The 57,671-nt window shown below is 40.6% G+C and carries 50 protein-coding genes and 2 pseudogenes (2 of these 52 running past the window's edge); 7 read left to right on the forward strand and 45 right to left on the reverse strand.

The window, feature by feature from the left end:
• Nucleotides 1-1,233, reverse strand: the 5' portion of a protein-coding gene (locus EL076_RS08140; protein WP_126429980.1) for a 2-hydroxycarboxylate transporter family protein. 42 nt of this gene lie to the left of the window's left edge; only the first 1,233 of its 1,275 coding nucleotides appear in the window; its start codon is at nucleotides 1,231-1,233; the stop codon falls past the left edge of the window.
• A 21-nt stretch (nucleotides 1,234-1,254) separates the two neighbouring features.
• Nucleotides 1,255-2,877 carry a malolactic enzyme gene (locus tag EL076_RS08145; protein WP_003096209.1) on the reverse strand — a complete coding sequence of 541 codons (1,623 nt, stop codon included), beginning with the start codon at nucleotides 2,875-2,877 and terminating at the stop codon, nucleotides 1,255-1,257.
• 145 nt (nucleotides 2,878-3,022) lie between these two features.
• Here EL076_RS08145 and EL076_RS08150 point away from each other — a divergent pair, with 145 nt between their 5' ends.
• Entirely contained in the window at nucleotides 3,023-3,904 is an 882-nt protein-coding gene (locus EL076_RS08150; protein ID WP_064519774.1) for a LysR family transcriptional regulator, read from the forward strand.
• 29 nt (nucleotides 3,905-3,933) lie between these two features.
• On the opposite strand, the gene trxB is transcribed toward EL076_RS08150, so the two are convergent.
• The 8 genes from trxB to dinB all read right to left on the reverse strand — a co-directional run bounded on the left by trxB (nucleotide 3,934) and on the right by dinB (nucleotide 10,532).
• Nucleotides 3,934-4,857 (reverse strand): thioredoxin-disulfide reductase, encoded by a 924-nt coding sequence (gene trxB, locus EL076_RS08155; protein ID WP_269148173.1) that lies wholly within the window; start codon nucleotides 4,855-4,857, stop codon nucleotides 3,934-3,936.
• Nucleotides 4,858-4,919: 62 nt separating this feature from the next.
• Nucleotides 4,920-5,144 carry a DUF4059 family protein gene (locus EL076_RS08160; RefSeq protein WP_003093939.1) on the reverse strand — a complete coding sequence of 75 codons (225 nt, stop codon included), beginning with the start codon at nucleotides 5,142-5,144 and terminating at the stop codon, nucleotides 4,920-4,922.
• Nucleotides 5,145-5,358: 214 nt separating this feature from the next.
• The gene (locus tag EL076_RS08165; protein ID WP_048788176.1) at nucleotides 5,359-6,102 is read right to left on the reverse strand and encodes an amino acid ABC transporter ATP-binding protein; all 744 of its coding nucleotides are present in this window, start codon (nucleotides 6,100-6,102) and stop codon (nucleotides 5,359-5,361) included.
• Nucleotides 6,102-6,848 carry an amino acid ABC transporter permease gene (locus EL076_RS08170; protein ID WP_172798560.1) on the reverse strand — a complete coding sequence of 249 codons (747 nt, stop codon included), beginning with the start codon at nucleotides 6,846-6,848 and terminating at the stop codon, nucleotides 6,102-6,104. Before EL076_RS08170 ends, EL076_RS08165 begins: the two co-directional genes overlap by 1 nt.
• 611 nt (nucleotides 6,849-7,459) lie before the next feature.
• The gene (locus EL076_RS08175; RefSeq protein ID WP_003094100.1) at nucleotides 7,460-8,290 is read right to left on the reverse strand and encodes a transporter substrate-binding domain-containing protein; all 831 of its coding nucleotides are present in this window, start codon (nucleotides 8,288-8,290) and stop codon (nucleotides 7,460-7,462) included.
• Nucleotides 8,291-8,574: 284 nt separating this feature from the next.
• Entirely contained in the window at nucleotides 8,575-8,769 is a 195-nt protein-coding gene (locus EL076_RS08180; RefSeq protein WP_126429984.1) for a hypothetical protein, read from the reverse strand.
• Nucleotides 8,770-8,782: 13 nt separating this feature from the next.
• The gene (locus EL076_RS08185) at nucleotides 8,783-9,181 is read right to left on the reverse strand and encodes a hypothetical protein (RefSeq protein ID WP_126429986.1); all 399 of its coding nucleotides are present in this window, start codon (nucleotides 9,179-9,181) and stop codon (nucleotides 8,783-8,785) included.
• Nucleotides 9,182-9,428: 247 nt separating this feature from the next.
• Nucleotides 9,429-10,532: a DNA polymerase IV gene (dinB, locus tag EL076_RS08190; protein ID WP_126429987.1), complete on the reverse strand. Its 1,104-nt coding sequence runs from the start codon at nucleotides 10,530-10,532 to the stop codon at nucleotides 9,429-9,431.
• A gap of 267 nt (nucleotides 10,533-10,799) precedes the next feature.
• Between dinB and pflB the strand changes: the two genes are divergently transcribed.
• From pflB to EL076_RS08205, 3 genes are all read left to right on the forward strand, one after another.
• Nucleotides 10,800-13,112, forward strand: a complete 2,313-nt coding sequence (gene pflB, locus EL076_RS08195) for a formate C-acetyltransferase (RefSeq protein WP_003093192.1) — start codon at nucleotides 10,800-10,802, stop codon at nucleotides 13,110-13,112.
• A gap of 254 nt (nucleotides 13,113-13,366) precedes the next feature.
• Nucleotides 13,367-14,041 (forward strand): carbonic anhydrase family protein, encoded by a 675-nt coding sequence (locus EL076_RS08200; RefSeq protein WP_126429989.1) that lies wholly within the window; start codon nucleotides 13,367-13,369, stop codon nucleotides 14,039-14,041.
• An 84-nt stretch (nucleotides 14,042-14,125) separates the two neighbouring features.
• Nucleotides 14,126-14,578: a GNAT family N-acetyltransferase gene (locus tag EL076_RS08205; protein WP_048788183.1), complete on the forward strand. Its 453-nt coding sequence runs from the start codon at nucleotides 14,126-14,128 to the stop codon at nucleotides 14,576-14,578.
• A gap of 16 nt (nucleotides 14,579-14,594) precedes the next feature.
• On the opposite strand, the gene EL076_RS08210 is transcribed toward EL076_RS08205, so the two are convergent.
• From EL076_RS08210 to EL076_RS08220, 3 genes are read right to left on the reverse strand one after another with little or no spacing between them, the layout of a single operon-like run.
• Entirely contained in the window at nucleotides 14,595-14,732 is a 138-nt protein-coding gene (locus EL076_RS08210; RefSeq protein ID WP_172798571.1) for a hypothetical protein, read from the reverse strand.
• Between the two features lie 44 nt (nucleotides 14,733-14,776).
• On the reverse strand, nucleotides 14,777-15,724 hold the full coding sequence (locus tag EL076_RS08215) for a serine hydrolase domain-containing protein (RefSeq protein ID WP_048788184.1): 948 nt from the start codon (nucleotides 15,722-15,724) through the stop codon (nucleotides 14,777-14,779).
• A complete protein-coding gene (locus EL076_RS08220; protein WP_003094434.1) occupies nucleotides 15,724-16,479 on the reverse strand; it encodes a CppA family protein in 756 nt (251 codons plus the stop codon). Before EL076_RS08220 ends, EL076_RS08215 begins: the two co-directional genes overlap by 1 nt.
• A 269-nt stretch (nucleotides 16,480-16,748) precedes the next feature.
• Between EL076_RS08220 and EL076_RS08225 the strand changes: the two genes are divergently transcribed.
• Entirely contained in the window at nucleotides 16,749-17,123 is a 375-nt protein-coding gene (locus EL076_RS08225) for a CPBP family intramembrane glutamic endopeptidase (protein ID WP_232009637.1), read from the forward strand.
• An 88-nt stretch (nucleotides 17,124-17,211) separates the two neighbouring features.
• Here the strand turns inward: EL076_RS08225 and gla are convergent, their stop codons facing one another.
• Nucleotides 17,212-18,078, reverse strand: a complete 867-nt coding sequence (gene gla, locus EL076_RS08230; protein WP_003096177.1) for an aquaglyceroporin Gla — start codon at nucleotides 18,076-18,078, stop codon at nucleotides 17,212-17,214.
• A 120-nt stretch (nucleotides 18,079-18,198) separates the two neighbouring features.
• Here gla and EL076_RS08235 point away from each other — a divergent pair, with 120 nt between their 5' ends.
• Complete coding sequence (locus EL076_RS08235; protein WP_064519415.1) at nucleotides 18,199-20,466, forward strand: Xaa-Pro dipeptidyl-peptidase; 2,268 nt, start codon at nucleotides 18,199-18,201, stop codon at nucleotides 20,464-20,466.
• Nucleotides 20,467-20,545: 79 nt separating this feature from the next.
• Here EL076_RS08235 and EL076_RS08240 read toward each other — a convergent pair whose 3' ends face one another.
• The 21 genes from EL076_RS08240 to EL076_RS08350 form a co-directional block, all read right to left on the reverse strand.
• Entirely contained in the window at nucleotides 20,546-20,926 is a 381-nt protein-coding gene (locus EL076_RS08240) for a hypothetical protein (RefSeq protein ID WP_064519413.1), read from the reverse strand.
• Between the two features lie 540 nt (nucleotides 20,927-21,466).
• Nucleotides 21,467-21,868 (reverse strand): hypothetical protein, encoded by a 402-nt coding sequence (locus EL076_RS10505; RefSeq protein WP_126429991.1) that lies wholly within the window; start codon nucleotides 21,866-21,868, stop codon nucleotides 21,467-21,469.
• Between the two features lie 1,203 nt (nucleotides 21,869-23,071).
• A complete protein-coding gene (locus tag EL076_RS08255; RefSeq protein WP_126429993.1) occupies nucleotides 23,072-24,817 on the reverse strand; it encodes an ABC transporter ATP-binding protein in 1,746 nt (581 codons plus the stop codon).
• Nucleotides 24,810-26,567: an ABC transporter ATP-binding protein gene (locus EL076_RS08260; RefSeq protein ID WP_126429995.1), complete on the reverse strand. Its 1,758-nt coding sequence runs from the start codon at nucleotides 26,565-26,567 to the stop codon at nucleotides 24,810-24,812. The genes EL076_RS08255 and EL076_RS08260 overlap by 8 nt, the downstream gene beginning before the upstream one ends.
• A gap of 99 nt (nucleotides 26,568-26,666) precedes the next feature.
• On the reverse strand, nucleotides 26,667-26,969 hold the full coding sequence (locus tag EL076_RS08265; protein WP_126429997.1) for a hypothetical protein: 303 nt from the start codon (nucleotides 26,967-26,969) through the stop codon (nucleotides 26,667-26,669).
• 76 nt (nucleotides 26,970-27,045) lie between these two features.
• A complete protein-coding gene (locus EL076_RS08270; protein ID WP_126429999.1) occupies nucleotides 27,046-27,573 on the reverse strand; it encodes a VanZ family protein in 528 nt (175 codons plus the stop codon).
• Between the two features lies 1 nt (nucleotide 27,574).
• The gene (gene rlmN, locus EL076_RS08275) at nucleotides 27,575-28,684 is read right to left on the reverse strand and encodes a 23S rRNA (adenine(2503)-C(2))-methyltransferase RlmN (RefSeq protein WP_126430157.1); all 1,110 of its coding nucleotides are present in this window, start codon (nucleotides 28,682-28,684) and stop codon (nucleotides 27,575-27,577) included.
• Nucleotides 28,685-28,747: 63 nt separating this feature from the next.
• A complete protein-coding gene (locus EL076_RS08280) occupies nucleotides 28,748-29,470 on the reverse strand; it encodes a YutD family protein (RefSeq protein ID WP_126430001.1) in 723 nt (240 codons plus the stop codon).
• 54 nt (nucleotides 29,471-29,524) lie between these two features.
• A complete protein-coding gene (locus EL076_RS08285; protein WP_126430003.1) occupies nucleotides 29,525-30,880 on the reverse strand; it encodes a bifunctional metallophosphatase/5'-nucleotidase in 1,356 nt (451 codons plus the stop codon).
• A 95-nt stretch (nucleotides 30,881-30,975) separates the two neighbouring features.
• On the reverse strand, nucleotides 30,976-32,319 hold the full coding sequence (locus tag EL076_RS08290) for a DEAD/DEAH box helicase (RefSeq protein WP_045772449.1): 1,344 nt from the start codon (nucleotides 32,317-32,319) through the stop codon (nucleotides 30,976-30,978).
• 73 nt (nucleotides 32,320-32,392) lie between these two features.
• Complete coding sequence (gene mraY, locus EL076_RS08295) at nucleotides 32,393-33,415, reverse strand: phospho-N-acetylmuramoyl-pentapeptide-transferase (RefSeq protein ID WP_126430005.1); 1,023 nt, start codon at nucleotides 33,413-33,415, stop codon at nucleotides 32,393-32,395.
• A gap of 1 nt (nucleotide 33,416) precedes the next feature.
• Nucleotides 33,417-35,684, reverse strand: coding sequence for a penicillin-binding protein PBP2X (gene pbp2x, locus EL076_RS08300; RefSeq protein ID WP_126430007.1), 2,268 nt, complete (start codon nucleotides 35,682-35,684; stop codon nucleotides 33,417-33,419).
• Nucleotides 35,685-35,687: 3 nt separating this feature from the next.
• Complete coding sequence (gene ftsL / locus EL076_RS08305; RefSeq protein ID WP_003093404.1) at nucleotides 35,688-36,008, reverse strand: cell division protein FtsL; 321 nt, start codon at nucleotides 36,006-36,008, stop codon at nucleotides 35,688-35,690.
• 2 nt (nucleotides 36,009-36,010) lie between these two features.
• Entirely contained in the window at nucleotides 36,011-36,961 is a 951-nt protein-coding gene (gene rsmH, locus EL076_RS08310) for a 16S rRNA (cytosine(1402)-N(4))-methyltransferase RsmH (protein WP_126430009.1), read from the reverse strand.
• A gap of 114 nt (nucleotides 36,962-37,075) precedes the next feature.
• Nucleotides 37,076-38,101 carry a hypothetical protein gene (locus EL076_RS10110; RefSeq protein ID WP_232009638.1) on the reverse strand — a complete coding sequence of 342 codons (1,026 nt, stop codon included), beginning with the start codon at nucleotides 38,099-38,101 and terminating at the stop codon, nucleotides 37,076-37,078.
• Nucleotides 38,102-38,134: 33 nt separating this feature from the next.
• Nucleotides 38,135-38,566, reverse strand: a complete 432-nt coding sequence (locus tag EL076_RS08325; protein WP_003093925.1) for a hypothetical protein — start codon at nucleotides 38,564-38,566, stop codon at nucleotides 38,135-38,137.
• A gap of 137 nt (nucleotides 38,567-38,703) precedes the next feature.
• On the reverse strand, nucleotides 38,704-39,081 hold the full coding sequence (locus tag EL076_RS08330; RefSeq protein WP_126430011.1) for a DUF805 domain-containing protein: 378 nt from the start codon (nucleotides 39,079-39,081) through the stop codon (nucleotides 38,704-38,706).
• 29 nt (nucleotides 39,082-39,110) lie between these two features.
• Entirely contained in the window at nucleotides 39,111-40,361 is a 1,251-nt protein-coding gene (locus EL076_RS08335; RefSeq protein WP_003094634.1) for a glutamate-5-semialdehyde dehydrogenase, read from the reverse strand.
• Nucleotide 40,362: 1 nt separating this feature from the next.
• Nucleotides 40,363-41,166: a glutamate 5-kinase gene (proB, locus tag EL076_RS08340; RefSeq protein WP_003093253.1), complete on the reverse strand. Its 804-nt coding sequence runs from the start codon at nucleotides 41,164-41,166 to the stop codon at nucleotides 40,363-40,365.
• A gap of 120 nt (nucleotides 41,167-41,286) precedes the next feature.
• A complete protein-coding gene (locus EL076_RS08345) occupies nucleotides 41,287-42,876 on the reverse strand; it encodes an ABC transporter permease (RefSeq protein ID WP_126430013.1) in 1,590 nt (529 codons plus the stop codon).
• Nucleotides 42,877-42,878: 2 nt separating this feature from the next.
• Nucleotides 42,879-43,610 carry an ABC transporter ATP-binding protein gene (locus EL076_RS08350; RefSeq protein WP_126430014.1) on the reverse strand — a complete coding sequence of 244 codons (732 nt, stop codon included), beginning with the start codon at nucleotides 43,608-43,610 and terminating at the stop codon, nucleotides 42,879-42,881.
• A 267-nt stretch (nucleotides 43,611-43,877) separates the two neighbouring features.
• Here EL076_RS08350 and EL076_RS08355 point away from each other — a divergent pair, with 267 nt between their 5' ends.
• Nucleotides 43,878-44,609 carry a DUF554 domain-containing protein gene (locus EL076_RS08355; protein WP_126430016.1) on the forward strand — a complete coding sequence of 244 codons (732 nt, stop codon included), beginning with the start codon at nucleotides 43,878-43,880 and terminating at the stop codon, nucleotides 44,607-44,609.
• A gap of 233 nt (nucleotides 44,610-44,842) precedes the next feature.
• Here EL076_RS08355 and EL076_RS08360 read toward each other — a convergent pair whose 3' ends face one another.
• From EL076_RS08360 to EL076_RS08405, 10 genes and pseudogenes are all read right to left on the reverse strand, one after another.
• A complete protein-coding gene (locus EL076_RS08360) occupies nucleotides 44,843-45,457 on the reverse strand; it encodes a GyrI-like domain-containing protein (protein WP_003093796.1) in 615 nt (204 codons plus the stop codon).
• 63 nt (nucleotides 45,458-45,520) lie between these two features.
• A pseudogene (locus tag EL076_RS08365) lies at nucleotides 45,521-46,419 on the reverse strand (helix-turn-helix transcriptional regulator).
• Between the two features lie 86 nt (nucleotides 46,420-46,505).
• Nucleotides 46,506-46,950: pseudogene (locus tag EL076_RS08370) on the reverse strand (helix-turn-helix domain-containing protein); the annotation flags it as partial.
• Nucleotides 46,951-47,049: 99 nt separating this feature from the next.
• Nucleotides 47,050-50,703, reverse strand: coding sequence for a helicase-exonuclease AddAB subunit AddA (gene addA / locus EL076_RS08375; RefSeq protein WP_126430018.1), 3,654 nt, complete (start codon nucleotides 50,701-50,703; stop codon nucleotides 47,050-47,052).
• Nucleotides 50,693-54,013, reverse strand: a complete 3,321-nt coding sequence (gene rexB, locus EL076_RS08380; protein WP_126430020.1) for an ATP-dependent nuclease subunit B — start codon at nucleotides 54,011-54,013, stop codon at nucleotides 50,693-50,695. The genes addA and rexB overlap by 11 nt, the downstream gene beginning before the upstream one ends.
• 249 nt (nucleotides 54,014-54,262) lie before the next feature.
• A complete protein-coding gene (locus tag EL076_RS08385) occupies nucleotides 54,263-54,580 on the reverse strand; it encodes a GHKL domain-containing protein (RefSeq protein WP_232009640.1) in 318 nt (105 codons plus the stop codon).
• Nucleotides 54,581-55,004: 424 nt separating this feature from the next.
• Nucleotides 55,005-56,036, reverse strand: coding sequence for a S66 family peptidase (locus tag EL076_RS08390; protein WP_126430022.1), 1,032 nt, complete (start codon nucleotides 56,034-56,036; stop codon nucleotides 55,005-55,007).
• Nucleotides 56,037-56,147: 111 nt separating this feature from the next.
• Complete coding sequence (locus tag EL076_RS08395) at nucleotides 56,148-56,828, reverse strand: hypothetical protein (protein ID WP_126430024.1); 681 nt, start codon at nucleotides 56,826-56,828, stop codon at nucleotides 56,148-56,150.
• A 4-nt stretch (nucleotides 56,829-56,832) separates the two neighbouring features.
• Entirely contained in the window at nucleotides 56,833-57,279 is a 447-nt protein-coding gene (locus EL076_RS08400) for a LytTR family DNA-binding domain-containing protein (protein ID WP_003094625.1), read from the reverse strand.
• 212 nt (nucleotides 57,280-57,491) lie between these two features.
• Nucleotides 57,492-57,671, reverse strand: partial view of a TcaA 3rd/4th domain-containing protein gene (locus EL076_RS08405; RefSeq protein WP_126430026.1) — the 3' end only. The gene runs 807 nt beyond the window's last position; only the last 180 of its 987 coding nucleotides appear in the window; the start codon falls outside the window, past its right edge; the stop codon is at nucleotides 57,492-57,494.

Below are 57,671 nucleotides of genomic sequence, written 5' to 3' on the forward strand. Positions count from 1 at the left end.
AATAGCTCCACTTAAACGATTTGCCATTTGAGCAAAAGCAATCATTTCCATACGATCTGATGCAGAAAGTACAGCAATATTACCCGTACCACCCATAGAGTTATTAATCATACCGGCACCAATTGCCGTTTCAACTGGGAATAAACCTACAAACTCACCAATAATAGCAGCAGCAAGTCCCATTGCAACAACTGATGTCAAACTTAGAATAATAAATTGAACATTCATCGCTTTTGCTAATGTTGCCAAATCAATCAAAGAAAGGCCAATACCTGCAAGTACTGCATGGGTCAGATTTGACATGATGACTTGGTTAAACATTACAACACAATTTTCCAAAGTTTTTGGTACCACATCCAAGGCTTTCAAGATAAACACAATGATAATCATGAAGGCATAGCTGTGAATTTTTGGAACAAAGGCATTGCAAATCACACCAAGCAAAAAGATTGTAAAAGCAAACATCATTCCAACCCCAATATCAGTCGGATTCAAATTTAGTTTTTCCTTTTTCAACTCATCCTTATTAACAGGAATCAAGACACCATGTCCATTTGACTTACTATTAACAAAAACTTTTGAAATAAGAACAGCACCGATAATAGCCAGAATATTTCCTAAAGTAGTCGCAGGTGCTAATTGAGAGAAGATAGTCGCTTGATCACCATGTAAGTTAGAGGCATAAATTTTAGAAAGTGGCAAAATACCCGCTCCCATTCCTCCAACCATTTGAGGGAAGGAAACATAAAGGATAGAGTGCCCGAACCCTTGACCAAGAAGCATCCCCACAAGACCAACGCTAAAGGCACCAATAACCATGGTAACAAGAGACACGGGGATAAAGCGTGCAGAGGCTTTCACCAAAATCTTACGATTCATACCAAGGATAGCACCACAAATCAAGGCTGCAATATAAAAATCAAGAAAGCCAAAGGAATCTCCCAAAAATCCTTTTGTTGCTACAATAATATCTTTTGGAATGATATGAAATGTAGCAAGAAGAGTTGCACCAAGCAGAGTAAATACTGAACCACCACCTAGGTAAGAGTTCATAATTGGCAGTTTCTCACCAATAAAGTAGAGAACATGCCCCATGACGACCAAAAGGAGGGTCAGTCCAAGCATATTGAGTGGGAGTTTCCCCATAGCAATCGTCACCGCGAGAACGAAGACGATGAATGCATATAGAGGAAGACTGACACCGGAAATTTTGATTTCATTCAATTTTTTCATGGTTGTTCAGTCAGCTCCTTATTAGTATTTAGGATACCATTTAAGGTCACGTACAGCTTTGGCCATATCTGTTTCTTCAGCTTGAGCAAGCCCTTGTTCTTGAGCTTTCTTGGCAACAGCTTCTGCTACCTTGATAGACACGTCAGCTACATATTGGAATGGTGGGAGGACTGGCGCACCTGGTTGACCTGGATTGACGATACCTGACAATGAGTGAGCTGCTGCCCCAATCATTTCATCTGTCAACAATTTAGCTTCAGATGCCAACATACCGAGACCAAGACCTGGGTAGATCAAAGCGTTATTGGCTTGACCGATTTCGTAGTCCACACCTTTATAGCTAATGGTTCCTGAAGGTACACCGGTAGCTACAAAGGCTTTCCCGTCTGACCATTCAATGACTTGTTGGGCTGTTGCTTCCAATTTCTTGGTTGGGTTAGAAATTGGGAAGATAACAGGGCGTTCAGTGTTTTCACACATTGCTTCAACCACTTCTTTAGTGAAGGCACCTGGGTTTGTAGAAGTTCCGACCAAGATGGTTGGTTTTACTGTTTTGATCACTTCAAGAAGACTGGTCATATCGCCTTTGCCTTCGAAGTCAGAACGTTTTTTAGCAAATGGTTTTTGAGCTGGTGTCAAATCTTCCATATCATCAAACAAAAGACCTTGTTTATCGATCATGAAGAAACGTTTGTAGGCTTCTTCTGGAGAAAGGCCTTCCGCAACCATTTCAGCGTGAACACGATCTGCGATACCAGCACCAGCAGAACCACCACCATAGCAAAGGTAAACTTGGTCTGTCAATTTTTCACCAGTGATATCCATAGCTCCAAAGATACCACCCAAGACAACGATACCAGTACCTTGAATATCATCGTTGAAAGTTGGAATCTCTTTCTTGTAACGGTTCAAGATATCAGCTGCATTTGAACGACCGAAGTCTTCCCAGTGAAGGTACAATTTAGGGAAAAGTTTTCCAGCTGTTTGAACAAATTGATCGATAAAAGCATCGTATTTTTCACCACGAACACGTTCATGACGGTTTCCAAGATACATTGGATTGTTCAACAATTCTTCACGGTTGGTACCAGCATCGATGACAAGAGGCATAACGCAAGCTGGATCAATTCCGGCTGCAGCAGTGTAGACCATGAGTTTTCCGACAGAAATGTCAACACCTTGGACACCCCAGTCACCAATACCGAGAATTCCTTCTGCGTCAGTTGCAACGATCAAGCGGATATCGCGATCGCCAGCCGCATTTTTCAAGGTTTCTTCGATATTTTCTGGGTGGTTAATATCAAGGTAAGCCGCATATTGTGGATCTACAAAGAGTTCAGAATATTGTTCAATGGTGTCCGCGATCACTGGATCATAGACGATTGGGTTGAACTCAACGATGTGTTGGTTAAAGAGGTAGTAGAAAAGAGTACGGTTTGTATTGAAAATCTCCATCAAGAAAAGACGCTTTTCAAGGTCAGATGGTTTGCGCAAGAAATGTTGGTAAGCTTGTTCAGCCTGTTCTTCGATAGTTTGAACATATGGAGGAAGAAGACCAATTAGGCCAAGTTCTTTACGTTCTTCCATTGTGAAAGCAGTTCCTTTATTAAGGAATGGATTGTTTAAAATTTCATGTGATTTCATTGCGAAATACCCCTCATAAATAATTTAGTGACTAATCTATTCAACTGTCGCTAGACATTATATTCCTCAAAAAATCTTATAGTCAACAAGCTCTGTTATCATAAAAATTATTTATAACAAATAGGGTTTATGATAAAATAAAAAAATGAATATCCGAGATTTAGAATATTTTTATCATCTTTACAGACTCCATTCCTTCACCGCAGTCTCTAAACATTGTCGGGTCAGCCAACCTACTGTTAGCTACGCCATCAAGCGTTTAGAAGATCATTTTGCTTGTCACCTTTTTGTTAAGGACCCATCTCATCGCAATGTTGCCTTTACACACCAAGGCGATATTGTAGCTAAACATGCTGAAGCCATCCTAACTGAGCTATCCGTACTCTCCAAAGAAATCCATCGCTCTATTCATGCAAAAGCAAAAATTGGGTTTCCTCCAATTATCAGAGCCAGAGTTCTTGCGCAACTGCTCGAAAAAAATCAAGATTTATCAATCTTATCCGAAATGGAATTTAGTACAGAAGGTTCTTTAGAATTGCTACAGCAATTAATCTCTGGAGACTTAGATTTCAGTTTAGTAGCTAGCCTTCATCCCCTAGAGCATCCTAAATTAACAACTCACGAACTCTATAAATCACCGTTTTATATTCTAGTCTCTGAAAGTCATAAATTTGCGGATAAAGAAGTCATCTGTTTCAAGGATGTTCTTGAAGAACGCTTTATTCTACTCAACGAGGGACATGTGCATATGGAAGCCTTCAATATACTGAATGAAGGTTATCAAAATCAGGCCGTTTCCTTCTTAGAATTAAGTGATCTGCCTACAATCGGTCAGTTAGTTGAAAAAAATCTCGGCATCAGTCTCATCACTGATGTCACACAATTTGAATCCATGGATAAATTGGTTAAAATTCCTTTAGAGGACGACGAGCAACTCGATTTTCATGTAAGCTACGCCTACCTAAAAGGAACACCCCTATCAAATGAAGTTGAAACGTTCAAAACTCTCCTAGACAAAATAACATAAAAAAGCCACCCCTTAGGGTGGTTTTTTTGTTATTTATCTTCTAAAGCAGTCACGTAGTTGTAAGCTTCGATGCCAGCTGTGGCACCATCCCCTACGGCTGTTGTAATCTGGCGAAGGTCTTTCTGACGGACATCTCCAATGGCAAAGATACCTGGAATACGTGTCGCCATCTTATCATCTGTAATTACCCAACCGTCCCGGTCAGTGATGTCGAGACCAGTCAAGTAATCTGAAACAGGATCAAGTCCCACATAAACGAAGACACCGCCAAATTCGTGGTTAGTCACCTCACCAGTTTTGACATTCTTGATATCAACACTGCGAACCTTGATGTCATCACCCTTGATTTCTTCAACGACTGAATCCCAGATAAACTTGACCTTTTCATTGGCGAAGGCACGGTCTTGAAGGACCTTTTGGGCACGCAATTCGTCACGACGGTGAACAATGGTCACGCTGTTGGCAAACCGTGTCAAATAAATTCCTTCTTCAACAGCAGAGTCTCCACCACCAACAACCAAGAGGTCTTGATTACGGAAGAATGCACCATCACATACCGCACAGTAAGATACCCCACGGCTGTTGTACTCTTCTTCACCAGAAACGCCAATGTGACGGTGTTTGGCACCCGTCGCAAGGATAACTGTCTTTGTTTGGTACTCCTCGTCACCAGTTTTAACAACTTTATAATTACCCTTATCTTCGATACCAGACACGATACCATAAAGATTTTCAACGCCCAATTTTTCCAAGGGTTCAAACATCTTCATGGACAATTCTGGACCAGAAATACTTTCAAAACCAGGATAATTCTCAATATCAGATGTGTTATTCATCTGTCCACCAGGAGCACCTTGCTCCAAAGTTGCCACTTTAAGGTTGGCACGGGCTGCATAAAGTGCTGCAGTCATCCCCGCAGGACCAGCTCCAATAACAATTGTATCGTACATGATTAACTCCTTATATGATTTTCTTGTAGAGATATCTTACACCTAATGTGCCAACAAAGCTAGAATTATGCATTCAGTACGATAAGAATCGCCATAAAAGCAAATGCCAGTACTGGAATCGAAACCATCGACATCATAATAGCATCATAGAGGGCACCTTGACGCTCCTTAACGGTTTTGTCTGCACGACGTAGGGCACGCCATCCAAGCCAAAGGGCGCCAAGCACCAAGCAAACAAAGAAAGCAATCACAAGGCCTAAGAGATAAAATTTAAAAATATTTAATAACATAAATCATCCTAAAGTAAAAAATAGAAAAGGCTGAGACAATATTCTCCAACCTCTGAATCCGAATAGTAATAACTGTGCGGTGTAGTATCTGATTGGACTCCTTAGTCGCCTTTGAAGTACTCAAAAGTTCCTAATCATCCTTGTGGGACTCTGACTATAAACTAGAAATGTAGTCCTATCCCATCACCTTTTCTATTGTAACAAAAATCCCATCTTAAAGGTATTGTTTTGAATAAGAAGCGAAAAATTCTTTTGTTCGCTCTTCTTTTGGATGATTAAAGATTTCATCGGGTGTTCCTTGTTCAAGGATATGACCTTTTTCAAGGAAAAGCACCTTATCAGCCACTTGATAAACAAAGTTCATGTCGTGACTGACCAAAATCATGGTTTGACCTGACTTAGCCGCATCAGCGATTGATTTTTCAACCTCACCAACCAACTCAGGGTCAAGAGCAGATGTTGGTTCGTCAAGCAAGAGCACATCAGGCTTCATGGCAAGGGCACGGGCCAAGGCCACACGTTGCTTTTGACCACCTGACAAGTGACGTGGGTAGTGATTTTCTCGATTAGAAAGTCCAACCTTAGCGAGTTCTTCTTTCGCAATCTTAGTAGCTTCTTCGTCAGAAAGTTTCTTAACAATCTTAAGACCTTCCTTAACATTATCCAAGGCTGTACGACGTTCAAAGAGGTTAAACTGTTGGAATACCATGGCCAACTTACGACGAAGGGTAAGGATTTGCTCTTTGGTAATTGTTTCGAAATCCACCTTAAAATCATCAATGATAATTGTACCAGAATCAGGTTGTTCCAAATAGTTTAAGCTACGAAGGATTGTTGACTTCCCTGCACCAGAGGCACCAACCAGAGCGACAACTTCACCTTTTTCAATGTCAATATCAATGCCATCGAGAACCTTTTGTCCTGAAAATTCCTTGGTCAAATTTTTGATACTAATCATTAGCGGTCACCTCCAATGCCAGAAATGTCAGTTGCTTCAGGAACCTTAATAGCCATATGATTTTCAACTGAACGACCAATGTTTTCAATCAAGATTGAGATTACCCAGTATACAAGAGCTACTGAGATATAACGTTCAAAGTAACGATAGTCAGCACCACCTAGGATCTGAGCCTGTGCATACATTTCGACGATACCAGCACTGAAGGCAAGTGATGTTCCCTTAGTCAAACCAATCAAACTGTTAATTAAACTTGGTGTCGCAATAACAGCCGCATTTGGAATAATGACACGACGGTAAACCTGTGCTGATGTCATCCCAAGAGAACGGGCAGCTTCGATTTCCCCAGCATCAACAGCCTGAATTGCCGCACGAATAGTTTCACTCATGTATGCCGCTTCGTTAAAGGCAAAGGCTGTAATAGCGAAGATAGCTGGTGGAATCTCATTAATATTCCAATCTAATCCGAATTCGCCATTCAAGTAACGAAGGAAGAGTGGGATACCATAGTAGGTTAACATGAGTTGGACAAGAATTGGTGTCCCACGCAAGAAACTCACAAAAACAGCTTGGATCGGATAAAGGATACGTACTCGATTGATCTTAACAACCGCAAAAACAAGGGCTAAAATCAAACCTAAGAAAGCACCTGCAATGGTCAAACCCAATGTTAAAGGTAAGTGTTCTACAATCTTAGGAACCGCATCAAAGACAGCCTTCCATGAGAAGAGCTTACCAGCTGGCATCCAAGATGAAATCCATTTGAAGACAATTGTAACCAATTGCAAAATATAGCTCCAAAGAATCTCCACTAACCATGATACGGGAATAGCCAAAGCAACAACCACTGCCAAACCAATTAAACCAATGATAACTTGGAGATACCAAGGTGACCGATTAAATGCTTCGATACTCTTTTTCACAATGTTGCCCTTTCTTTCTAAAAAAGTCGGTTAGCCTAGTGCTAACCGTCTTAATATCTTATCATAAATTTTATAATATTCATTTTAGCACGACTCGGAAAGTCTGTGAAATAGTCTTTTCTTATCATAGTGATAAGAAAATCATATCACTGATAACACTATCTTGTTGAGGTTTAAACAGATTTTTGAGAATTTCTCTAAACGAATCCTTATTTTAGGAACAAAGTGAGAATAAACCAAGGCTTTCCGCCGTGAGAAAAACACCTGACACTTTAACGTTTCAGGTGTTCGGAAGGTTTAAGTCCTTAGGCTTAAAACTTAGTCATGGAACTTCGAAGAAGGTCACTGACGTCCGTTGTTACCTAAGGAAATCCTCAAAAGAAAACTTTGTTTTCGATCTAAAGCTGAGACAGCAGTCTCACCTTTTAACCATCTTATTTCAAATCACTGACGTAATCGCCACCAAAGTATTCCTTACTGAGTTTGGCAAGGGTTCCATCCTTCTTGAGCTCTTTGATACGCTTATTGACAAAAGTCTTGAGTTCCTTACCTTGCTTATCATTTGAGAAAAGAAGATATTCAAGGCCATCAGTCTTCATACCGATATCGTCTTTAATCTTGTTTACAGCCAACTTATAGCCTTGATCTTTAACAATGTACTCAGACGAAATGGCATCATAAAGGATAAAATCAATTTTTCCTTCTTGAATGTGTTGAACACGCGTTGAAAGACCAGTTGAGCTAGAAGCGTAGTTGATTGTAATTGGTGTCTTGTCCGCATTGGCGTGGTTCCAATTTTCAAGCAACTGAGCGTAGTTAGAGCCAGGAAGCACCTCTGTCGTCTTACCAGACAAATCGTCTAGGCTAGTATACTTGGTACCCTCAACACTGGTGATTGCATAGTTAGAACGTGAAATCGGATCTGAAAAACTATATTTCTGTGCACGCTCTTCATTGTAGTTGAAATCATTAGCTGCAATCTGATAACGTCCAGAATCCACCCCTGTCAAGATGGAATCAAAAGGCGTCGTCACAAACTTGACCTCATACTTGTCCGAATCCTTGAAAACAGCCTTTACCAAATCAATATCATACCCCTTGAAGTCGTCACCTTTTTTGAAAGTGAAAGGCGCCGTATCAGAGTCTGTCGCAACAGTAATCGTCTGCTTTTCACCAGATACCTTACTGTCACTTTTGTTTCCACAAGCTGCCAAAGTCAAAACCGACAAGCCAAGAATCCCTATGCCTGCAAGCCATTTTTTCATATCTATAATCCTCGATACCTTCATTAATAGTTAGTGATAACAGTTTACCATCTTCATCCAAACTCGTCTAATAATAAAAACCTAAGAGGTGATAGATAAAGGTTATAGGGATAATGCTAGAAATAGCAAGATAGAAAAGAGCTGCCACATCAGTGACAACTCTTTTCATCTTTAACATATTACATTAAATATTGATTGTCTAGTATTCATGTGAAATACTATCAACCTATCACTCCTATATAATCCTAAGAGGGAAAACAACTAAAAATAATCTATTATCCACACTACTTGTCCTTACCTGATAACTTATTACTTGAGTCGCTACTATCTTCAGGTTGATAGTCTGACAAATTATCATGGATACGTTCGGCGTAAACGGCTTTACTTCCTGATTCATCATGGCCAACCAGATCCTCGACAAGTTCTTTATAATCTAAGGAACTTCGTTGTGAGATCTTTATCCTTACCCTTTTCATCATTACTCTTATCAGATTAGTTCCAGTGCTTCAACTTGTCAATATTAATACCATAGAGACTCATGAGGAGAGAACGAACAGCAGCTTCAGCTCCATGGACACTAACAGAGCGTGAAGTAAAAGTCACTGTTGCTTCATTTTCCTTGACTTTAACATCCTTCAGTTTATAGTCCTGAATCTTGCCAATCATATTACGGCGTACCCTGAGAAACTTTGAAAACACTTGAGTTGGTGCCTTAGCATCATAGCCTTCGATGTACTTATAGGTGTAATTTTCTTCAGGCGTGAATCCCTTCTCTTCAATAGTATCTGCAACCTGTTTTTTAAAGACATTCGTTTCGGTCCATGTTTCGTAATTTGTTCTGTATAGTTTTGAAAAACCGTTACTTGATTTTCCAAGCATGATATCAATCAAAATCGTCGCATCCGCCTTGACACGTTATGTCGAAGTTGATTCGTTTTTTCTTTTTAGCTGGCTTATTTGAAGCACAGACTACAAGAACCAAGAAGGTTGTTAAAGTCAAGCACAGGTAAGTAAAAACTTTTTCATTACTTTTATTACCTCATTTCTATTACTTACTAATTAAGATAGCATAGGTCTGATGATGCTTTAAGGTCAACTGGCAACGTAACAAGTCAAAACTCTACTATATATAATATAATCACGCCAAATCGTCTAAGTTTAACTGTCTACCTTCTTGCTCTTCCAAACCTGTCAGCGTAACACCCAACAGTCGGACACCACTACTATTTTCGTCTAGCTGATCAAAAATGCTATGGGCAATCCTTTCGATGGTGTCAAAGTCCTGGGTCGATTTGTCCAAGGTCATACGTTTGGTTAGGGTTGAAAAGTCCGAATAACGAACCTTGATAACAATGATACGACCGACTTTTTTATTTTTCTGGGCACTTTCCGCTACCCGTCTAGCATTCTTAGTCAACTCAGCCTTGATGTCGTCTTCATTATACAGGAGCTTACCATAGGTTCGCTCACTTCCGATAGATTTACGGACACGGTTAGGCTTCACTGGGCTATTGGAAATGCCTCTAGCCTTTCGAAAGAGATCGAAACCAAAACGGCCAAAGCGGTCTATTAAGGTTATCTCAGGAATTTTCAAAAGATCGGCACCGATGTATATATCCATGTCATGAAGACGCTCAACTGACTTTTTACCAACACCATGAAACTTTTCAATAGGTAGCTTTTCCAAAAATTCCTGAGCCTCCTCTGGAAGTACCACCGTCAAACCAGCAGGCTTTTGAAAATCAGAGGCTAGTTTGGCAATAAATTTATTATAGGAAACGCCTGCTGAACAAGTCAGGTGAAGCTCCTGCCAAATATCATACTGGATAAGCTTAGCTACCTTAACCGCCGATTTGATACCAAGCTTATTTATCGTCACATCAAGATAAGCTTCATCGATAGACATAGGTTCAACCAAGTCGGTATAACGTTTAAAAATCTCACGAATTTGCATCCCCACCTCTCGGTAATGGCTATAATTTCCTGAGATAAAGACAGCATTAGGACAACGTTCATAGGCTTCCTTAGAAGACATGGCTGAATGGACACCATATTTTCTAGCCTCGTAATTACAAGTAGACACCACACCACGGCCTCCTGTTTTTCTGGGATCATGACCGATAATAACAGGTTTGTCTTTAAGACTAGGATCATCTCTCATCTCGACCTGAGCAAAAAAGGCGTCCATGTCAATATGGATGATTTTCCGACTGGTATCATTAATTAGAGGGAACTCTAGCATGGCTTCTTGCCTCCTTTCTCAGATTCGTTTCATTATAAAGATCTTTACAGAAAACTTTGGGCCTACAAAGCACTCTCCCCCCTATAATACCAAAATCTATCAAAAAACAGAAATTTATACTACAGATTTTCAGTTTTATAAACTGTATTATAAAAGAATGTCTCTAAAATCACAGTTTTAAAGTTGTGTAAGCGGTTACTGTATGATAAAATACTTTTAGAGAATGTAACAGATTATTTGTTACTAGAATTATAGGAGATCCAAACTATGGCAACGGTTAAAACTAACACAGATGTTTTTGAAAAAGCGTGGGAAGGCTTTAAAGGAACTGATTGGAAAGAAAAAGCAAGTGTATCTCGCTTTGTACAAGCAAACTATACACCATATGATGGTGATGAAAGCTTCCTTGCAGGACCAACTGAACGCTCACTTAAAATCAAAAAAATTGTAGACGAAACTAAAGCTGGCTACGAAGCTGCTGGACGCTTCCCAATGGATACTCGTCCAACTTCAATCGCTGACATTGACGCAGGATACATTTCAAAAGAAGATGAACTTATCTATGGTATCCAAAATGATGAGCTCTTCAAATTGAACTTCATGCCTAAAGGTGGTATTCGTATGGCGGAAACTGCCTTGAAAGAACACGGTTATGAACCAGACCCAGCTGTACACGAAATTTTCACAAAATACGTGACTACAGTTAACGATGGTATCTTCCGTGCTTACACTTCAAACATCCGTCGTGCACGTCACGCTCACACAGTTACTGGTCTTCCAGATGCTTACTCACGTGGACGTATCATCGGGGTTTACGCTCGTCTTGCCCTTTACGGTGCTGACTACTTGATGCAAGAAAAAGTTAACGACTGGAATGCTATCAAAGAAATCGACGAAGAAACTATCCGTCTTCGTGAAGAAGTTAACCTTCAATATCAAGCACTTCAAGACGTTGTTCGCCTTGGTGACCTTTATGGTGTAGATGTTCGTCGTCCAGCCTTCGATACTAAAGAAGCTATCCAATGGACAAACATCGCCTTCATGGCAGTATGTCGTGTGATCAACGGTGCCGCTACTTCACTTGGTCGTGTGCCAATCGTCCTTGACGTATACGCAGAACGTGACCTTGCTCGTGGTACTTACACTGAATCAGAAATCCAAGAATTTGTTGATGATTTCGTTATGAAACTTCGTACAGTTAAGTTTGCTCGTACAAAAGCTTACGACCAATTGTACTCAGGTGACCCAACATTCATCACAACTTCTATGGCTGGTATGGGTGCTGACGGTCGTCACCGTGTTACTAAGATGGACTACCGTTTCTTGAACACTCTTGACAACATCGGTAACTCTCCAGAACCAAACTTGACAGTTCTTTGGACTGACAAATTGCCTTACTCATTCCGTCGCTACTGTATGCACATGAGCCACAAACACTCTTCTATCCAATACGAAGGTGTAACTACTATGGCTAAAGACGGATACGGTGAAATGAGCTGTATCTCATGTTGTGTATCACCACTTGACCCAGAAAACGAAGAACAACGCCACAACATCCAATACTTCGGTGCTCGTGTTAACGTACTTAAAGCCCTTCTTACTGGTTTGAACGGTGGTTACGACGATGTTCATAAAGACTACAAAGTATTTGACATCGAGCCAGTCCGTGATGAAGTTCTTGACTTTGACACTGTTAAAGCTAACTTCGAAAAATCTCTTGACTGGTTGACTGACACTTACGTAGATGCCCTTAACATCATCCACTACATGACTGATAAGTACAACTACGAAGCTGTTCAAATGGCCTTCTTGCCAACTAAACAACGTGCTAACATGGGATTCGGTATCTGTGGTTTCGCAAATACTGTTGATACATTGTCAGCAATCAAATACGCTACAGTTAAACCAATCCGTGACGAAGATGGCTACATCTACGACTACGAAACAATTGGTGAATACCCACGTTGGGGTGAAGATGATCCACGTTCAAACGAATTGGCAGAATGGTTGATTGAAGCTTACACTACTCGTCTTCGTAGCCACAAACTCTACAAAGATGCCGAAGCTACGGTTTCACTTCTTACAATCACTTCAAACGTTGCTTACTCTAAACAAACTGGTAACTCTCCAGTTCACAAAGGGGTATACCTCAACGAAGATGGTTCAGTGAACTTGTCTAAACTTGAATTCTTCTCACCAGGTGCTAACCCATCTAACAAAGCTAAAGGTGGATGGTTGCAAAACTTGAACTCACTTGCTAGCCTTGACTTTGGTTACGCAGCTGACGGTATCTCATTGACAACTCAAGTATCACCTCGTGCTCTTGGTAAAACTCGTGACGAACAAGTTGACAACTTGGTAACAATCCTTGATGGTTACTTTGAAAACGGTGGACAACACGTTAACTTAAACGTTATGGACTTGTCAGATGTTTACGAAAAGATCATGAGCGGTGAAGATGTTATCGTACGTATCTCTGGATACTGTGTAAACACTAAATACCTCACTCCAGAACAAAAAACTGAATTGACACAACGTGTCTTCCACGAAGTTCTTTCAATGGATGATGCTTTGGGATAAAATGAATAAAGAGCTCGCAATAGCGAGTTCTTTTCTTTTTGTAAAACACTTATTTTTTAATTATAATTTTCTAAAAAAACTATAATTTACTTTCTTTCATATTAGCTATAAAATAAAAGCGTTTCTGTTTGGTTTCTCCAGACACTTCATTCTAAGCAGCTCAAAGAACTAAGACTCTGTCACCATCTGACTGCTAGTTTACAAATAACGTGTTAACTAGCATACATGTCAAAAAATAAAAGTATATAGGGAGGATAACTAAGAAAGGTTTTAAGCTAATTGGATTATTGTCTCTTATAGCCGGTACCATCCTACTCGTAGCCTGCCAGTCTGAAACTCAAAGTAAAACCTCTAAGCCTCAAGAAGTCCAATGGAGCTATACGGGTATAACTGGTCCTGAACATTGGGGTGACCTTTCTAAAGATTATAAACTCAGCAAGGCGGATAAGGAACAATCTCACATTAATATCACCGGAGCTGAGAACGTTGTTCTCCCAGAACTAAACCTTAATAACCAAGAATCAGAAGGCCAAGTTGAGAATGAACTAGATGGCAAAACCTATACTCTTGAAGGGCATTTCGTCTACAAGACGGATAATGGAAAAATCACAGTTGTCTCAGTTCTCTATAACTATGGAGATAAAAGCCAAGCCTTGCAATTAAGCTGGGATAAAATGCCTCAGGCCACTAATACTGAAACGGATTTATCTCAGGCTATCTCACTTGATGATTTCTATCCTGAAAACAAGGTCTATTGCAACTTTGAAGGCTCATTGACAACACCGCCTTGTACTGAAGGCGTTTACTGGATTGTCTTCAAAAGCCAAGAAACTGTTAGTAAGGAACAGGTGGAAGAATTCACCCAAGCTCTTGGATTTGAAAACAACCGTCCTATCCAAGATGCAAACGGCAAAAAAATTAAAGAATAAAACCTATCAAAAGCTTGGTGACTACTCCTCTCATCAAGCTTTTTCTCATTGACGATAGACTAAAATCTTTGCTACACTATTCCTATGATTATCAAACATACAAGAGATACACTTTCAGAGACTTATCTAGATGCTGTGGCTATTCGAAACACCGTTTTTGTTAAAGGCCAAGGAGTTCCGCACTCTATCGAGATTGACGCAAATGAAGCCTACTGCATTCACTTTGTCCTCTATGATGACAAGGGCCAGGCTACAGCAACCGTACGCCTACTTCCTAACATAGACTTGACACAAGTTATACTCCAACGCATGGCCGTGCTTGACGACTACCAAGGTCAAGGTCTGGGTAGCATCCTCCTAAAAGAGGCTGAAGATTTCGCTCAAGAGCAGGGCTTCAAATCTATTTCTCTCCATGCTCAACTAGGGGCACTTAAGTTCTATCTCAATAATGGCTATCAAGAAGTCGGCCAAATCTTCGAAGAAGCTGGTATCCAACACATCACGGTTGAAAAATCCTTAATAAGTAAAAAAGCTTAATCAGTAGGTCAACTGCTTAAGCTTCTTCTTTTGTCGCAAATATAGGATAGCCATGCTCAACAGCAAGAACTGCCACATTTTCTCCTGCCTTTACTATCTCTGTGATTTTTTTCCAGTATTTCTCCCCTGTAAAAAGAAGGACAAAAATTTCCATGTAGACCAAAAAAGCAAGAGACAAGCTTTCTTTTCTTAGAGTGTCTACTCGACCGTTTCACAAACCAACTCCTTCTTCATTATCTCAATCAAAATATCTCTGTCCTTGATCCATTGAGCCCTCTCATCCTTGTAATAGGTACGATTACTGAGGAAAATCCCCGCACGTTGACGAGGGATATTAATAAGCACAAAGGTACCTGTATAACCAGTATGAATAAGCCAATCGCCTTGAAGGTCCCACGCGACACTACGCTCCTTCTTGGATTGACTGATATTTTGCGTCAGATTTTTAGCAAAATCATCCTTCAAATAATGGTTAACAAAGATTTCCAAGTCCTTTAGGGTTGAAAAGAGGCCTGCTGAACCTGTATGCTCTTTGAGCACTCGAGCCTTGGGATCGTGAACAGTTCCTCCCGGAACTCCCTCAACAGTTGGAACAGCAAGCTCAACTGGCCCAAACCGTGTTTCAAACATACCAAACGGTTGAAAAATCTCTATGTCAAAGAGCTTATCCAGAGTTTGTCCAGATAATTTCTCAAGCATCAACCCCAGGAGAATAAAGTTAATATCTGTATACAAGAATGGTTTATCAGACTTAACTTTGATGGCATTTATTGCAGCAATCAAGCCCTTTTGGTCTAATTCATCACGATTTGGAATAAAAGGATCAATTCCGCTACTATGAGAAAGAAGCTGACGAAGAGTTAGCGTCTTGTCTGCTACTTCAGGATAATAGGTGGACAACTTCTCATCCAAATCCAGTTTTCCTGACTGTAAGTAGAAGATACAAAGAGTCCCAACTCCCACCACCTTAGAGACACTAGCTAGATCATAGGTTAAATCTGGAGTTACTGAATTCTTGCCATCCTGAGTACCACAATAGTACTCTTGCCAATTCTTTCCATCATAAAGTGCAAGGCTGGCACCCGGGAAGATGTCAGCCTTGATATAGTCTGTAATTGTTAGCAATGTTTGTTTGAAATTAGTCATTATTTTGTTAACCAAACCTCAATATTACTCATATCAGTCAGTGCAAGTAGACTTCCTTTAGGATCTAAATAACTTGAGAACTGTTCCTTGTCAAGTTTCTCATGCAAGGCAGCCAAATCATAGTCTTCAGCTACCTTAAATTCTAGAATTTCCAAATCCCAAGTTTGGTCTGGACTTACTTGAAGGTCAGGACCTTCTGCCTTTTCAAAGTGGATAGATAAAGGCAATTCTTCGCCAAACAGATTATCGTAGAAAAAAGCCGCTTGAACCGTATCAACAACATTCAAAGTCAAAGACTGAACAGTAAAGTCTGAAACTCCTTTGAAATCTTCTTTTTCTTCAACATCTGCGTACTCGACTGTCTTTAAAGTTGATAAATCATCTTCAGCATGCACCAAAATAAGACCATTTTCTGGTGAGATAGTCTCAAAAGCGTAACCATTTTCCCCTTGGAAAATAGCCTTAGCTTGATGAACATCACGCGCCAAAAGGTACTCAATCTCAAGTGGATTTGAAACCTTAATGACCACTTTATTAATTTTCTTAGGACCTTCAACTGCACGACAACGGTAAGCTGGAGACTCCTCAATTACAAAAAGTGAGTTATGTTCTGCCCAGTCAGTGAAGACAGCAAGAGCATTTTCCTCAGTCAAAAGCTTAAATCCTAACGTATTTTGGTAAAAATCGATATTTTCTTGTCTATTATTCACACGAAAAATTGGTGTGTGAAACTTAAAATTCCCTGATTGCGTCATGACACCCTCCATTCTTTTCTATTTTATCCAAAAAGAGTCTGTGTGACAAGAATTTTCCTAAGAAAAAACAGGATTGTAATTTTTTCACTTTCTTTCGCATAAATTATGAAAATCATTATATTATCTTTACCTTAGGACTAGCTATTTCCTCATTTTAGAATATAATAAAGACTCTGAAAACTTTCGTCAATCATTTGGCGTTTAGACATACCTATCAGGGATTCTTTTTACTACTTGGGGGTTTGTTCTTATTTTTTGATGAGAGTTCTTTGAAGTTCCGCATGCTACTGACCCACACCAACTACCATGCGGAACTTCAAAGAACTCTTACGACAACGTCTATCCTCCCAGTAGGCATTAGCATGATGATTACTACCTTCTTGCAAGAACTACTCTTTCGTAAATGGATTTTCACCTGGTTAGCTCCCTATTCGAAAACGGCTGTGCTAGTCAGCACTGGTCTCTTTTGTCTCTTTCATATGCCTATCAACCTTGCCCACCTCTTCCTCTATATTGGAATGGGCTTGGCTCTCTCTATGGTCTACCAAAAAAGAGAAAACTTATCTGCAAGTATCACACTTCATGTTTTATGGAATCTTTACACCTTAGGTGCTACCATTCTAGTAATGACTATTACGATGTGACTGAGAAAACTTTCTCAGTTTTTGCTACTTTCAAATTTTTAAGCATAAAAAAACTCTGAAGACAATGCTTCAGAGTTTTGGTTATTGATTAAAGGTAGAGAGCTTTGAACAAGTATACTGCCAAAAGTCCTGCAAGGATTGGCGCTACAACTGGAACCCAAGCATACCACCATTTAGAATCACCTTTATGCTCACCAAGAACTGATGTCGGCAAGATGTGGTGAAGAAGACGTGGCATCAAGTCACGAGCTGGATTAAGGGCTGGTCCAGTAGGTCCACCGAATGAAAGAACCAAAGCAGCAACCAAGAAACCAACACCGATGTGAGCTACAGCGAGAGATCCATTCGCCATTTGGCCTGTTACAGCTGCTTTATCGTATCCATATTGAACCGCTTGTGAAACCAATTTGTGACCAAAGTAATTATTCGTCAAGGCAAGGGCACCAAAGAAGAGAAGGAATGAACCTGCAAACTCATTGGCAAAACCGTTAGCCCATGCACGATTACGATTTTCTGGAGTATCATCATGATCGTCAACTGCTGAGAACGTTGAGAAGGTACCAAGAATATTGTTAGGGTTCTCAGTTTGTACATAGTAAGGTTGGTGAACCCAAACCACAATAGCTTGACCTAAGAAAGCACCGAGAAGTTGTGCAACAAGGTATCCAGGAACGCCTACCCATGAGAACAAGCCAGATACAGCAAGTCCAAGGGTGAAAGCAGGGTTGATGTGGTTACCAGAAACATCACCAAACATAAGAGCTGGCATCATAACACCAAAACCATAACCAAAGGCGATTACAATCCAACCAGATTTGTTACCTTTTGTTCCCTTAAGCTCAACGTTGGCAACAGCACCATTACCAAGCGCTACAAGAAAAGCAGTCGCGATAAACTCAGTGAGGTACTTCAATAGCCATTCACTGGTGAACGCTTCTTTTAGAAAATCATTCATTTGTCTCTTTATTTCCTTTCGATTTTACAATAATTTAGACATCTATCATTTTATCAAGTATAATGTCTGATGTAAAGATATTTCTGGAATGTTTACGTATTATTTTTGAGGTTTTTGAATATGAAATTTAACCAGTTTAGTTACATCCCTGTTAGTCCTGAAATTGCTTGTCAAGAGCTCCGTTCTTTGGGGTTTGGAGTTTCTCTAGATGCTAGTGCCAAAGCCAATTTTGAATCATTTGTTCGCAAGCACTTCCTTTTATTTGAAGATACTGATTTGGCTTTGAAAAATTGGATTTCCGATCCAGAGACAGACCTCCTGGCCTTTTTCCAATCAGATCGTCCTTTAACTGCTGAAGTCTTTGGCTTGGTAGCCCTTCAACTGCTAGGATTTGTCCCTAACGTGGACTTTACCGACAGTGTTGCTTTCCTTGAGAAAATGGCCTTCCCAATCACTTTTGATAGTAGCCTTAATAACCTCCACCAGTTGTTAGCGACACGCACACAATCTGGCAATACCTTAATTGATCAGTTAGTAGCCCAAGATTTAATCCCAATAAGTAATGACTACGTCTTCTTTAATGGTAAGAGCTTGGCCACATTTGACACCAATCAACTTCACCGTGAAGTGGTTTATGTCGAGACTCCTGTAGATACCGATAAGGATGGACAGTTAGACTTGGTCAAGGTAACCATCTTACGTCCTAATGTGGACTTCCCGGTTCCAGCCATGATGACCGCAAGTCCTTATCAACAAGGGACTAATGAACCTGCCTCTGATAAGCTCACCCACAAGATGGAGGGAGACTTGCTCGTCAAACCAGTAGGTGAAATCTCCCTTAGCCAACCAAAAATCAAGACACCAGAGGCAGACCTTACGCCTATCAATCCTGTCACGAAGGCTCAGGAGCGTTTTGCTCACACTGATACCTATACACTTAACGATTACATGTTGGCTCGTGGTGTGGCTTCTATCTATGTATCTGGTGTCGGTACTTTCAACTCGGAAGGTTTCATGACCTCTGGAGACTATCAACAAGTTCTGGCCTATAAAGCTGTCATTGACTGGCTCAATGATCGTGCACGCGCCTTTACTAGCCATAGTAGACAGCATACCATTACTGCTGATTGGGCTTCTGGTAAGGTGACTACTACTGGGCTGTCATACTTGGGTACCATGTCCAACGCCCTTGCTACAACTGGTGTTGACGGTTTGGAGATGGTAATCGCTGAAGCGGGGATTTCTTCTTGGTACGACTACTATCGTGAAAATGGACTCCTCGTTAGTCCTGGAGGCTACCCTGGTGAGGATCTCGATACCTTGACTGAGTTCACCTATTCTCGTGCCCTATTAGCTGGAGAATACCTACGCCACCAAAAAGACTACGAGGCCTACCTTAAGGAGCTAAGCACAGCTATTGATCGTAAGCACGGAGACTATAACCAGTTTTGGCATGATCGTAACTATGTGCAGTTCGCAGACCGTGTCAAAGCTACTGTAGTCTTTACACACGGTAGCCAGGATTGGAACGTCAAACCGATTAACGTCTATCAAATGTTCAGAGCCCTCCCTGACTCTCTTGAAAAACACCTCTTCTTCCACAATGGTGCCCACGTTTACATGAATGCTTGGCAGTCTATTGACTTCCGAGAAAGCATGAACGCCTTGATTTGTCAGAAACTCCTTGGTTTGAATAACGGCTACACACTGCCTACTGTTATCTGGCAAAACAACCAGTCTGAACAGACTTGGAAGGTTATCGATAACTTTGGGCGCGACAATGGTAAACACATTCAGCTTGGTGAGACTGAAGCTAGTATCGCTAACCATTATGAAGAGGAAAACTTTGCCAAATACGGTAAAGCTTACCAAAGCTTCAAAGACGACCTCTTTGTGGATAAAGCCAATGCCATCACCCTAGACTTTGAACTGGACCAAGACATCCAAATCAATGGTCGTGTCCACCTAGAGCTCAAGGTTAAGTCTAGCACAAACCGTGGTCTCATTTCGGCCCAAGTTCTAGAAATGGGGGACAAGAAGTATCTCGCACCTATCCCTGCACCCAAACGCATGAGTTTAGATAACGGTCGTCTCTTCAAGGAAGAAGCCTTACGTGAACTGCCATTCAATCAGGCCAAATATCGTGTCATTACCAAAGGACACCTTAACCTGCAAAATCGCAAGAACCTCCTTAACATTGAGAATGTCACTCCAAATGAATGGATGACTATCGGTTTGGATTTGCAACCAACCATCTACAAACTCAACAAGGGCGACAAACTCCGACTCGTTCTCTATACCACAGACTTTGAGCACACTATTCGTGACAATAGTGACTATGAAGTGACTGTGGACCTAAGCCAAAGTCAGATGACATTGCCTTATTAGTATTTATCGCAAAAAATCCCATAGGATGAGAACTCCCATGGGATTTTTTGATTGTGTGGAAATAAACAAGATTTAGGCTTCAATTTTTACGATTTATTTTAATATTATTTAAACAAATGATGTAGCCAAGACAATGGAATAATACAAAGATATGCCAGTAAAAATAGAGCATAAAGCTATCAGATTTGATTATCGTATAAAAAAGAAAAATTGCAACAAACAAAATGGAAAGCCAGAGTGTCTTCTTAAAGAATAAAAAGTATTGATGTCCTATTTCTTTATCACCCAAAGTAACTTTTGATTTTTTGCTTAGGATAAGATGCATCAAAATCTCTACTAGACTACTAAGTACTGTTAAAACTAGAATCTTACTAAGAGGAATACCTAAAAAGAATCCTACCCACTCAATAAGCAATTGAGATAAAACAATAGCCGTAAGGGCACGTAAATTTTTTGACATAAAACATAAACCTCACACTTCTCTTAAACAGAAAGTTTTCAATATATTGAATTACACCTACAAAGCGTAGATAAACACTATTTTTATAAGCATATCTATCATAAACAGCATTCTAGCCTCGTATCTGTCGCATTACTCGTACCAGATTAGAGTAACCACATCACTTATCATTTCTAAAAATGAGCTGACTAAGATCATCAGAGAGCGATAAAGAAACATAAAGTGACAAGGTATAAAATAAAAATGTTCTTTCTTGATGCCAGAAGAATGTTATCACACATTGAATACAGACAGCCAAGATAACTTGTAGGATAAATTTTATGTATTTTCTAGAACTAAGCGATTGTTTCAAATAGTAATCCTCCTTTCAGGACATTTTTTGAAGACCCAGACCTTGCAAATATTTTTATACGATAGAAGAACATCCTTCAATCATTGGAAATCTTCCTCTAATTTTCACATATTTACTTAATCACTTTCTTATTATAACACTTTTATGCAACGTAAATCGAATAATGTCACAAATGGTTACTATATTTTCTATTTTTTAAAATATTTTTTGACTTGCAAGTAAGCTAGAAAATCACAGAGAATTAACAAAAGCATTAATACGACCAACATTATGCGGTCTGTGGTATCACTAAATGTAAGTAATGTGTAAAACTCTACACAAAGCACAAGAAATGAGATGACAAGAAAAACAATGAAGGACTGCCGTATTGTTAACGGATTTACTGAATCTGGACGTTTCTTAAGCAAACGGTAGAGCAGTCCATTAACAAAAATGACTACTAAAGCTAGTGCTCCGACTGCTAACCAAATCTCTGGAGAGGTCTTGCTTTTGTAGAGAGACATACTGGTACTTATAAAGAAAACTGCCAGTACAGCAGTGACGACCCTAGAAAATTGCAATACTCTCGAACTAACATTCTTTAACTTCATGATAAAACACCTAAACTATGAATAACCTCAGTCAGTCTTGCAAACCTAATAAGCTATTACATTTAACTCTATTCCTCTCTGTATTTTATTATACAGCTGTAAGATTTCAAGTAAGCCCTTAGCGATTAAATTCTACTGGGGATGTAATACAGTAGTGTCATTAGTACTGATACTTTAAATAGGCGAATATACATATCTTTGTTTTCTCTATTACAAAGATATGCAATCAAATATAATACAATCTCCGCTATCATTAGCAAGAATAATTTTACTTCGGGAACATCAAAAATAAGCATTTGCAAGCATCTTACGTTCAAAGTGACCAAAGGTTACTTTTGAAACTGTGCCCATTTTTTAAAAAGCAGACTATAAAGAAGCACGGTTAAGCCTAGCAAGTTAATGGTATGGTGGACTGCATCTAAGCTTCTAAATAGATTAGCGAGGCCCATTCCGATGAGAATGGTAGCCAGTAAATACGGCTTTGAGTTTTTGAACATACTTTTCTCCTTAAAGTGTTTTTAGCGTTCTGTGTTCAAGATATGATTTTCATTATAGAGTAGACTCCGATAAAAAAATAGTGACATAAATGTCACTACTTGTCTGACCTTATATCCTTGATAATCGTACACATAAGAAAGAGAAAAAGACATAACCCAATAATATTTAGGCATTGAAGTCCAAAACTCAGTTTTCTCCCAAGTTATGTAAAGCAACAAGGACGAAGCCCATAGACATCATTAGAGACAGTAGGCGTTTTTTAGTCATGATTACAAATACCTCTTCTCTTATATCGAAGTTTTCAACCATTATTCACAGACCAGCAATTGACAAGGTATCCTAATTAAGATTTCTTTTTAACGGGATTGTTAGTTTTGCATTTTTCAAGAAATGACATAATAGGCTTATCTAAAAAACTCATCACAGCCATGCAAACCATCCCTAAAATATAACTTTTCAAATCAAACATACTCCATCACCACCTTCAACGTTTGTAAGTGACTCAAGGTCAAGGAGTTCAAAATTGTTATTTGTTTGCCTTGTCATAGCAACAACCTCCTAAAATATTATTTTTTAGCTTTTTCTCTCAAGCTATGGTTTTATTATAGGTTGCAAGACAACAAAAAAGTAGTGACATAAATGTCACTACTCGATTTTGATTTTTAAGAAATCTTTTCGAATATAAAATCTATGGTCTAGATTAGCTTACGCTCCTTCCATAGCGCCTGCTTGTAGGCTGTACATCTTATGATAGGTACCACCGAGGGATAGGAGTTCCTCGTGGCTACCGTGTTCGATGATACGGCCCTTATCAAGGACATAGATGCAATTGGCATCTTGGATAGTCGATAGGCGGTGAGCGATGGCAATGGTTGTACGTCCTTGACGCATTTTTGCTAGAGAGTTTTGGACAATAGCCTCTGTCTCCGAATCAATATTGGCTGTCGCTTCATCCAGAATCAAGATTTTAGGCTGGCTAGCAACGGTTCTAGCAAAGGCTAGAAGCTGGCGTTGACCGGTTGAAAAACTTGAACCTCGTTCAGAAACTGGAGCATCATAGCCTTCTGGAAGTTTATCAATAAAGTGATTGGCATCCACAAACTCAGCAGTGGCTTTAATCTCTTCATCGGTTAAATCTTGATACATGGCAATATTGGATTTGATTGTACCATGATAGAGAAAGGGTTCCTGAAGGACAAGACCAATGTTCTTACGCAACTCTGCCTGACTATAATCGCGAATATCTACACCGTCAAGAAGAACTCGTCCTGATTGGAACTCATAAAAACGCATGAATACGTTGATAATAGAGGATTTTCCAGAACCTGTGGAACCGACAAAAGCGATGGTTTCACCTTTATTGACAGAGAAGGAAATATTATCTAAAATCTGGTGCTTACCGTCATAAGAGAAGGAGACATTTTCAAAGCGAATATTTCCCTCTGTAACCTTGGCGTCTGTGTCTCTCTGTTCAGGCTCATAGGTACGCTCGTCAATCAAGGCAAAGACCCGACCTGCTGAGACCATCGAGGTTTGCAGGGTTGAGAAGTTTTGTGTCACTTCAATCAAGGGATCAAAGAGGCGATTAATATACTGGATAAAGGCATACATGGTTCCTGCTGTGATTCCCAGATAGATACCTCGGTAGCCAAAATAGGCCATAAGAACAGCATAACCCAGCAGCTTCAGTAAACTCATGGCTGGGCGTAGAAAGAGAGAATCCAGTGACATGGAACGGCTGGCATAAATCAGGTGTTCCTCATTAATAACATCAAACTCTTTTTTGAGACGCTTCTCTTGGTTAAAGGCCTGAATGATGCGAATCCCTTCGATACTCTCTGACAATTTGGCATTTATATCTGAAAGCAAGGCTCTGGTCTTTTCAATGATGACCACTGATTTTTTGCGGTAGAGGTTAACCAAAAGGACAATCAAAGGAAGAAAGAGCACAATAAGCCCAGTCAGACGAATGTCCAAAATCATCATGGTATAAAGGGTCGTGACAAAGATAAAGATAGCCGAAATAAAGCTAGAGAGAATTCCTGAGAACATCTCGCTAATGGTTTCAGTATCATTGGTCAAGCGGGAAACGATAGAGCCTGCTGGAGTTTTGTCAAAGTAAGACATGCCCAGTTTTTCCATATTGGCAAAGGCATCTCGACGAATATCTCTGACAATACTGTAGGACACACGCGCAAAGAAGAGATTTCCCAGATACTGGACCAGTGTCTGCAAAAGATAAAGACCATAGTATCCAATCAGAATCATACTTGCCGCCTGATTCAAATCATGGAGGTAGTGGTCAATAAAATAGGAGGCCACCAGGGGAATGATACTCTTGATAACCGTTGTGGACAAGAGGAAGGCCAAAGCTAGAAAGGTCAAGAATTTGTAAGGCTTGAGATAAGTCAAGAGACGCTTAAACACAGACCATTGGTTTTGATTAGGCATGAGCTTCTCCTCCTTCCATTTCTAACTGTTGAGACTCATAGGTCTTGGCATACCAACCATCTTGAGCTAGTAAGTCATCATGACAGCCACGTTCAATGATGCGACCATCCTGCATGACTAGGATGAGGTCAGCGTGCACCACCGCACTCAGACGATGGGCGGTAATGAGCGTCGTCTTGTCCTTTCGGGTATGTTTGAGATTTTCAATAATAGCATGTTCTGTCTTGGCGTCCACTGCCGATAGGGAGTCGTCCAAAATCAAAATATCTGGATCCAAAATCATGGCCCGACTCATGGCCAGACGTTGTTTTTGACCGCCTGATAAGCTGACACCCTTTTCACCAATGATCGTTTCAAAGCCTTCAGGCATAGCCTTGATATCATCATAAACTTGAGCCAACTTAGTTGCTTCTTCCACCTTTTCAAAGGCAAAATCAGGATTACCAAAGCGAACATTGTCTAAAATGGAACTGGCAAAGAGAAACTGGTCTTGAGGGACATAGCCCATCAAGCTACGCAAGTCTGATAAGCGGTAGTCTCGAATGTCATGCCCATTCAAATAGATGGCTCCTTGATTAACATCGTGCTCCCGCAAGAGCAACTTGACAAGGGACGTCTTTCCTGAGCCAGTCTGCCCAACCAAACCAAGAGTTTGCCCCTTGTCCAAGGTGAAATGAATATCTCGCAAAGTATCCTCATCCTCAAAAGCAAAGCGGTCAATCGCATACTCTAAGCGACCATTTTCGATACTTGGGAGAGGATGCGCAGGATCTTGAACATCTGATTCCTGCTCCAGAAGATTTTCAATACGTTGGTAGGACACATTTCCCCTCTGTGTGATATTAAAGAGGAAGCCAATGGCCATCAGAGGCCAAACCAGCATGTCCAAATAGGTAATGAAGGTTACCAAATTTCCGACCGTTATCTGATTAGCCTGAATCATAAAGGCACCGACAAGAAGGGTCAAAACATAAGATGAACCAACAAAGAGTAAGACCAAGGGATCAAAAAGGCTGTCATACTTCATCGTATGCATATTCTTTTTAAAGGTCATCTTATTGGTCTCTTGGAAGGACTGAAGCTCAGCCTCCTGATAGCCAAAAGACTTGGTTACCTTGATTCCTGATACCGACTCTTGAACCTTATTATTAAGTTCGGAAAAGGCTGCCTGAGATTCTCCAAAAACTTTATGGGTCTTACGGCCCAAACGACTGGTCGCAAAAGCCATGAAGGGGAGGGGTAAGACAGCCACCAGTGTCATCTGCCAGGAAATGCTGAAAAACATGGTGATTAGGGTTACCAAAGCTGTGATAGAGGCATCTACGGCTGACATGACACCTCCACCAGCCAAACGGGTTAAAGAGTTGATATCATTGGTGGCATGAGCCATGAGGTCTCCAGTTCGGTACTTTTGATAAAAAGAAGGCGACATCTTGGTAAAATGCTCAAATAGGCGTGAACGCATAATCTGGCCTAAGCGATAAGAAGTCGCCAAGATGTACATGCGCCAAACATAACGCAAATAGTACATCCCCAAAGCTGCCAATAGCAAATATACGAGATTCAGAAGCATCATCTGATTGGTCAATTTTCCCGATGTGATAGCATCAATGACCCTCCCCATAACCATAGGAGGAATCAGATTGAGAACCGAAACCAGACTCAGTGCTAAAATCCCAATAATATACCGGCGTTTTTCCAACTTGAAAAACCACCAAAGTTTTGCAATGATTGATTCTTTAAAAGACAAGTTACTCCTCCTATTCTTACAAATGGTTAATAATAGACCTCGTATAAGTCTCGTATGATAAGGTTACTTCCAATAGCGATAGATTGTGCCATCTTCTAACTAAAAGTGACCAATATAAGTCAATTTCCCAAAATCAGTAGACTCTGGCAATTGATAAGCAAAGGAGTCAAAATTATAGACCTTGTACCCACCATCCATAGAGTAACTATCCTTATCATGGATAACTGACGCATCCTTCTTAGGGTTCCAAATGCGTCTGATTTCATCAGATATCTTATACTCTCTGACAAAATTGTACAATTCAAAGTTAGTTGCCTCACTGAGATAGCGACCATCGGTGTTGTAGTTGGCTAATTGAAGCTCTCTCTTGAGCTCAGAATAATTCCAAACGTGTTTATTCATTTTCCCTCTTTTGAATGTGTTGTATTTGTATGATAGAAAATAAGTGAAACCTGAGACTAAAAGTGTCCCAGGTTTTTTACTCTTTAGAATGCGTTTGAATCAGTTTTACAAGAAGGCGGTAGACACCTAGTGCCACCAAACCACCCAAGGTATTGGTCCATAAATCATCTAGCTCAAAGACACGATTAGCATCAATGAGAAGATCTAGAATGACTTGTCCAACCTCAATCGTCAAAGACATAACAAACGTGGCTAAAAGGACCTTTTTCCAAGACCTAAATCTGGGGGACAAGGCTAAAAGCCCTAAAATCAGCGGACTTAGCAAGAAAATGTTGGTCACATTTTGCCCAAGCACAAAGACAATCTCTTTAAGACTATCCAGCTGATAAAAGTTGGTTAAACTATTGAATGGGGTTAATAGGACCACAACACGACCAAAATGTTGAATACCAGGGGTTTCAACACCTTTAACTAGCCCGTACTGGGGTGTCCAGCATAGGAGTACTAAACAAAGGAGATAAGCACAGACCAAAACTCGGCTTAGCTTTCTTCCTTTTGGTGTTAGTTCTCCATCCTTATCTACCCAAGTCTTAAGCTGAAACATCTTACTTACCTTCTGATTTACCAGAAGCTTCTGCCACTGCCTTTTGACGATCGCGTTTCATAGTGTTTGAACGCAATTGTCCACAAGCTGCATCGATATCTGTACCGTGCTCTTGACGAACGACACAGTTAACCCCGTTTTTCTTGAGCACATCGTAGAAGGCCGCCACACGTTCCTTGGTTGAACGACTATATTGGTCGTGCTCTGATACTGGGTTATATGGAATCAAGTTGATATATGACAACTTACGGATTTTCTTAGTCAAATCAGCCAACTCTTGAGCATTTTCAGGATGGTCATTGACCTCATTAAGCATGATGTACTCAAAAGTTACACGACGGTTGGTTGTTTGGATGTAATACTCGATAGCTTCAAAGAGTTTTTCAAGTGGGAATGAGCGGTTGATACGCATGATGCTTGAACGAAGGTCATTGTTAGGCGCGTGAAGTGATACGGCAAGGTTAACTTGAACACCTTCGTTAGCAAATTCCTTGATTTTTGGTGCCAAACCAGATGTTGACACGGTAATGTGACGCGCTCCGATAGCAAGACCATTATCATTGTTAATGGTACGCAAGAAGCGAAGCACATTGTCATAGTTATCAAATGGCTCACCAATACCCATAACAACCACGTGGCTGACACGTTCACCATCGCCACGGTCATCAAAATATTTTTGTACCAACATGATTTGTGCCACAATCTCACCAGCAGTCAAGTCACGTTGTTTCTTAATCAAACCACTGGCACAGAAAGTACAACCAATGTTACAGCCAACCTGAGTTGTCACACACACAGACAAACCATAGTGTTGACGCATCAAAACCGTCTCAATCAACATACCATCTGGCAATTCAAAAAGATACTTAACTGTACCATCTTTTGATTCTTGAACGATACGCTGTTTTAATGGGTTTACGCAGAAATTCTCGTTTAATTTAGCAATGAAGTCCTTAGAAATGTTGGTCATTTTTTCGAAAGACTGCACACGCTTCTTGTAGAGCCAATCCCAAATTTGAGTCGCACGGAATTTCTTTTCACCGTGTTCCATAGCCCAGTCGATTAACTCATCACGAGTAAGACCGTAAATAGAAGGTTTGTAGCCCTCCATATCCTCTAACTTCTGACGTTTACGACGTTCTGGTTTTGCTTGTGTTGTTACTTCTGACATAGTTTAATTTCCTTTTTTTCTGATTGTAAAATGCTGACCATCTGATTTGGCATTACTTTGTTTTTTCAGTGAGGTGTGTTGATTCTTTGAAGCTTTCTTCTGACTCTTCTTGAAGTTAGACTTTCGCTCACGACTACCATCCTCGGGCCTAGATTTGAACTTAGGTCGACGCTTGATTTTCTCAAAGCTCGGCCCCTCTTGGTCCCTATCTCTTCGTTTGGACTTATCCCGCTTTTGCTTAGCAGAAGCTTTTTGGCCCTTATTCTTTTGAGAAGCATTACGCTCCTTCTCTCTAGATTCCTGAGAAGAATGACGATGATTGTTAGAACGACGACGCTTGCGACGAGGCTCTGTCTCCTCTTCAAAGACGATTAACTGCGGTTCTTCATTTTTCAAAATAAAGTAGGCACAACCAAAGGCACAGTATTCACGTAAATACTCTGACAATCGGCTAATACGATCTGTCTTACGCGTATTAGGACGCTCGTCCTCGTAAAAGCCCTTAAGGCGAAGCTGGTCATTAGACCAGTCCCCAACAATATAGTCATACTTGAGCATGATTTCAGAAAAACGTTGCCCAAAGCGGGTAGCGTCTAAAGCATCCTTGTGATTTTCAAGAACCGTAAACTGACAGGCATCTGATTTCAGAAGGTCAGCCACACACACAAAGTCTGGCCCTGGATATTTATTATAATTAAACATTTCTGGCAAGATTTCTTTACGCATGTGCCATCCTTTCTGCTCTCTCTTATTTTCTATCCTGATGCTATGATAATGTTCTTATCTCTTATCCCAATCAGCACCATTTTTTCTTAAATACTTAGCCACAAGTTCCCTTAACAAATCTGGAAAAAGAAGAGTAACTTCCTTTTCTTTAATTGTAGGAAAGTAAGAAGCAAAGTAGTATTGGTCCACAAGGACTAAACTAAACTTCTCATTGGAATCTACAACCCTACTATTATACAACAAATTACCGTTTTTGTAAGCAAAATTCCCCGTGATTACTTCACCAAATGTCTTCCCTCTAAATCCCATACCTTTAATAGCTTGGTTTTTAAGGAGTTCAGCCTTGGTAAAAACTTCACGACAGATTTCCTTGAGTTCTTGTCCTGTCACGACTAGACGCGCCATCCGCATCTGATGGGGAAGGGCTTCTTGAAGGTCTGCCATGGTCACTTGTGGACCCATCGTTTTCATGATAAGACCTGTATTTAAAAGCGTTAACTGGCTATCTGTCTCCTGACAAACAGCTTGTAAAACCAATTGACAGGTCTCATCAAAATCTAGTTCTCGACCTAGATTAGCTACTTTTTTCTGAGCTAAACGACGATGCCCTTCCTCACGCATGGCTTTGATAAAGGTTTCGTCCTCCTTGTCTAAATCAAAGATATAGGACTTGGTGGGGATAGCCTCAATCTGACACTCTATCAATTGCCCATTTTTCACAGTAAGGTCAATACAGCCAAGATAATAACCATATCTGTCAGCAGCTGCTAAATAGGTTTCATTGACTAATTTGCCCTCTTCAAAAAGGTGATGCGTGTGGCTTCCGATGACAAGATTTACCTGTGGATAAGTCTCTGCAATCTGCTCATCATAACGTACACCTAGGTGGCTAAGAACGACGACTATATCTGCATCCCTTACCTCGGGACGAGCCAAATCCTCTTCCAACCGAGCCATAGGCTCTAACACTTGCCAACCGTTGGGAGCATAGGTGATGTAATATGGGAAGGTATAGGCCAAGAAAGCAATGTTTGTACCTGCTTTAGTTTTGTGGATAAGATAGGGCTTAGCCCATTCAGGTTGTCTCCCCTCATCCTTGAGATTTCCTATGATCGGCTGAAACTTAGCCTGCTCATAAAGACAGTCTAGCTCCTCCTTGGCCAGACCAATCCCCTCATTATTTCCAATAGTCGCATAGTCTATCCCCAACTCATTCATCAGGGCTACATTAAAACGCCCGGCTGTCGCATCAGATAAGGGATGGGACTTATCCACATTGTCCCCAAGATCTACCTTGATCAACTCTCTATCTGTCTGACTCAAATCATCCACAGCTCGCTTGAGTTGTGGATACTGTTCAAAATGAGAGTGTAAATCATTGATATGAAGAATTCGAATCTTGTCTTTCATGACTCCTATTGTAGCACTTTTGCTATAAAAAAACTTGACAATCATTCTGCCAAGTTTTTACATATCTAAATTTTCTTACACCTAGAAGCCAATACTTAGAAACTTTGCTTCTTAGCTTTACGCTCAGCTCGCCCCTTAGCACGGTTAGCCGCACGGCGCTCACGTTTGCGTTTTTCGTCAACCTTCCACTGAATTTTCTTCTTATAGCCAGGTTTGATCTTTTTCTTTTTCTTCTTAACCAAACCGATCATTTCCGTATCAAGTTTTTGATAAGCTTTTTCACGGTTGGCACGACGGTCACGGTCATAGGTATCTTGAAACTCGCCGTCCTTATAGACTTTAGGGTCAAAGGTAATCCCCATCTTTTCAAGCTCACGAATATCTGAGTCGTCACTTGGTTGATAGAGGGTGATAGCTGTCCCTGACAAACCATTACGTCCTGTACGCCCTACACGGTGAACAAAGAAGGACAAGTCTTGAGGGATGGCATCATTGATAACATGGCTCACCCCTTCAATATCAATCCCACGCGCTGCAAGGTCAGTCGCTACAATGTACTCAAAATCAAGCTTCTTGACTTGATTCATGATACGCTTACGTTCACGTGGTGGAATACCTCCATGAATTTTTGCAACCTTAAGACCATTTGACACTAGGTAGCTGTGCAAATCGTCAGCACGTTCCTTAGTATTAACGAAAATCATTGCCAAATATGGCTGCATTCCCTTAAGCATCTCAAGAATCTGTTCATTCTTGTTGCGCCCCTTGGTAGATACCAACCAGTTATCAATGGTATCTGCAATAACTGTTGAAGTTTTGATTTGTTCCATGACTGGATTGGTCAAATATTTCTTCAAGAATGGTTGCAATTTTTGAGGAATGGTTGCTGAGAAGACCAAAATTTGAACTTCCTTAGGCAGACTTGCCGCAATCTTGTCCACAGTATCCAAGAATCCCATGTCCATGGTCATATCAGCTTCGTCAACAACAAAGGTATGGGCCTTGTGGATAGTCAAATCACCAGACTTAACTAGGTCATAGATACGCCCTGGTGTCCCGATAACAATATGAGGTTGGGCTACCTTGAGTTTCTCAATCTGACGTTGCTTGTCTGTACCACCCACATAATTGACTACACGAATTTCAGTCTCAGAATGTTTGGCAATTTGTTTTGTCGCTTGGTAAATTTGTGTCGCCAATTCACGTGATGGCGCTGTAATAACAACCTGAACATCACCACTCTTTGGATTTAGTTTCTCAAAAATTGGCAGGAGGAAGGTATGTGTCTTCCCTGAACCCGTCTTTGATTCACCCACTAAATCACGACCTGAACGAACCACTGGAATCAATTTCTGTTGAACAGGTGTTGGCTCCTTAAACTTAATCTCGTCAAGAGCCTCCTGAATAAATGTTTTAAAATTAAAATCTTTAAATGACATGTTTTTTTACTTCTTTTCTATCTAGTCTATCCCTATCATTATAACAAAAAAAGAGCATTTCTGCTCTTTTCATTTATTTCATAACGTTTCCAAGAACCATCCAAAGGGTAATGGCACTTGCAAGTGCTCCAACTGCCCAAAGGAAAGCATCAACCTTCCACTCTGACCATTTGTCGCCCTTACCTGAAAGACCTCCCAATTCGAGATGATGGTGGAATGGTGTCATACGGAAGATACGACGACCTTCTCCATACTTACGCTTAGTGTATTTGAAATAGCTGACCTGTAGCATGACAGAAGCTGTCTCAAAGACATAAACCACACCAATCAAAAGTAAAGTCCACTCTACACGTAAGGCAATAGAGATAACTGCAAGCATAGCTCCAAGTGACAAGGAGCCGACATCTCCCATAAAGACCTTGGCTGGCTTGTGGTTAAAGACGAAGAAGCCAAGAAGAGCCCCAATCATAGTGATAATGATGGTCAAGATAGCGAACTCACCCTTGACAAAAGCGATAATCCCATAGGCAATCAAGCTGATAACCACAGAGATAGAAGCTAAACCATCAATACCATCTGTCAAGTTGACCGCATTTGAGAAACCAACGATCCAGAAAAGGACAAAGAGAACATAGAAGACACCAAGATGAATCGTCAATCCTCCAATAGATAGGCTATTTGTCCCACTAGGAAGTACATGGATGAAATAGAAAAGCAAACCTGCAATAATCTGCAAAGCCATCTTTTGCCAAGGTTTAAGACCCTCATTGATTTGATGGAAAATCTTAAGGAAATCATCAAGGAAGCCGATAATACCATAAATCAAAATTACAAAGAGAATCCCTGCTGTAGCACCATAAACTTGGTGCCCCTCAGTAAAGACGCGGAAGTTGAAAATCAAACTAACCAAGATGGCAACCACTAGGAAGACTGTCCCTCCCATAGTTGGTGTACCAGCCTTAGCCAGATGTTGCTTCACATCTTCATGCATCTGTTGGCCACCGATTTTTTTGATTTTGTAGTAAGTAATAAAGTGAGGCATGGCGAGCACCGTCAACACAAAGGCGGCCACGCCTGCTATCAGACTCATAGTCATCTTAGTCTCCTAAAGTAATGGTAATCTTTTTGGTTTTAGACAGGGCTTTTCCTGCCGCAACACTTTGTTTGGTCACAGTCCCTGACTTGCCACCTTTGTAAGTAATTTTAATGCCTTTCCATTTGGCAAATGTTTCAACATTCTTCTTGGTCCAACCATACATGTCTGGAAGTTCTGTGAAGTCATTAGTCATGATTAGGATCTGCTCATTAGCTTTAATATCAGCTTTTGCATCTACAGAAACCTTTTCAATCTTATTGCCAACACCCAGAACAATCGGATGAATTAGGTTTTGGCGAAGAGTATTAGCTGTCTCTCCTGGTGTCTTACCAATGATATCACCAGTTTGATAGCTAGTCTCTTCAGTCTTTCCACTCCCATCAGAAACAGAAGCATCCAAAGTAGCACCCATGGACATGGCTTCTTCTAAAACAGGGTTCACCACAGTCGCAAAGAAATTATTATCCCAGGTCTGAGGCTCTTGAACGGTCACATACATGATGTATTCTGGATCATCAGAAGGAACCATGGCTACAACTGAGTTGAGAGTCTCGTTGGTCCCAACTTTATAGGTTCCTGTCTTTTCATCGGCCACTTGGGCTGTTCCTGACTTAACCGCAACATCATAGTTACCAACCTGAATGATTGGTGAACCTTCAGACTTATTGTACAGGGTACCAAACTCTGGATCTGTACCAACAGAAATCATATAATTACGGGTTTCAGAAGCAGACTGCTTAGAAACAGGTTTACCAATAACTTCTTTCTTGGCTGTACGAACAGTACCTTGATTAGTATCGGCAACTTGTTTAATAAATTGAGGCTCTAACATAATACCATTGTTAGAGATTGCGGTAAAGGCTCGGAGCATTTGGACTTGAGTTACTGAAATCCCTTGTCCAAAAGATGATTGGGCAATATTAACTGAGTTTCGAGAGACAATCCCTGAAGACTCACCAACCATCCCAAAGCGGGTTGGAAGTCCAAATTTGTATAGCGATAGGTAGTTAGACCAGACTTTGTCTCCCATGTCTTGTTCCAGCATGGTCATACCAACGTTACTTGAATATGAAAATCCTTGTGCAAATGACATCGTTCGACCTGTTGAAATACCTTCATTGATTGACCAATCATTGATTTCAACATCATCAACCTTAATACCATTAGCGTTACTGTAGGTTGCATTCGGGTTGAAACTTCCATTATTTATAGCTGCTGACAAGAGCATCACTTTCATGGTTGACCCTGGCTCATACTGAGCTTCATAGAGGCGGTTGACCCAGTCGTAACCTTTTTTAGTCTGTCCTTCTAGCGTATCCGAGTTATAGGTTGGACGTTGTGTCGTTGCAAGGATTTCACCTGTTTTTGCATTGACAACTGTTGCTGAAGCATTTACACCTTTGGTCTGCTCCATAAACGTATCCATCTGCGTCTCTAGGAAGGTCTGAAGGGGTGCCGACAAGGTCGTATAGATATTCTTACCATCGATAGCTTCTTTGGTAATCGTTTCCGTACCCAGAAGCGTATTACCGTCTTTATCCTTCTCATAGATAGCTTCCCCATCTGTCCCAGTCAACAAGCTATTAAGTGAACGCTCCAAACCTGTTTGACCAATCAAAGAATAAGAACCATCTTTTTTATTTTCAATAGCTTCAGCACGACCAAGAAACTCTGATGCAAAGGTGCCATTAGGGTACATACGTGATGTTGTTGCCTCAAATGCCATCCCCTTAATACCTGCATCCTTAAAAGTCTTTTCCAGGTCCTCTTTGACAGAGTAGGTGATTCCTTTTCCTTTTAGTCCAAAGGATACTTGATAGGCACCCTTGGTACGCAATTGAGCCAAAGCATCACTCTTTTCAATCCCTAGCTTGTCTTTCAAAATATCGGCAACCTTATCAAACTGACTATCTTGGACATAGAGTTTTTCCCGAGTTGCTGACACATAGCTGGTTGATACAATAGCATAGATGGAATAACTGGTTGAATCCTCAGCCAAAACATTCCCATTTCGGTCATAAATCGTCCCACGCTTGGCCGCCACTGTGGTTTTCGTGTTATAAGACTTAGCAGCCTGTGTTGACAAATCAACACCAAACTTACTATCGGTCCCAATAATTACCACAAAGTTGATAATAAAAACAAAAAAGATAAAAATGCTGAGAACCATCAGGTTCTGACCAACACGCTGTCGGTTTTGGGCTGGCTTTTTCCTATCCCTTACGACATAGTTTAGAAATAAATGTTTAAGTTTTTTAAGTCTGTTCATTGGCTATTTCACACTCTTAATACTATCGTTATTAATAGACAGTCCTGCCTTAGTGGCAATCTCTTTGATACGATCAGAGTTAGTTAACTCATTTACTGCCTGCTTAGCATTGTTAAGCTCTGTCTTTTCGTCACTAATCTTGCGATTAAGGTCTGTGATTTGTTGCTTGATAGCCTGATTACGCCCTTGTAAAAATACAACTGCGATACTCATCACAATAGCTGTCAAAACAATTGCCGAATAGAAGGCCTTTTCCATACGTGTCATAAAACGAATATGGTTTCTAATAGCCCTATTAACAATCTGACGTTCCTGATTTTCCATAGTTACTTCCTGATTTTTTTAGCCACACGCAACTTAGCAGAGTGCGAGCGGTTATTAGCTTCTAATTCTTCCTGACTAGGTAGGATAGGCTTGCGATTAACCAGAGCTACCTTCGGTTGTAAGTCTTCGGGAATAAAAGGTAAGCCTTTAGGTACATCTATCGTGCTAGCTTCCTTGAAAAGCTGCTTAGTCAACCGATCCTCCAAAGAATGGAAGGTAATCACCGAAATACGACCATCCACAGCTAGGAGATCCAAAGCCTCCTGAATAGATTCATCCGCAGCACCAAGTTCATCGTTCACTTCGATTCGAATAGCTTGGAAAATTTGCTTGGCTGGATGGCCCTTCTTCTTCAATTCCTTAGCAGGCTTAGCTGATTTAATGATTTCTGCCAGTTCCGTCGTCGTCTCGATAGGTTTTACCTGACGCACTTGCTCAATCTTACGTGCAATTTGTTTAGAGAACTTGTCTTCACCATACTTGAAGAAAATACGCACCAAATCGTTGTAAGGATAAGTATTAACCACCTCATAGGCCGTTAAACTAGCTTCCTCATTCATACGCATATCCAGCTTGGCATCCTGTTTGTAGGAAAAACCACGCTCACGCTCATCCAACTGTGGGCTAGACACACCCAAATCGTAGAGAATGCCATCAATTTCAGACACTCCTAGAGCTTCAAGGTTAGATCTGAGGTTACGGAAATTATCCTTAATGAAAGTTACCATTCCCTTATCAATATAGTCCTTGAGACGCACTTGAGCATTATCAATAGCCTTTTGATCCTGATCAAAACAGTACAAATGACCCTTTTCAGACAATTGTGACAATAGATAAGACGAATGTCCTGCGCCACCCAAGGTCGCATCAACATAGATGCCATCGGGCTTGATATCAAGCATATCAACAGTTTCGTGTAAAAGAACGGTTACATGGTGAAATTCATTAGTCATAACTTCTATTATAGCACAAGAATGGAGAAATTGTCTCGTTCTGTAAGTTAACAGGATAGTAAAAAAGCCAGACCTGTGGCCTGGCTTGATGATTGATAGATCGGTTCTCGAAAATCAGTCAACTCTGTAAAAATAACTTTCCTCAGATGGCATCCCATTCGTTGCTAAGATACGGTCCTTACTGTTATCCCCCGCATCACTTCCATCGCTAACTCCTTTAGTACAAAGAGCAATTGGGGCATTCCCTACTGGGCTAGAATACACATAAGTTAGGGTATATATTACTGACACATATTGATTGGATGGGACTTTGTCAATAGGGTAAGTAGAACCCCAGAGATTCAACTGTCCATCCGAAGTAATGGTGATAGTCTGTCCATTTGAAGACTTCCATGTCCCTACAGCTGATTTGTAGTTACCATTTTTCAGTTCATCAGGCTTGAGGGCTGATGAACTTGTTTGTGTTTGTGACGATGTGCTAGAACTACTATTAGTAGAGGCACTGCTCAAATCCTTCCAACCCCAATTAGAGAGATCAACCTCATCTGCACCCGAATCACTGTCCTCTTTTTCAAGAGACTGACCATCACTACTAAAGCGGTAGCCAGAGCCTCCACCAGCCATAGCACCAGCACTACCATAGTAGCTAAAGGTGTTATCCATAAGGTAGGCCAATGTCATACGCTCACCCAACATCCCCAGTTGTTGACCTTCTGTCAGACGAATGACCTGACCACTATCTTTAGAAATAGTGTAGATATCCGTAATCATATAGTCTTTAAAGACATTTCCAGGTTTAAAAGCAAATACCAACTCATCAACACCATTACCATCCAAATCACGGTAAGTATAGACCGTTGAGGCATGCTTCATTTGAGAATTAGCATAGCCCACCACCAAAGGGTTAATTGAAGAGTCAGTTTGATTGTCAGCAACAGCTGTTTGATACTTGCTGATGATATCATCATAAGCAGAGGTATCTACTTTTTCCTCTTCACTTGAACTTGAGTCTTCGCTTTCGCTACCGTCTGATTGGGACTGCTCTACTGATGAGGAAGAATTGGTAGATGATAAATGATTAGACTGATTTGAACAAGCAGCCAATAGGGCTAGGCTAGATAAGCCAGTTACTAATAACAATAATTTCTTTTTCAGGATAATCTTTATATCTTTCTATTCGGTTACAGTAGAGCTAATATCTGAGCTATAGGCAGGGTCTGTGTTTGAGGTCTCATCATTCGACTCGGTATCAGTTGTTTGGTGAGCATAATTATACTGTGGCACTTGGTAAGTCCCTTGGACTGAGGAAGGAGCCGGTGTCACAGTAGTCGTTGTGCCCGCCTGTGCCTGGCTAGCTGCTACTGGTGCAGTACTAGAGCTTGATGACTCGCTAGACGTTGATGCCGACGATGACGAGGTAGAACTTGATGATTTAGAGGGTGCCTTAGCTTTTGATGATGACTGTTTGGTGCTGACCCTCATCCCTACCTCAGCATGATGGTGAGTAGGACGTAAAAAGACGATTGCCAAAGCCAAAAGGATAGCTGGTAGGATAAATGCTAAAATAAGGTAACGTTTTTCTTTTAAGTGACGAAATAGTTTCATAGAGTATTCACATTTCAATTATATTTTAGTGTTGATTAGTCTCAGATAAGATTATATCAGAAATATTAAAATGTGCAACATTGACATAAAGCTTTTTGACATCAGAAAAACCAACTCTTTGAGTTGGTTGATTGTCGTTATTGTTGTGGGTTATTGAAGTTGTTGAATGGAAACTCTACTTTAGTTGGCTTACATAACAAAACAAGTAAAATGATCCAACCTACAAACGGAATAAAAATAGTAAAAATATAAGGCCACGTATATCCAGCATCACGCAAACGACGAACTGTTACAGCAAGACCATATATTAACATAGCTAATATCAGTAAGATTGCAATAGTACCTAGTGGACCAGCCACACTACCATCATTAGCACCTATAAATATACCTGCTAAAATCCCTACAGCGAAAATGACTAAAATATTTGCTAACACCGCAAACCAATAATCTGAGTGGCTTGAGCGGCCTTCAAAATCTACATAGCCCTTCCAATATTTTTTATAAGCTTTAAACATCACCAAAGCTCCTCATGGAGCTTGATGGGTTATTCTCTAATTTGACCTTGGCCGTTGATATAGAACTTAGTTGAGGTTAGGGCCTCAAGTCCCATTGGGCCACGGGCGTGCATTTTTTGGGTTGAGATTCCGATTTCAGCACCTAGTCCAAAGACGAAGCCATCGGTGAAGCGGGTTGAGGCATTAACATAGACCGCTGCAGCGTCTACGTCATCTTGGAATTGCTCCGAGCGACTGATATCCTGAGTTACTATAGCCTCTGAATGCGATGTCGTGTAAGTATTAATCCAATCAATAGCCTCATCAAGGCTATCTACTACTTTAACAGACATGATATAGTCAAGAAACTCTGTCGCAAAATCCTCTGGTGAAGCGGGTACAGCTTTTTCCATAAGTTTCAATGCCCTTTCATCCGCACGGAACTCAACAGACTGAATTTTTGAAATAGCTTTTTCCAAGTTAGGTAAGAATTCTTCTGCAATATCAGCATGAACGACGAGAGATTCTGCAGCGTTACACACACTTGGTCGTTGGGTTTTGGCATTAATGACAATCTGTGTCGCCATATCTAAGTTAGCATATTTATCCACATAAATATGACAGTTACCAACACCCGTTTCGATGACTGGAACCTTGGCTTTTTCTTTAACCGTCTGGATGAGACGGGCTCCACCACGAGGGATGAGCAAATCAACATACTTGGTCGCCGCCATGAGTTCCTCGGCTACCTCATGAGAGGTATCTTCAATCAGTTGAACAGCATCTGCTGTGATACCCGCATTTTCTAAAGCTTTACGAGCTACCGTAACCAAGGCCTTATTAGAATTGATAGCATCACGTCCTCCACGAAGAATAATGGCATTATTAGTCTTAAAGGCAAGGCTAAAAGCATCGATTGAAACATTAGGACGACTCTCAAAAATCATAGCGATAACACCCATGGGAACACGCTTTTGAACGATTTTGAGCCCATCCAGATTCGTATAGCCACGAACTACTTGGCCGATGGGATCTTGGAGATCTGCGACCTGACGGACACCCTCAGCAATTCCTGCGATACGGTCTTCCGTTAAGAGCAAGCGGTCTTGCATAATCTCTGAAATACCATTTTCCTTGGCATTGGCCATATCCTTAGCATTTTCAGTGATAATATAGGCACTCTCAGCTACTAGAGCTTTAGCTACCTGATTTAAAAGGTCGTTTTTAGCTGCTGTTGACAATTTAGCAATCTGATGACCTGCCACCTTGGCCTGCTGGCCCAATGTATCAATATATGTCATATTAGTCCTCCTGCTTAAAGAGTGTACCGATTTTGGCTCCTTCTAGGACACGAAGAATGTCACGTGGATTTTCACCATTCATTAAAACCATTTGGCTTTGGTTTTCAAAAACCATCTGGGCTGACTTAATTTTACTCATCATACCACCCGTACCAAATTTACTACCAGCACCACCAGCTGAGGCTAGAATTTCCTCGGTAATCTCTGGTACATAGCTACGAAGGGTTGCATCCTCATAGACATTTGGGTTCTTATCAAAGAGCCCATCAATATCAGACAACATGATAAGTAAGTCCGCACCAACAACCTTAGCTACGATAGCTGACAAGCGGTCATTGTCTCCAAACTTAGTTGCATGATCCATTTCATCTACGCTGACAGCATCATTTTCATTAACAACTGGAACAACTCCAAGCTCAAAGAGACTTTCAAAGGCATTGATGGCGTTGGCCAAACTCTCGGGATACTCGACCACATCACGAGTCAAAAGAAGCTGAGACACCTTGGTTTGGTAATGTGAAAAGACCTGAGAGTAAAGGCTCATCATGGCCACCTGCCCTACACTTGAGACAGCCTGTTGCTTACCAACCTCTGCTGGGCGCTTCTCAAGATCTAGAACATTAAGACCAAATCCCATAGCCCCAGAGGATACGAGGACAACCTCAATCCCTTTATTATGTAAGCTAGAAATAACAAAAGCTAGCTGATCTATTTTTTCAAGATTAATTTTCCCTGATGGCAAAACCAGAGAGCTGGTCCCGATTTTGATAACTAGGCGTTTTACTGAGTCAAAATTTCGTTTCATGTTTATGATTATACACTAAATTCTTGTATTTTAACATATATAATGCATAACTTTAAATAACCAACATTATCATCAAAAAAAGAATCCCTCCAATCGGAGAGACTCTTTAAACAGTTTGTTCTAGGCAAAAAACATGGCTCTAATACGTTTCCAACGTCTGCGATCAACAAAGAGATAAACGATTAGGGCAACTACAGCTATAAGCCCAGATACTATAGCATTGACTACTAGGGCAATCCAGAACTTACTTACAAAGAAGACCACACCGCCCAGCAAGGCTGCAATAAAAATGGTAAGGACAAAGATACCCATATAAAGCCACTGGCCGCCACCTCGGTTGAAGAGCTGTGTAACTTCTTGCCAATTCACTTCCAACAATTTAAGGTCACGTTCAAAGAAATAGCCACCTGCAAGATAGGTTGTCACAAGAAAACCAATGATGAAACTCAGTACTAAAACCGGATGGAGATGTGCAAGGAATATTAAACCAAGCCCTCCTAATAAGAGGGAAACACTGACTTGCAAGCCATAGAAAATCCAAAACTTTTGACGAAGATAGTCACCCGTATTGATTGGCAAGCTACGAATAAAGTCAAAGTTTGTTCCCTCTAAGGAAGTTGCCACACCAAGAAAACTTGTTGGTTGCGCTGAAAAGAAACCAAAGGCAATTCCGACTAAAAGCATGAGCCCGAAATAGTCTGGACCTAAATCTTTCAAAAAGAACGCACCTCCACCCAGCATGATCATATATAATACTGGTACCACATAGGTATTGATAATGAGGGTTGAATTCCCCAAAGTAGATAAATGATGGCGAACCAAGACCTGTCTTTGGCTTCGAGTAACAGCTTTGGCCTGAGGCTTTCTAGCCTTCTGGTTATAAATGGCTTCGTGAAAATAACGAGGCATTCTGACTTTATAAAACCAATATCCCAAGATAAGCACTAAGATAAGAGGAAGATAGAAATTTAGCAGAGCCTCTGGAGATAGAGGTGCAGCTACGACATCATAGTAACCTCTTAGATAAGGCAACAAGGGAAAATTGACATGCCCAGCACCCTTAATATAACCATTAAGAAAACCAACCATCATGATAGGCAACATAATCAATATGGTCGACAGAGTCATCAGGATACTCGAATAGAGCTTTTGACGAGAACTACGAACAATCATGGTCCCAATGCTATTAGCGAGAACTACTGACAGAACGAGATTGACAAAAAGACAAAGGATAAAGGCAAATAGACCTACAGGTATCCCAAGCGGCCCAATAAATTGCCAGTAAGCTAGAATCAGAAGACTAAGGATAGGTACCATAAAGGTCATACCAACCATAAAACCTGACAAGGTCTTGGCAAGGAAAACTTCTGATGGTTTTAAGGGAAGAGGTAAATAGACCTTGCTATCTTTACTATCATAAAAGGTACTATAGAGAGCTGTAAATGTCTGGAGAAGTCCCATAACTGAAAATGTCAAGAGATATAGGGTTAGAACACCAGGGTTAGCCTTATAATCAATACCTACAAAAAGATAGCTATAGATAATCGTAAAAATAATTAAAATCAAGAGTTGCTGCCTGAGCATGGCATTAACGATGGAGAAATTGGCTTTTTTCTTTTTCTCCTGACGCTTCTGTAGGCTTGTAACTACCTGGGGATTCGCATAGAGGAGATTAATTTTAAAAAGCTCCCAAACATGGTTCCAGTTCATGACTACACCTCCTCGGCCTTACGTCCAGCCATTTCCAGATAAATGGTTTCCAAATCCTTGTCAGGGTACTGGTGCTTAAGCTCAGCTATAGACCCTTGGAAGATGAGTTTTCCTTTCTTCAAAATACCGATACGATCACAGAGCTGCTCAGCTACACTTAAAACGTGGGTTGAGAAGAGCACACTATTGCCCTCCTTAGCATGGTTACGCATGGCTTCTTTCAAATCATAAGACGCCTGGGGATCCAAACCGGTCAGAGGCTCATCCAAAACCCAAATCTGTGGATTAACCAAAAGGGCACCGATAACAACAACCTTCTGACGCATACCGTGAGAGAAGGATGAAATGAGGTTATAGCGATTTTCAGTCAAGTCAAAGGTAGACATGAGATCAGTCAAACGTTCCTCGACTTGACTAGCTTCCAAATCATAGATACGTGTCAAGAAGTACCAATAGTCATTGGCAGTCAAATTTAGAAATAAGTCCGGCGAATCTGGCACATATGCTATTTTCTTCTTAATAGCATCACGATGCAGGCTGAGGGCCATATCATCCACGTAAACTTCTCCGTAACTGGCTTCAATAATAGACGTCAAAATGGAAATGGTAGTGGTTTTACCAGCTCCATTGTGACCAATCAAACCAAAGATTTCACCATCTCGAATCTCGAGATTAAGATCTGAGAGAGCATCCTTATTTTCATATCGTTTCGTTACATGTTCAAATCGAATCATTTTGTATCCTTTCTTTAGGTTTTTAGCGTAAGTCTTATTTTTTTACATTAGGATATAAATTAGATTTATTCTTTTGTTTTTTATGAACAACACTCTAAGAATACTGGCAATAAATTTAGATAAGGCTATTTCGTTACCTTCTCATTTATTGTATCATTTTAAAGGTACAATTTCAAGAAAGCGTTTGTAAATATGAGACAATTTTGCATTCAGCCTTTGATAATGCTAAACTTATAGTATTTAAAACAAGTAGGAGGCAAATCACTGGTGCCAACTGGAATTATCATCAACTCACTATCAATTATCCTAGGAGGAATCGCTGGAGGTCTCTTTGGCGACTATCTTAGAGAAGATTTCAAGGAGAACCTTAATCTCATCTTCGGGCTAGCCTCTATGGTTATGGGGATTAGTGCTATTATGAATATGGTTAATATGCCTGCGGTTATCTTCGCGGTGGTTATCGGCACTATCATCGGCCTCTTGTTGAAGTTTGGAAACCTCATCAACAAGGGAGCTAGACTTATGGAAAAAGGCTTGTCCAAGATTACGCCAAGCAAGGAAACCGGACTGGCTCACGATGAGTTCTATGCACAGCTTCTGACAGTTATCGTCCTCTTTTGTGCGAGTGGGACAGGAATTTACGGTAGTCTTGAGTCTGGAATGACTGGTGATGCTTCTATCTTAATTTCCAAGTCCATCCTAGATTTCTTTACAGCCATGATTTTCTCTTGTAGTCTGGGCTACATCGTTTCCATGATTGCCATTCCACAATTTATCATTTTTTTCCTTCTCTTCTTGAGCGCTGGATTCATTCTTCCTCTAACGACAAAAGACATGATTGGAGACTTTAAGGCTTGTGGAGGCTTCCTCATGATTGCGACGGGATTTCGTATTATGAAACTGCGTCAATTCCCAACAGCAGATATGATTCCAGCCATGATTCTGGTTATGCCTATTTCCTGGGCCTGGGTAAATTGGGTGGTGCCTTTTCTTGGCTAAAATTACTATTGAAATAACGAAATACCGTCAGTGCTTAACTCCTGGCGGTATTTTATCTGTTGGGAAATTGGGGTAAAAAGTCATTTTGAAGAGAAGTACTCTATTGATTTTTGCAGGTTGGGACAATTATAGTTTTATAATCTCTTTGTGTATATTTTTAATTTTTCCTATTTTTCTTTGGTATCAGCCATTAAATCATTTTTTGTCGTTGGTCTTGGCATAACAAGTCCCTCCTATTTCACTGAATATCTTAATATAGTTTTTTGTTTTTCTTCTGATGTCCTGTTTTTATTACTTAGGTATATTTCTTTATGAAAATCACCTATTCTTGTAAGATCAAATTTTCTTGCAAATTCATTCATCAGTTCAAATGACTTTGGCTCATCATCATAACTTCCAACATGTAAAATATGGATAGATTTTCCCTCTTCTATTTCTCTAAAACTTATCTCATCATACAATACGTTGGGCTTTTTCTTTTTTACATTCTCAAGTGCCTTTTTGAATATCTCTTGTGTAATAAAATCAGGTTGTTTAATCATCAATGTGTATTCCAGTTTATTTTTATCAAGCTCTTCTCCATTTGCTTTTTTCCAAAAGCCTTCTAATGGATATACCGTAAAATCTGTAATCTCGTTATCAGTTTTATTTTTCATTGCATTTTTAAACAACATTTTAATGGCATAGGCAAGAGAATATAATGCGGATATTCTATCTGAGAAATCCACTTCATTCGGATTTCCTTTACCTTTTAGCAAAATAAATTTTTGCTTTGGCACTTCTACAATGATAGGTGTTTGCTTTACACCATAAAGATTTTTTTCTTGTTTTCTCCATTCATATTTCATTATCCAGTTCTCCCTTTACATTTGGTTAATTTTATTATACAGGAAGATACTTGACACCATTTGTCAAGTTATATATTTTTCTGCCATTTTATTTATCATTTCTTTAATCTGCCTCCGTATCTCTTTCGGCTCTAATACTTCTGCTCCATCTCCGAAAGAAAAAATATAGTTGTATAGGTTGTGATTATTTGGGATTTGTATTTCGGTATATAAATTTCCGTCATTATCTTCTGTGATTTCTCCATTTAACTCATCATATACTCGAAATGCAACCTTACGATTAAACTTGACTTTTATATTCACTGTATTTTCATGTGGCATTTCTTTTTTGAGTAATATATCTTCAAAGCTGTCATCAAACTTTTCAGTATGGATGTCTAAATTCTTTATCCTGGACAATTTGAAATATCTAAAATCATTTCTGAGTAAACACAAAGCATATAGATACCAGTCCTGACTCTTGAAAAGTAATCTCACAGGTTTAACACTTCTACTTGTTTCTTCTTCATTACTGCTAAAATATGTGAATGAAATAATGTTTTACTTAAAATTGCAGATTTGATATCATCAAAAGTTTTTTCATACAGCTTATTGTTTTGCCAATTATTAAAATCAACTTCTATCCAACTGGTATTCTTCATTTTAAAGAGTGCAGAAAGTTTTGTCAAAAGCTCATTTTCAGATTGTTTTGTTGTATTATCCAAGCCTTGAAGAGCTGACATAATTTGCTGTTTCTCATTCTCAGACAGTAGTGATTTACTAAGAACAAAATCTTCAGCAATCTCTATTCCGCCTCCCTTTCCTTGCAACGCATAAATGGGAATACCGGCACTGCTGATAGAGTCAATATCTCTATAAATTGTTCTGACCGATACCTCAAATTTATCTGCAAGCTCATTTGCTGTAACTTTTCCCTTTTCTAAAATATAATATAGTATCTTAAATAATCTATTATCTTTCATCGTGTTAATATCTCCTACAGTTATTTTACCACAATAACTTGACATTTATTGTCATATTATGAAATGTTTTCCCAAATCATGATAATACTACTTAAACCTGCAAGTTCATCGTGGCTATATTTTTCATATAGCTTCCCCCAGATACTCGGACATAGCGATGAACTGATGTTTTGTTCATTTCCCCCTGCAACTGTAAATGCTTTTTTCTTTTGAATTGTGATGTTCGTACTTCTTCCTCCTCTTACACTCGGTGCCAATTGCACCCGGGAAACTAATTTGAACGGTTTCCCATTTCTTACCTCAGAAGGAGTAGAACCATGAAAATTCTTAAATGCAGTCTCAAATGAATCCGATGACTCATATCCAAATTTGAATGCAACATCAATAATCTTTTCATCCGTATCCCTTAAAATAACAGCTGCTTCTTAAATATTCTGAGAGTGTTGTTTCAGTTAGAATAAAAAACAAGCGACCGAACATAGAATAAGTATATCCTGATAACTGAGTTACTTTCTTTTCATCAATTCTATTTTACTAGAAAGTCTTATGAGTTTTTATTGCTCACTTATATTGTATATTCAAGACACAAAAAACCACTCTCTCACTATGAAAGAATGGTTATGCGATAACTTATACTTCTACAACTTCCAAGTTTTTTCCACCTAAGAGGATAAGATATTTGTCGACCTTGTCCATTTGATAGGCTTGACTGAGAGCCTTGGCATAGAGGCTCATTTGGCCTGTGTAGCGCTCTTTAATCTCACTTGGGTGAGTAAAATGGTCCGTCTTGTAATCAAAGAGGACAATACGGTCTTCAAGAAGAAGGTAGCCATCGATGATACCACGGACGACAAAGTCTTCTTTACTAGCGGGATCTTCTGCTAACATAGCAAATGGTGCTTCACGACGCAACTTACCACGGTTAGCTAGAATGAGCTTCCCAAGTTCGGTGTCAAAGAAGCCTAGTAGCTTTTCTAACTGCACACGCGCCTTAACTTGATCATCTGCCGATACCCGACTCAAGGCCTGTGTCAAGTCTTGGAGGGTCACAGTATCAGAAAGAATCAAGCGTTGCATGAGTTCATGGGTAGCAGAACCAACCGCAGCTCCGGTTACCTTAATCTTTTGTCCAAAGTCTGGTAACTCAAAAGTGGTTGCTGTCTCAAGAGGTTGGACTTCCTCTTTCTTGTCCATGATATCTACACCTTCTGTATCCATAACTGGTTCGTAGAAAGTCTTCAGCTGACTTGGAGTACGCACCGATGGTAGGTCAATCGCTGGTGCATAGAGTTGGTTGAGTTTTTTAACACTTTCTAAGACAGTCAGGGCACGCTTAATCTCTTCTGTCTGACGATTGTTAGATAAATCATCGGCATCTACTGCCGCTTGAACTTCAACCTGACCAATAGCCTCTGGGATCAACTCCTCAGCCTCAACAAAGCGAACAGTAAACTTGAGATCCTTTCTCATAAAGGCAGTATCCAAAGCCATAACCCAATCCTGATAAGTAGCGATTTGGTCACGTAGGGCTACTGGTAGGCGATTATTTTCAACATCCGTGCCAAATTGCTGGGTCAATTTCTCCTTACTGCCCTTACCAACCAGGTAGAGTTTTTTCTCTGCACGGGTCATTGCCACATAGAGTAGACGCATCTCTTCTGAGATACTTGCCCGTCGCTCTTCCCTACGATTTTCCTGGAAGGTTAAGGTCTCGAGAACAACATTTAACTTAGGCAAATTGGTGTTTATCTGGTCTTTAAGGTCAGCTAGGTACTTAATGCCAAGCCCTTTTTCACGGTTGATAATATACTTCCCGCTCAGGCCATCCTTGCTGTGACCAATGAACTTGCGATTCATCTGAAGGACAAAGACATACTTAAACTCTAGCCCCTTGGACTTGTGAATGGTCATGAGGCTAACGGCATTTTTGGGAACCAAGTCTGCCACTTCCTCTAGGTCGTTACCGCTAGAAATAATCTTATCAATCATACCAATAAAACGAGAAAGCCCCTTAAAGCCAGTCTTTTCATAGGCATTGGCACGCAAGGCAAGGGCGTAGAGATTAGCCTGGCGTTGCTCAGCTCGTGGAAGGCTGCCAACATAATCATAATAGAAACGATCGTCGTAAATCTTCCAGATGAGGTCATAGAGCGAGTGCCACTTACTGTAATCACGCCAATCTGACAGAGTCTCAATGAAGAGAGTCAACTTAGCCTCAAGTCCTTGCATCACGACTTCTGGATAAAGTCCTGATTTAGTATGAGCTGCAAGAAGCTTGTCATAGAATTGGCCTTTATCAGCCTGGACAGCGATCCTAGCCAGGTCGTCCTCGTTGAAGTTAAACATCGGTGAACGAAGGAGGGCAACCAAGGCGTAGTCATTGAGAGGATTATTGATGGTACGAAGGGTGTCCAACATAATCATAACTTCTAGTGACTCTAGGTAGCTTGACTTGTACTCGTCAGGTACCAAAGGGATTCCATGCTCCTCGAAGCTTGCCATCAAGTCAAGATAGGTGTTGCGGGTTGGTGCTAGGAGGGTAATGTCCTCAAAACGTACACCCTGCTCGTGAAGTTTGATAATTTCTTTGATAACCAAGGAAATCTCGCCGCTACTAATAGGTTGATCCGCACCTTCCTCGTCAGGAGTCACACTTGCTTCATCACTATTGTAAATAAGAACCTCAGTCTGATTTTCAGGATGGGGCTCTTTTTGCTTCTCGCTACCTGCTACCAACATATGAGTCTTGTCATAGAGGATGTCCCCGATTTCCTGATCCATGAGGTGGCTGAAAACACCATTGGTCGCATCAAGGACTTCAGATTGACTACGGAAGTTCTCCTTGAGAAGGATAAGTTTACCTGCATCTGGATTTTCAAAGAAGAGATGGAACTTGCCATTAAAAATCTGAGGATCCGCCTGACGGAAACGATAGATGGATTGCTTGATATCTCCCACCATGAATCGGTTGTGACCGTTAGATAGAAGCTCCAACATTCGTTCTTGGGTATGGCTATTGTCCTGATACTCATCCACCATAACTTCATGGTAACGGTCACGGTAGCTGACTGCCACCTCTGGATTTTCCTCCAAAATACGGATGGCAAAGTGGGCAATATCCGAGAATTCAAAGGCATTTTCCTGAATCTTGGCCTGTAAATACTGGTCCGAAAAATCAAGAACAAAGGCCTGAAGCAGCTCTAACAGAGGTAGGATCTCATCATTATGCTTGGTCAAAACATCGAGGACCGTTAGTTGGGTATCAACCTCTCGCAACTGGGCCACAAACTCATTTTTGGTCTTGTTGTAAGCTTCCTTGTAGGCCTTGAGTTCCTCGTCTTTAGGACGAGTCATATTGGTTAAACCAGTACCTCCTGACAGAGTCAATAGTTGTTTGAGGAGGTCCTCCATATCGGTTTGGTCATTGGCCAGAGCTCCTTCAAGAAGGCTAATGGCATCCGACACATTATTCAGATACTTAGCCTTTGCAAATTCACGCTGAGCTAGACCTAGATGATCTCTTAAGAAGGCTAAGAAATCAGCCAACAAGCCATCTATGAGACCCTCTAAAAGCTCAGCTTTAGCCTTTTCTGGATTGGCCTCTGCCTGCCCTTTTAAAAGATTTTGCCGTAGCCATTTTTCAGGACCTGCAGTAGCCTGAGAAAAGTTATAGATATCGTAAACTAGATCGCGGAAGGCCTTACTAGTTTTGCTATGTCCAGTGAAATTGCGGACCAATTTTTGGAAAAGTTGGGCATCCTTTCCTTGCATATAATCGTTGAAGAGGTCAGCATAAACCTCATTTTTCATAAGTGTCTGCTCGGCAGGGTCTGTCATGATACGGAAAATAGGTGACACCCCCAGGAGATAGCCATACTGATTGACCAATTTCTGGGTGAAGGCATCCATGGTTCCAATATCAGCCGTTCCAATCTTGGCAATCTGATCTGAAAGAAAGGCACGCTCTTCATCCGTCTCAACCTGTCCAAGCTGCTCTGTCAGACGCTTTTCCAGACGCTCTTTTAACTCACCTGCTGCCTTTACCGTAAAGGTTGAGATAAAGAGTTGGTCAATGCCAACGCCACGTCCAATCATATCAAGGATACGCTCAACCATAACAAAGGTTTTTCCTGACCCAGCCGAAGCTGACACAAGAATATTGCTACCATTACTGTAAATGGCCTCAATCTGTTCTGGTGTTAACTTACGTTCCTTGTCAGAAGCTGATTCTTGGGCAATACGTTCCTCAATCTCTGTTGGACTTAAAAAAGTTTTAGTCAACATGGTTGTCCTCCTGGTCTTTTTTGTCTGCTGTTACAGCTTGATCAGTGACTGGAAAGGGGATGATTTTTTCAGCAACTTGCATCTCATTATCGTCCTCATCTTTTGCCATCAGCTCCAAATAGGCTTCCTTCTTGCCCTTACTTGGTAAACGCAAGAGTTTTCGAGCCTGTCCCATGTGTCGGTCGGCCTCAAAATGAGTAATTGCCTTGATTTGATCTCCTTGAACAGACTTGCCATCCTCGGTATAAGGATTGACCGCGAAATTCCCGCTTCTAATAACTTCAGCAGCACTTGTAAAGAGCTTGATATTGTAGTCTAGCAAGGTTTCTAGGTCCTTCTTGTCATAGGTGACAGTCTTTTGTAAATCATAGTTTCCACCAGCTAGATGCTCTGTTTCTGAAGCCACAAAAAGTCCCTTATAGGTCAATTCCTTATGAGCCTGAGCTGCTAGCTTATCCAGACCAAACTTAGCTAGGTTAAGCTGTGGGTCCTGCATGTGAAGATACATGGCCCCAAAAAGCTGAGCAGCATCAACCTTATAGGTTTGGCGAAGGGCCTCCAGATAGGTCACCAACTGCGGACTGAGGCCATTATAGAATTTCTGAATGTCAAAGACATTTTTACCTGACTTGTAGTCAACGACACCCAGAGCCCCATCCGTTAAACGGTCCACTCGGTCAATAATCCCTGTAATTTTGATGCTATTTGCTAAAAGTAAGTCAAACTTAGCTTCCTCACGCTCAACCTTAACCGCCGCATTGTCACGCAAAACACTGGCAGTTGAACGAGCGATATCTTCCAAGATCTGACGAGACAAGCGACTCTCTTGGTCCTCTGTATAGAGAATTTCAAAGGGTTGTTCCTGATTAGTCTGAGCAATAGCCTTTTCCAATTTATCATCGAAGTTTTCTGACGAAGAATCACCCATCACACGCTCAAAGACACGGTGCAAGTAAGTTCCGTGGTGTCGAGCATCTGGATGAATAGACTCCAACTCTTCAAGTCCCAAAACATAACGCAAGAAATAAAGATATTGGTTGTTATAGAAGGTCGTCAGAGCAGAAGCTGATAATTTCAGTGGTTCCTCCCCCGGAAAAACCAGCTGCATGACCTGTTCATCCACCTTGGTCGTCGTCACATCATCTATCACCGTTGGAATCAAGACTTGATCCTTATCAAGTCGTTTACGGAGATAACGTACAGCAACTGACCAGAAAGTCTGGGTGTCCTTGTCCAAATCTACATCCAAATGACTACTGTTAAGGGCAATGACAGTCGACAGAAGGTCTCTATAGTTCCCAATCTGGTCACCCTTGGCCTCGAAACGATTGCGTCCCTTTTCAACCAAAGGAAGACCAAGGTCAAGCAGCTCCTTCAAATAAACCGACATGTCATCTTGAGTCTCATTGAGAATTTGTGGCTGACTAAGCACCAATTGTTCACTAGCCGCATTAAAAAGTGACATAGCCACAAAATGCCCCCGCTGACTATTGCTCTGCGTAACAATATCCAAGCTCCTGTGTTCATCCGTCGCCTCATTGATACGACTACGTTCCTCGTCAGATAGGAGACTCTTATTTTGCCCTACCTTAGGAAAGTGTGACTGGGTCATCCCCAAAGCAAAAACATACGGAGCCGAATGTGGCTGGATCAAATCATATTTTTTCACATTGACCACATCAACAGTGGCTGGAACCGTACGGTAATCACAGGCCAACATTCCTGAACGCAAAATGGACAAAAAGTCGTCCACTGACAGTGTTTCTTCACCAAAAATAGTCTCAACCTGCTCCAAGAGTTGTGTGAAAGCCTTCCAGACTTGTTCATTCTGTTCTTTTTCAGCCTCACTGGCCTTGGCAGTCAAAGCAGCCATCTTACTTGGCACTTGCACAGCCTCTAAAAAGACCACTAGTTTCTTGAGTAGACTAGATCCCTTTTGTTTGCGACTATTAAGCAATTTGTCCAAGGGCTCTACCAGCTGTAACCTTAATCCATTGAGCTTGTCTAAATCATACTTATCACGACTGTTAGCTGTAAAATCAGACAAGAACTTATGGCGCCCCTTGATATCTGCAAAATTGACATAATACTCAAAAAAGTCTAAATCCTCTTGAGTAAAACCACCATAAAGACCGGATTTTACGAGATTAAGCAAATCCTCGGTATGGTAGTTATAGCGCTTGATACGTTCCAACGAATCCACAAACTGTAACAAAGGATGGCTAGACATGGTTTCTTCCTTACCGAAATAATAGGGAATATCAAATTTTCGGAAAATCTGCCCCACCTGAAGCTTATAACTCTCCTCATCACCAAGCAGGACCAAGATATCCTTGTAGCGCTTGCCATCCGCCAGCAACTGACGAATACTCTTGGCAACCTGAGCCACTTCTTCTTTCTGGTTGACCACTTCCCAAACCTGCAGGGCATGCTTATCCTGCTCAGTTACCTTCTCATCTACCGTACTAAAGTCATGACGGCTCTCCAAAAGACGACTAATACGCGCAAAAGAAAGATTGCCCTCCTTGTCTGTCGTCACGTAGTCGGGTGTCACCTTATAGGTCTGAGCCAAAGTTCTCAAAAAATCCACTGAGGCCTGATAAACATTGCCATAAACAAAGTTAGCCCTATAAGCTTTTTGACTGGCATAAGTTCCAATGACAATCTGATGGCACTTGTCGTTCAAGAGTGCAACTAGGGCCTCCTCCTCAGCCGAGAAGCGGGTAAAGCCATCAATGACCAAAACCGTGTTGCCCAGGGCTTCATCCAGATGTCCTGAGGTAATTTCCTTAAAAAAGGCACTAAGCTTTGATTGATTGTCAAAATTCCCTGCCAACAAGAGGTCCTGAGCGGCACTGAAAATCCTTACCAAATCCTCTTGTTTTTCAACCTGATCCAAATGCTGCAAATCCAGAACCGTCATATTGGCCTGCTGCAACTCTTTATAAAGGTCCACCAATTGATTAATAAAGTTGCTATCCTTGCGCAAACGACCATAAACCTTTAGATCATCGTCACCCATGTGCGACAACACCTTATAAAAAATCATGGCCAAACCTGTATCATCCAACTGAGTCTTTGGGTTACTCGTATTGAGAATAAAATACCTAGCCATCTGAGTAAAACGAGTCACCGTAATGTCAAAAGATGCTGACTGAGGCAGGTATTCTAAAACCTTTCGCTCCTTTTCAAAGGATAGAGCATTAGGGGCAATATAAAAAACCCTCTTTCCTTTTTGAGCATAGCTAGTCGCCTGCTCCGTCAGAATTTCTGTTAAATCCTGAGACATATCCGTATAAAGTAATTTCATAAGACGTCCCTTTCTTGTCGCTACACCAGTCGTTCGGACTAAGCAAGAATTGCCATTCACTTAGCACTAACAACCACTAATCCTTGCTATTATAACACAGAATGAAGCAACAATCAGACTCCTCCCTCACCCCTTCCTCCTCCGATGTCCTAAGCTTCAGACATAAGCATAAGCTCAGCAGCAAAGAGCCCTACTTTATGGATCTGTAACGAAAAAAAGAGCTAAATCCTTTGATTTAGCTCTATATATTTATTTAAAAATCAATTCCTGTTTGAAGAGGTAATCACCACTGCTTGTAATCAGATTGGCATCACTATACTTCCTAAGAATATCCTTGGCTGAGTGAAGGTTAAGACCAGAGGTCTTCTTCTGATTTTCTTCTTGCATAATGGCATCAAGGTCAACTTTTTCTTCTTGCGTCCTATTTTCCATGACGAAATGGTAACTCCCATCCTTATCATGGCGATGAAAACTAAAATTGATTTGACTTACAGGCACCTGCTTACTCTCATCAATCGCATTACTAAAGAAAATAGACACTCGTAGGGTCAAGTCAACCACATTCATAGCAAAACCTGATCGTCATTCGTCCCCATCAGAATAATCTCTAGCACATCTTCACTAACAACAGACATGACAGGGTTAGTTGTTCCTAAATCAACCAACCGCTTTCTTTCTCATAGTAATTTCCCTTCTAGCCTCATTTTCTGTTTATCTGACTTTCAGTCTTAGCATGCATTCGCCTAGATTTTTTAATGTCATATTCGTCACATAAAACTCCAATAGAGTATAATCATTCCAATCTAGTTTTTCACTATACTCTATTATCACAAATAAAGAGACTACAAAATAGGAAAAAAGGGAGTGGGAATCAATCTGATAGATTGGATGAACTTAGAAATACAGGAGTATTATCCACTTAAAGTGTCATGCTTTATAGCAACTAAGATACTCCTACTTTCTAAAAGAAGCTGAGAGTCTTATCTCAGCTTTATTTGTTATAGTCAAAGCGAATGACTTGCTTCTTTGCATCTACATGGGCGTGGACTCCGAAGGGGACAATTGCTCTTGGAGTTGCGTGTCCGACATTCAGATTATAGACAATTGGGATATTGCTATCAATGATATCCAATAGTGCCTCTTTATAGTCGTCATAGAAAGTTTCATCCATAGGTTTCCCGACCAAGAGTCCACTGATGACCTCAAATATCCTAGTTTCTTTTAAAGTTTGCAACATTTTTTTGAAATCATCAGGTCCAGGCTTTTCTTCACTTGTTTCTAGCAATAGAATCTTTCCTTCCCAGTCGGATAAGTCAGGGATAAGTTTGTATTTTTGGCAGAGTTCTGTACTGTCTGCATATCGAGAATTGTCAAATATATCATAGAGAGACTCAAGACAACCACCGAGGATTTCTCCCTCAAACCGAGCATTGCCTTGTAACAAGTCAAAACCTGTATTTGCATGGCTGACACGAGGTGTTCCCAAGGCTTTGGAACTAAAATCAGTTCGTTCCTCATACCAAACGTTACCAGGGCGAATTTCTGAGATTTTTCCACTCTTAATCAATTCTTTAAAGTAGTGAAGACTATAGGGCAACATTTCCTTGTTCAATTCACAAATATCTGCTAAAAAGGATTGCCCATAAAAAGTCTTGACCCCTAGCTTATGCAACATGAGGTGGTTCATGGTTGTATCCGAGAAACCGAGAAAAATCTTTGGTTTGATAACCTTTTGTAGTTGGTCATTTTCAAAGAGGTAGGGTAGCAAGCGATAGGTATCATCTCCACCAATGGCGCATAGAATCATGTCGATGCTATCATCAGAAAAGGCATGAATCAAATCCTCTGCACGAGCTTCAGGATGTTCTTTGATAAAATCTAAGCCTTTTAGCGAATGAGGTAAAAAGATAGGATTGAGTCCGAGGTCCTTGAGACGTTGAATACCCAAGTCCACTTCGTGCCTGACAAAGTCTTCACCGATAATCCCACTAGATAAACTTATAATACCAATAGTAGAAACCATGTCTTGTCCCTCCTGAAAATAGATTGAGCCTATCTTATCACAGGAGATGAGATAAAACAATAGGTATTATATTAATCAGAGGTTCCCTCCACTAACTTAATCAACCGCATTCTAACCAATATAAATAATTTCTAAATTACCCAAGGAAACGCCCCCTTTGATGTAGAAATCCTTGCTAGTCAAATTACTTGGATTTTCCTGGTGTTGAATAGCCGAGAGCGAGTTGTCCACATTAATATGAACTCGCCAATCACTGGGGACATAGAGACTCAAGCTTCCCAGAGAAACGTCCACATCAAACTGGGCAGATGACCCCTCGATATGACAATTATCAAAATAAACGGAAGCATATCCTAAACTTACATCCGCACTTCCATGAGTAAAGTGTTGATCATTGAGATATTTGGTCACCGTTGAAAAAGACACATCGATATCATTACCACCATTGTTAGCTTCTGAGCCAGTAGAACCCAACCCAAAACGATTCTTTGTTTTACTAGAAGAATTGAAGAGGATATTCAAGCCAATAACTGCAAGAATAGAAGAGAGGATAACGACCGAATTAGATACTGGAAGAAAATGGAACTGCCCGTTAAGTGAAAAAAGAGCCACAATGCCATAGGCGAAACCAAGAGCAAAATGTCGCTTCAAAAAACTAGAAAGGGACAAAATAGCCAGTAAGACTACCCAAGCTAACATCCAAAAACTAATTTCCCATTGTATAAAATAGTCTTGTACAATTACCAAAGCTGCCAAAAGGATCAAGAGGATCCCAACTAATTTCTTTCTCATTATCTTACCTCATTTCGTTTAGTCGTTCTTTTAAAACTTGATAGTAGCGTCTTGATACATGGACCTGCTTGTGGGTCTGATAGAAATTCACCGTGCTGGTCCCTGAAAAAGACTTCTCTAAAGAATAAATCTGTTTTACGTTGACAATCGTCGATTTGGAAATCCGACAAAAGGCAATCGGCAGCAAGTCTTCCAATTCGTAGAGCTTTTGCTTTACCTCATAGGCCTCATCCTTAGTATGACCATAAATTTTCTCCCCGTCTGTTTCAAAAAAGAGAATATTTGCCAAATCCAGAAAATATTCACTACGATCCTTGTAAAAGGCTAAAGGAACTAACTTTTGCTTTAGAATAGACTCTTGGAGCTGGGCTAATTCCTGTGTTAACCGAGGAGCTCGAATCAAGATTTCAGGCTCATCCATGGATGGGTCTAATTCGATTCTAACTTTCATAAGACTCCTTTCCTGTCCTTTTGATGCTTCCATTATAACAAGTACTTTACACAAAACAAGGCCTTTTGGGTAAGTGGCACAGTTTAGCCCCTAAGAGGTAAAAACAGCCAAACAAAAGAACCTGGCAATTGCCAAGTTCTCCATTTTTTAGTGTGGAGGACTAACCTCCTATTTGTAATCCGTTCAATGCTAACTAACTGAGAAAGCTACTGTTATTTCACGGTATTTTCACGGCTCACATGTTGCGATTCGCCAGCCTTGCCGTTGATACGATAGTTGCTGTAGTCAGAACTACTACTGCTAGAATCGCTATCATCGTCTCCAACGTATTCTACATTACAAGACCAAGAGATTTTATCTTTAATATCTCCTGATGACTTGAATTTTGAATC

This window comes from Streptococcus vestibularis (assembly GCF_900636445.1).
GTDB classification, from domain to species: Bacteria; Bacillota; Bacilli; order Lactobacillales; family Streptococcaceae; genus Streptococcus; species Streptococcus vestibularis.

Coding starts and splice junctions, on each gene's coding strand:
- pflB (WP_003093192.1), top strand. CDS start 10,800: ATGGCAACGGTTAAAACTAACACAGATGTTTTTGAAAAAGCGTGGGAA.
- EL076_RS08400 (WP_003094625.1), bottom strand. CDS start 57,279: ATGAAAGTTAGAATCGAATTAGACCCATCCATGGATGAGCCTGAAATC.
- EL076_RS08325 (WP_003093925.1), bottom strand. CDS start 38,566: ATGAAACTATTTCGTCACTTAAAAGAAAAACGTTACCTTATTTTAGCA.
- EL076_RS08385 (WP_232009640.1), bottom strand. CDS start 54,580: ATGAATGTGGTTGACTTGACCCTACGAGTGTCTATTTTCTTTAGTAAT.
- EL076_RS08395 (WP_126430024.1), bottom strand. CDS start 56,828: ATGAGAAAGAAATTAGTTGGGATCCTCTTGATCCTTTTGGCAGCTTTG.
- proB (WP_003093253.1), bottom strand. CDS start 41,166: ATGAAACGAAATTTTGACTCAGTAAAACGCCTAGTTATCAAAATCGGG.
- EL076_RS08165 (WP_048788176.1), bottom strand. CDS start 6,102: ATGATTAGTATCAAAAATTTGACCAAGGAATTTTCAGGACAAAAGGTT.
- rsmH (WP_126430009.1), bottom strand. CDS start 36,961: ATGACTAATGAATTTCACCATGTAACCGTTCTTTTACACGAAACTGTT.
- EL076_RS08180 (WP_126429984.1), bottom strand. CDS start 8,769: ATGATGAAAAGGGTAAGGATAAAGATCTCACAACGAAGTTCCTTAGAT.
- EL076_RS08255 (WP_126429993.1), bottom strand. CDS start 24,817: ATGCCTAATCAAAACCAATGGTCTGTGTTTAAGCGTCTCTTGACTTAT.
- EL076_RS08335 (WP_003094634.1), bottom strand. CDS start 40,361: ATGACATATATTGATACATTGGGCCAGCAGGCCAAGGTGGCAGGTCAT.
- EL076_RS08350 (WP_126430014.1), bottom strand. CDS start 43,610: ATGATTCGATTTGAACATGTAACGAAACGATATGAAAATAAGGATGCT.
- EL076_RS10505 (WP_126429991.1), bottom strand. CDS start 21,868: ATGAAGTTAAAGAATGTTAGTTCGAGAGTATTGCAATTTTCTAGGGTC.
- EL076_RS08280 (WP_126430001.1), bottom strand. CDS start 29,470: ATGCGTAAAGAAATCTTGCCAGAAATGTTTAATTATAATAAATATCCA.
- EL076_RS08360 (WP_003093796.1), bottom strand. CDS start 45,457: ATGAAATATGAATGGAGAAAACAAGAAAAAAATCTTTATGGTGTAAAG.
- EL076_RS08285 (WP_126430003.1), bottom strand. CDS start 30,880: ATGAAAGACAAGATTCGAATTCTTCATATCAATGATTTACACTCTCAT.
- EL076_RS08220 (WP_003094434.1), bottom strand. CDS start 16,479: ATGACGCAATCAGGGAATTTTAAGTTTCACACACCAATTTTTCGTGTG.
- pbp2x (WP_126430007.1), bottom strand. CDS start 35,684: ATGAACAGACTTAAAAAACTTAAACATTTATTTCTAAACTATGTCGTA.
- addA (WP_126430018.1), bottom strand. CDS start 50,703: ATGTTGACTAAAACTTTTTTAAGTCCAACAGAGATTGAGGAACGTATT.
- EL076_RS08145 (WP_003096209.1), bottom strand. CDS start 2,877: ATGAAATCACATGAAATTTTAAACAATCCATTCCTTAATAAAGGAACT.
- EL076_RS08290 (WP_045772449.1), bottom strand. CDS start 32,319: ATGTCATTTAAAGATTTTAATTTTAAAACATTTATTCAGGAGGCTCTT.
- EL076_RS08205 (WP_048788183.1), top strand. CDS start 14,126: ATGATTATCAAACATACAAGAGATACACTTTCAGAGACTTATCTAGAT.
- gla (WP_003096177.1), bottom strand. CDS start 18,078: ATGAATGATTTTCTAAAAGAAGCGTTCACCAGTGAATGGCTATTGAAG.
- EL076_RS08150 (WP_064519774.1), top strand. CDS start 3,023: ATGAATATCCGAGATTTAGAATATTTTTATCATCTTTACAGACTCCAT.
- rexB (WP_126430020.1), bottom strand. CDS start 54,013: ATGAAATTACTTTATACGGATATGTCTCAGGATTTAACAGAAATTCTG.
- mraY (WP_126430005.1), bottom strand. CDS start 33,415: ATGACTATGAGTCTGATAGCAGGCGTGGCCGCCTTTGTGTTGACGGTG.
- EL076_RS08270 (WP_126429999.1), bottom strand. CDS start 27,573: ATGTTTCAGCTTAAGACTTGGGTAGATAAGGATGGAGAACTAACACCA.
- EL076_RS08160 (WP_003093939.1), bottom strand. CDS start 5,144: ATGTTATTAAATATTTTTAAATTTTATCTCTTAGGCCTTGTGATTGCT.
- EL076_RS08215 (WP_048788184.1), bottom strand. CDS start 15,724: ATGACTAATTTCAAACAAACATTGCTAACAATTACAGACTATATCAAG.
- rlmN (WP_126430157.1), bottom strand. CDS start 28,684: ATGGAGGGCTACAAACCTTCTATTTACGGTCTTACTCGTGATGAGTTA.
- EL076_RS08175 (WP_003094100.1), bottom strand. CDS start 8,290: ATGAAAAAATGGCTTGCAGGCATAGGGATTCTTGGCTTGTCGGTTTTG.
- EL076_RS08330 (WP_126430011.1), bottom strand. CDS start 39,081: ATGTTTAAAGCTTATAAAAAATATTGGAAGGGCTATGTAGATTTTGAA.
- dinB (WP_126429987.1), bottom strand. CDS start 10,532: ATGCTAGAGTTCCCTCTAATTAATGATACCAGTCGGAAAATCATCCAT.
- EL076_RS08265 (WP_126429997.1), bottom strand. CDS start 26,969: ATGAATAAACACGTTTGGAATTATTCTGAGCTCAAGAGAGAGCTTCAA.
- EL076_RS08240 (WP_064519413.1), bottom strand. CDS start 20,926: ATGTCAAAAAATTTACGTGCCCTTACGGCTATTGTTTTATCTCAATTG.
- EL076_RS08235 (WP_064519415.1), top strand. CDS start 18,199: ATGAAATTTAACCAGTTTAGTTACATCCCTGTTAGTCCTGAAATTGCT.
- ftsL (WP_003093404.1), bottom strand. CDS start 36,008: ATGGAAAATCAGGAACGTCAGATTGTTAATAGGGCTATTAGAAACCAT.
- EL076_RS08390 (WP_126430022.1), bottom strand. CDS start 56,036: ATGGTTTCTACTATTGGTATTATAAGTTTATCTAGTGGGATTATCGGT.
- EL076_RS08210 (WP_172798571.1), bottom strand. CDS start 14,732: ATGGAAATTTTTGTCCTTCTTTTTACAGGGGAGAAATACTGGAAAAAA.
- EL076_RS08345 (WP_126430013.1), bottom strand. CDS start 42,876: ATGAACTGGAACCATGTTTGGGAGCTTTTTAAAATTAATCTCCTCTAT.
- EL076_RS08170 (WP_172798560.1), bottom strand. CDS start 6,848: ATGCCAGCTGGTAAGCTCTTCTCATGGAAGGCTGTCTTTGATGCGGTT.